This is a genomic window from Phaeobacter sp. CAU 1743, from assembly GCF_039839315.1.
Lineage (GTDB): Bacteria > Pseudomonadota > Alphaproteobacteria > Rhodobacterales > Rhodobacteraceae > Phycobacter > Phycobacter gallaeciensis_A.
On record NZ_JBDOQR010000008.1, the window covers coordinates 1 to 57086 of the forward strand.

Below are 57086 nucleotides of genomic sequence, written 5' to 3' on the forward strand. Positions count from 1 at the left end.
CCCTCACGGGCATGCTGGCTGCGGGTGAGTTCGGTCCAGGCCATCGTGGTCTCCGTTCAGTGTCGTACCCGAACAGAAACACAACCTCCTGAACTCACTCAATTAGTTTCAAATCGGGCTCTTAGAGGCTGCCGTGCCGGTGGTTGAGGAGCGGTTCCCCATGCGCCTGGCCAATCACGCGGCCTTCCATACCTCCCTTCAAGCCCCCGTCGCTGCCGAGGGGCGCAAACGTCTGGCCGCAGGCATGTTCAGCCAGCCCAAGGTGCCGCTCATTGACGGGCGCGGTCATGTCTGGTGGCCCGGCGCCACCGATACGCAGGCGCTGTGGGATTACACGCTCGGCCATCAGGTGGTGGAGCCTTATGATTTCACCCGCGCGGTGCAGAACGCAGCGCTAGAGTTTGCGCCGGATCTCTTCATCGTCACCGGCCCCGGCACCACGCTGGGCGGCGCGGTGGCGCAATCGCTGGTGCACGCGGGCTGGCAGGGTATGAGTGGCAAGGCTGATTTCAAGGCACAGCAGGCCAAGGCGCCCTCCCTGATCTCCATGGGCGATGATGCGCAGCGCGCGATTGTCACGGGTTAGGGTCTAATCAGCCCCGCGAACAGGCCCGTGATCGGCGGCGCATTGGCTGTGATCGCCAAGCGCCGTCAGCACCTTGCACTGCCCGCCATTGCCCCCGTCACACAGATGGGAAATGCGCTCCAGCTCTGTCGCCAGTTGCTGTAGCCGGGCAATGCGCGCGCGCACCTGATCAAGCTGCGCGCGGGCGATGCGGTTGGCCTCGGCGCAATCCTCGCCCAGCTCCCCGTCCAGCGCCATCAGCACCTTGATATCCTCTAGCGCAAAGCCAAGGTCGCGGGCGTGTTTGATAAAGCCCAGCGCCTCCAGCCCCTCCTGACCATAGCGGCGCTGATTGCCCGCATTGCGCCCGGCGGGTGGCAGCAGGCCAATTTCCTCGTAGTAGCGGATGGTGGGCACCTTGACCCCGGTGGCCTTGGACAGCGCGCCGATGGAAAACATCACGGACCCCTCTTGAACCTCTAGTGACTAGAGCCATTAGGTTGACCTCGAATCGAAGAAAAGGACAAGGGCAATGGCTGGATGTTGCGGGCATGAGGCGCGGTTTGACGGGGTTTCGGCCGCCTATAAACGGCGCCTCTGGGTCGTGATCGCGATCAACGCGGGCATGTTTGCGGTCGAGATGGGCGCAGGCCAGATGGCAGGCAGTCAGGCGCTGAAGGCGGACGCGCTGGATTTCCTCGGCGATGCACTGACCTACGGGATCTCACTCGCCGTGATCGGCGCCAGCTTGCGCACCCGCGCGCTGGCGGCGCTGGCCAAGGGGATCAGCCTTTTGATGATGGGTATGTGGGTGTTTGGGTCGACCGTCTACCATGTCTTTGTGCTGGGCGTGCCACAGGCTGAGGTGATGGGCGTCATCGGGTTCATGGCCTTGGCGGCCAATGTGACCTCGGTCCTCCTGCTGGCGGCCTATAAGGACGGGGATGCCAATGTGCGCTCGGTCTGGCTGTGCTCGCGCAACGACGCCGTCGGCAATGTGGCGGTGATGATCGCGGCGCTGGGGGTCTGGGGGACAGCCACCGGCTGGCCGGACCTGATCGTGGCCGGGATCATGGCAGGGCTGTTCCTGAATTCCGCCTGGCAGATCCTTGTGCAGGCCATTCAGGAACGCCGAGAAGATCTGGCGCATCAGCACTAAGGACTAGGGCGGTGCCTGCCTGGGGAGGCGCATATGCGCCTGCCGGGGGGCAGGCAGGCGCAGCCCGACCTATCGGCCGGGCGAAACTCAGGCAAACAGCCCAGCATAGTCTTCGCGCAGGGCCTTTTTCTGCACCTTACCCATTGTGTTGCGTGGCAGGGCGTCGAGCAGGATCACCTCTTTGGGCTGCTTGAACTTCGCCAATTGCCCCGACAGCGCGGCCTTCACCGCCTCCGCACTGGTGCCTTCGCCGGTGGGGACAACCACGGCCACCACCGCCTCACCAAAGTCGGGATGCGGCACGCCGATCACCGCGCTTTCCAAGACGCCCGGCAGATCATCGATCAGGCTTTCCACCTCTTTGGGGTAGACGTTGAAGCCGCCGGTGATCACCAGATCCTTTTCCCGGCCGACGATGGTGACATAGCCGTCTTCGTCCATGCGGGCCATGTCGCCGGTGATGAACCAGCCATCGGGCAGCAGTTCCTCGGCGGTTTTCTCCGGCATCTGCCAATAGCCCTGGAACACGTTGGCCCCGCGCACATGAAGGACGCCGGTCTCGCCCGTCGGGACTTCCTTGTCCCCCGCCATGATCCGCGCCTCAACCCCCGGCAGGGGAAAGCCCACGGTGCCTGCACGACGTTCGCCGTCATAGGGGTTCGAGGTGCTCATATTGGTTTCGGTCATGCCATAGCGTTCCAGGATGCGGTGGCCGGTCCGGGCCTCCCATTCCTCATGCGTGTCCACCAACAAAGGCGCCGAGCCGGAGATGAACAGGCGCATGTTCTCGGCGCGTTCGCGCGTCAGGCGCGGATCCGCCAAGAGGCGCGTGTAGAAGGTCGGGACCCCCATCAGCGCCGTGGCGCGCGGCATGGCGTCGAGGATCTCATCGGCGTTGAAGCCCTTCAGGAACACCAGCCGCGCCCCGGCCAGCAGCGCCACATTGGTGGCCACGAACAGCCCGTGGGTGTGAAAGATCGGCAGCGCGTGGATCAATACGTCCTGATCGGTGAACTGCCAGTAATCGCGCAGCATCAGCGAGTTCGAGGCGAGGTTCTCATGGCTCAGCATCGCCCCCTTGGAGCGCCCGGTGGTGCCCGATGTATAAAGGATCGCCGCCAGATCATCGGGTCCGCGCGGCACCGGATCAAAGCCGCCACGCCCCACCACGGCATCGGTAAGGCTGCCCAGCCCCTTGCCATCCAGCGTCACCACGCGGGCGTCACCTGCGATTTCGGCAATGTCATCTTCGCGAGCGGGATCGCAGACCATCACGCGGGGGCTGGCATCGCCCAGAAAATAAGCCACCTCGGGCGTGGTATAAGCGGTGTTGAGCGGCAGGAAGACGCCCCCGGCCATCACGGTACCAAGGTAAAGCTGGATCGCCTCGATGGTCTTTTCCACCTGCACCGCAACCCGGTCACCGGGCTGAACCCCCATCGCCACCAGCGCCGCCGCGTTGCGCTCCGCGCCCGCGAACAACTCGCCGAATGTCATGCTGGCCCGTGCCGGGAAAGTGGCGAAATTGCGCGTCTCGTGGCCAATTGAGGCGGCCCGCAGCCGGGAAATCAGGTGGTTGGCATCATACATCGGCTGGCTCCTTCATCAACGCAGGTATCTGCGCCAGAGCGGGGCGGAAAATCAAGCCATTGATCTTTGCCGCGCAGGGGCGCAGGTTCCCCGCCATGACAAAACCCTTAACATCGCATCGACCGATTCTGGCAATCCTGCTGAAAGTCGCCGCCATCGGTCTGTTCACCATGCTGTCGGCCTTGATCAAGGCGGTATCAGAAGAGGTTCCGACAGGTGAGGCGGTGTTCTTCCGTTCCTTCTTTGCCATCCCGGTGATCGTGGTCTGGCTTGCCCTGCGCGGCGATCTGCGTGATGGGCTGAAGACGAAAAACCCGATGGTACACGTCTGGCGCGGGTTGGTGGGAACCTCTGCGATGGGTATGACGTTCCTGGGTCTCGGCCTATTGCCGCTGCCCGAGGTGACGGCAATAGGCTATGCGACACCGATCTTCACGCTGATCCTGGCGGCCGTGTTTCTGGGCGAGACCATTCGCATGGTGCGGATCTCGGCCGTTGCCATCGGCCTTGTCGGTGTGATGATCATGATTTGGCCGCGGCTTGGTTCTGGCGCGGATCTGTCGGACGGGGCGACGCTGGGCGCGCTTCTGGTGCTGGGCGCAACCATCGCGCGGGGGTTCGTGCAGATCCACGTGCGCCGCATGGTGATGACCGAGCCGACCGCCGCCATCGTGTTCTATTTCTCGCTGACCGCATCCGCGCTGTCGCTGCTGACGCTGCCCTTTGGCTGGGTCATGCCCAGCGGCGAGGTTCTGGCGATGCTGATCGGGGCGGGGCTTGTGGGCGGCATCGCGCAGATCCTCGTGACTTCTTCCTACCGGTTTGCGCCTGCCTCGATGCTGGCGCCCTATGATTATGTCTCGATGATCTTTGCGATCCTGCTTGGCTATTTCTGGTTCGAAGAGCTACCGACCTTTGTCATGCTGGCCGGTGCGACGCTGGTAATCGCGGGCAATGGGCTGGTGATCTGGCGCGAAAGCCGCTTGGGACTGGAACGCGGCAAGGCGCGCGCGGTCACCGATCCCAAGGGGGGATAAGGGCAAGGCAGCCACGGCAATGTGATTGGCCCGGACGCCCTGCATGGCGCCACTATGCCGGGATTGACGATACCCTCTACGGACCGCCGCCTTGACCGAGACTTCCCCCAGTTTCCCCCCGCCCGCAATCAAGCTGGCGCGTCTGACCGACGTACCGCCCGAGCAGATCCTGGCGCATATGTCCGATCCCCGCGTGGCGACGCATCTGCCCTTGATGACCGAAGGCTGGGATGCCGCGATGGTGCGCCAATTCGTTGAGATGAAAGAGGCGCGCTGGCAGCAAGACGGGTTGGGCCATTGGGCGTTTCTGGCCGATGGCGCCTATGTCGGATGGGGCGGATTTGAAAAGGAAGGAACCGAATGGGATCTTGGGCTGGTTCTGCGGCCGGATAACTTTGGCCTTGGGCCGCGCATATCGCGGCAATTGCTGGAGTTTGCGCGGCATGATGCGCGCATTCCCTATGTCACCTTCCTGTTGCCACCCTCGCGCAAATCGCTTGGTGCCCTGTCCCGGATGGGCGCACGGTTCCTGGAAGAGATCGACTACGATGGCACCCGCTTCCTGAAATTCCGCCTGGACACGCCGCAGAGCTGAAACGCGCTACAGTCCCGTGCCAGGCGGCATAACAACGACGTTGGCCCGGGACAATGCCCCGGGCCATTGGCTCTGTGACTGCGTTCAGTGCTGACAGGCAGTCAGATCAGATGCTGGCGCCCTTGGGATCCAGGGTGATCTTCCACAACTCCTGATCGGCGCGGTCCATCAGGCGCACGGTCATCTGCTGGGTGGCGCCGTCGATGTCCACCAGACCGAAGAACTGCAGACCCATCGAGGGCGGCAGGTTGGCGCCCTGCTCCTCGGTTGGGGCCTTCACGAACTTCACTTCGGGGCCAAAGGTGCCGTCCAGCGCGTTCGGACCAAAGGTGCCGGCGTGCAGCGGGCCTGAGACGAACTCCCAGAATGGTTCGAAATCCTGGAAGGCCGCCTTGTCCGGGTTGTAGTAATGCGCCGCAGTGTAGTGCACATCGGCAGTGAACCAGACGGTGTTGTCGATCTTGGCGGTCTTGATGAAGCGCAGTAGGTCGGCGATTTCGAATTCGCGGCCCTTGGCGCTGCCATCGTCACCGTTCGAGATCGCCTCGACCCGCTCCCCGTCGCGCACGACCAGACCGATGGGCATATCGCAGGCGATGACCTTCCAGGTCGCGGAGGAGTTCACCAACTCACGCTTGAGCCATGCGATCTGCTCGGCGCCCAGAAGCGTGGTTGCCTCATCCGCAGGGTTTTCCTGCAGACCCAGGCTGTTGCCCGCGCGATAGCTGCGCAGATCGAGGAAGAAGACGTCCAGCATCGGGCCGTAACCGATCTTGCGGTAGACCCGGCCCGGCTCGGCGGGCGTGTAGCTGATCGGGGTCATCTCGTGGAAGGCCTTGGCCGAGCGGGCCGCCAGCACATGCACGTTCTTCTCGGTGTAACGGTCGTCGCCGCTCAGATCCTTGGCGTCTGACCAGTTGTTGACAACTTCGTGGTCGTCCCACTGGAAGAAGGTCGGGCACAGGGCGTTCATTTCGCGCACGTGCTCGTCCATCATGTTGTATTTCCACTGGCCGCGGAATTCGTCGAGGGTCTCGGCCACTTTGCGCTTTTCGTCGATCAGGGTGGCGTTCTTCCAGATCAGCTGACCGTCCTTTTCGACCTCATCCTGCATCGGGCCATCGGCATAGATGGTGTCGCCCGAATGGATGAAGAAATCGGGGCGGTGCTGGGCCATGGTGGCATAGGTGCGCATGCCTTCGTCATCGATGCCCCAGCCCTGACCGGCGGTGTCGCCCGACCAGGCAAAACGCACGTCGCGGCGCGCGGTCGGCGCGGTGCGGAACTGACCGACGATGGGGTCAGATGTCGCCTGCAGATCGTTCAGATCCGCAGCCACAAAACGGTAGAAGATATCCTGATCCGACGGCAGGCCATCGACCATGCGCTTGACGGCGAAATCGTTGCTGGGGCCTGCGGTCAGCGGCGCCAGCTGGCGCGCATTGGCAAAGCTTTCGGTGGTGGAGACTTCCATCATCACCCGCGCGGGGCGGTCGGTGCGGGTCCAGATCATGCCGGACATGGTGTCCACGTCGCCGGACTGCACGCCATGGGTAAAGACGGGACGCGCCGAAGCACGCGAAATCGAGGGCGCCGCCAGCGAGGCAGCAAAAGCGGTACCGCCCGCCAGGAAAGCCCGGCGGCTGGGGCGCATAAAGCGATGAGAAGACATGAGATTCCCCTGTCTGTTGAATTGGATAGGTGGCGCCAGACAGACCGCGCCAATGTAAAATCCTTCCGTGCTCAAAATGAAACTTTGACGAACGTTTTGTGACCCCCTGCCCGCGCGGTGAAAGGACGGGCTGGCCAGGTCAGGCGGAGTCCAGCCGCGCACGCAGGGCGTTTACCCGGTCGCGCAGCTCGATCAGCTCGTTCAGATCGCCGCCCATCGCCTCGATCACGCAGGTGGAAATTTCCTGCGCTTCGGCCTGCAGCCCCTGCCCCTTGTCGGTCAGGGACACGATCAGGCTGCGCTCATCCTCGGGATTGCGGCGACGGGTCAGGTAGCCTGCGCTTTCCATCCGCTTCAGCAGCGGCGTCAGCGTATTGGTCTCCAGATCCAGCCGCTTGCCCAGATCGCTGACCTTCTGGTCGTCCTGCTCCCACAGGGCCACCAGCACCAGATACTGCGGATAGGTCAGGCCCAAGGGCGCCAGCAGGGGACGGTACAGCCGCGTCAGCGCATGGTTCGCCGAATAGAGCGAAAAGCACAGAAGATCGTCAATTTTCAGGGTCCTGTCCATGTCTTCAGATTTATGTCGCGCACGCTTTAATCGCAAGCGGTTGATTTTCAGCCCGTGCCCTCTATTTGTATCGCACACGATATAATCGTACACGATTCGAAAAGGAGGCAACATGTCCATCACCCCGATCTACACCGCAGGCGCCACTGCAACCGGCGGCCGCGACGGCAAGGCCAGCATCCACGGTAGCGAGGTTCATTTCGATCTGGATCCGCCCCGCGAAATGGGCGGCGGCGGCAAAGGCAGCAACCCGGAACAGCTTTTCGCCGCCGGATATGCGGCCTGCTATATCGGTGCGATGAAATTCGCCACGACCCAGGACACATCCCTGGCCAAGGTACCCGACGATGTCTCGGTCGATGCTGCAGTTGGCATCGGTCCGCGCGCCGAAGGCGGCTTTGGCCTGTCGGTGACCCTCAAGGTCTCCATGCCCGGTGTGGACAAAGCCGAGGCTCAGCGCATCGCTGATGCGGGCCACGCCATCTGCCCCTATTCCAACGCCACCCGCGGCAATATCGAAGTCACCACCGAGGTGGTTTGACCCGCCCGCCACCGGGCGCCCACCGCACCGCAGGTGCTGAAACAGAAAAAGCGCGGGCCAATCGGTCCGCGCTTTTGCATCTTACCAACAGATCTGACGGATCAGCTGCGCACCAGCGCCTCATAGGCCTCGGCGATCTCGCGGGTCAGCGCGCCCACTTCGAATTTATAGGGTCCGATCTCGCCCACCGGGGTGACCTCGGCAGCGGTGCCGGTCAGCCAACACTGTTCAAAGCCTTCCATTTCCTCGGGCATGATGTGGCGCTCGTGCACAGTGATGCCACGGTCCTTCAGCATGCCGATCACGGTCTGACGGGTGAGACCGTTGAGGAAGCAATCGGGCAGCGGCGTATGCACTTCGCCATCCTTCACGAAGAAGATATTGGCGCCAGTCGCCTCGGCCACGTAACCGCGGTAATCCATGAACAGCGCATCCGAGCAACCCTTGGCCTCGGCCTTGTGCTTGGAGATGGTGCAGATCATGTAAAGGCCGGCCGCCTTGGCGTGTACCGGGATGGTTTCCGGGCTCGGGCGTTTCCATTCCGCGATGTCCAGCTTGGCGCCCTGCATCTTGGCGTCGCCGTAGTAGGCGCCCCAGCCCCAGACAGCGACCGCCATCCGCACCGGGTTCTTGGCCGAAGCCACGCCCATGTCTTCGCCCGCGCCGCGCCAGACCAGCGCCCGCACATAGGCGTCGGTCAGGCCCGAGGCCTTCAGCGTCTCTTCCTTGGCCGCCTCGATCTGATCCACGGTATAGGGCATCGGCATGTCCAGCGCCTCGGCAGAGGCGATCAGACGCTCGGAATGTTCGCGGCTCTTGAAGATCTTGCCGTTATAGGCGCGCTCGCCCTCGAAAACGGAAGAGGCATAATGCATCGCATGGGTCAGGATATGCACCTTGGCATCCCGCCATTCGACCATTTCCCCGTCCATCCAGATCAATCCGTCACGGTCATCATATCCGGCCATGCGGCACCTCCACTAAATCCATCGATGTTTTCATAAGTTGCGCTCGAAATGACCGGACCGGACATATTGTTGCGCCAAAGCTGCGATTCGATACATCTTCACTCTTGGAATGTCAATAACGCTGACTTAAACTGCCTGTGAGAGCAGTGGAGGGGACAGGCATGCCGGAAGGGCGTTCAGGACAGGGTTTTGGCGGCGAAAGCCTGTTGTTTCTGACGGACGAACAGCTCCGCCAGGGGATCGAGGCGGTTTTCTTCGCCTACCGGGGCTTCACCGCGGATCCCGACCGGATCCTCGCTGAAATGGCTTATGGCCGGGCGCATCACCGGGCGATCCACTTTATCAACCGGGCGCCGGGCACCACGGTCAACAATCTGCTGACCATTCTCGGCGTCACCAAGCAATCGCTGAACCGGGTGCTGCGCACCCTGATCGAGGACGGGCTGGTCGAAAGCCGGGTCGGCACCGCAGACAAACGGGAACGGCACCTTTACCTCACCGAAAAAGGCGTGGCACTGGAAACGGCACTGTCCGATGCCCAGCGCGCCCGCATGCGCAGCGCCTATAAAGAAGCCGGCCCCGAGGCGGTACAGGGTTTCAAGAAGGTGCTGGAGGCGATGATGGATGCGGATATGCGCCGGGTCTATGCCAAGCTGCGGGAAACCGGATCATGAGCACCAATGACGCACATCTGATGATCGTCGACGACGATGAGCGCATCCGCAGCCTGTTGAAGAAATTCCTGATGCGGGCCGGGTTCCTTGTGACCGCCGCGCGCGACGGCGCCCATGCCCGGCGTCTGCTGACCGGGCTGGATTTCGATCTGATCATCATGGACGTGATGATGCCGGGCGAGGATGGTGTCAGCCTGACCCGCGCCTTGCGCGAAACCATGACCACGCCGATCCTGCTGCTGACCGCCAAGGGCGAGACCGATGACCGTATCGCCGGGCTTGAGGCCGGGGCCGACGATTACCTCTCCAAACCGTTTGAGCCCAAGGAGCTGCTGCTGCGCGTCAATGCCATCCTGCGACGGATGCCCGATACCGTGGCCGAGGACAGCATTCCCAAAGTCCTGCACCTTGGCGCCATCCGCTATGACATCGAACGGGGTGAGATGTGGCAGGGGGACGATCTGATCCGCCTCACCGGCACCGAAAGCCAGCTGATGAAGATCTTTTCCGCCCAGCCCGGAGAGCCGATCAGCCGTGCCAAACTGGTCGAGGATCTGGGCCGCGACCGGGGCCAGGCGCAAGAACGCGCCGTGGACGTGCAGATCACCCGCCTGCGCCGCAAAATCGAACCCAACCCGAAACAACCGCAATACCTGCAAACCGTGCGCGGTGCGGGCTATATGCTGGCACCGGACTGAGCCCCCCGGCCCCGCCCCAGACCGGTATCGCTGCCGCCTTTCCACGGCGCGTTTATGCCGCTCTCACACCTCGACTTTGACGTGCAGATATGATCTGAACGCCCTGCCCGTCTCCGCCCGGGCGCATGTGGAAGAACTGACAGAGGCAGCCAGATGACCGAGACCCAGACCCCCGTCGAAGAGATGAGCTTTGAACAGGCCATGCACGAGCTGGAACGCGTGGTGGATCAGCTGGAACGCGGCGATGTGGCGCTGGATGCCTCGATCGCGCTGTACGAACGCGGCGCGGCGCTGAAGAAACGCTGCGAGGACGAGCTGAAGCGCGCCGAGGAAAAGGTCGCCGCCATCACCCTGGATGCAAATGGCACCCCGACCGGCACCCAGCCGCTGGATGCGGGCTGAGGGCATGACCACGGAGATGCAGGCGGACACGCGCGCCTTTCAGGCGGCGCTGCTGGATGCCCAGACCCGGATCACCGCCCATATGGACATGCGGCTAAGCGGCACCGACAGGCTGTACGACGCCATGCGCTATGCCATGGTCGGCGGCAAGATGCTGCGCGGGTTCCTGGTGCTCGAAAGCGCCCGCCTGCATGGTGTCGATGCCACCGTCGCGCTGGATGCGGCACTGGCCATCGAATGCGTGCACGCCTATTCGCTGGTGCATGACGATCTGCCCTGCATGGACGATGACGACCTGCGCCGGGGTCAGCCGACCCTGCACCGCAAATGGGACGAGGCCACGGCGACGCTCGCCGGGGATGCCTTGCAGACATTTGCCTTTGAACTGTTAGCTGCCGATCACATCGGCCCGCAGGCGCTGGTGCTGATCCGGGCGCTGGCGCAATCGGCAGGCAAGGATGGCATGGTTTCGGGGCAGATGATGGACATCGCCGCGGAAACCGCAGGCACGCCGCTGACACTTGACGAAATCACCCGGCTGCAAGCCCGCAAGACCGGTTGCCTGATCGAATGGTCCGCCACCGCCGGTGCGGTTCTGGCCGGCGCGGATACCGGGCCTTTGCAGGCCTACGCCTCGGCGCTAGGGCTTGCTTTTCAGATCGCTGACGACATCTTGGATGTTGAAGGCGATGCAAGCAAGGTCGGCAAGGCCCTGCGCAAGGACGAGACTGCTGGCAAGGCCACCTTTGTCTCCCTGCTGGGACTGGAACCGGCAAAAGCCCGCGCAGAAGAGCTGTGCGGCACCGCCTGTTCCGCGCTTTCTCCCTATGGGGAAGAGGCTGCAATCTTGAAGGACGCCGCCCGCTTCGTTATTGCGCGCGATAGCTAACCTGCGCACCATTTGCTGCGCCACTCCCGAGGAGGAGCCATGTCTGAGAGGCCCCATACCCCGCTACTGGATCAGATCGCCCGCCCGGCGGATCTGAAAGGCCTCAGCGACCGCCAGCTGACGCAGGTCGCGGACGAGCTGCGCCAGGAGACCGTTTCCGCCGTTTCTGAAACCGGCGGCCACCTGGGCGCAGGCCTTGGCGTGGTGGAACTGACAGTGGCGCTGCACGCGGTGTTCGACACGCCGCGCGACAAGGTGATCTGGGATGTCTCCCACCAGTGCTATCCGCACAAGATCCTGACCGGGCGCCGCGACCGCATCCGCACCCTGCGCAAGAAAGACGGGCTGTCCGGTTTCACCAAACGCGTCGAATCTCCCTACGACCCCTTTGGTGCCGCCCATAGCTCCACCTCGATCAGCGCGGCGCTGGGGTTCGCCGTCGCCCGCGATCTGGGGGGCAACGTGCCCGAAGGGCTGGGTGATGCCATCGCGGTGATCGGCGACGGCGCCATGTCCGCCGGCATGGCCTTCGAGGCGATGAACAACGCGGGCCATCTGGGCAAGCGGCTGATCGTGATCCTCAACGACAACGAAATGTCGATCGCGCCGCCAGTGGGCGCGCTGTCGTCCTACCTGTCGCGCCTTTACGCCGAAGAACCCTTTCAGGAGCTGAAGGCCGTGGCCAAGGGCGCTGCCTCCTTGCTGCCCGAACCCTTCCGCGAAGGTGCCAAACGCGCCAAGGACATGCTGAAGGGCATGGCCGTCGGCGGCACCCTGTTTGAATCCTTAGGCTTTTCCTACCTCGGACCCATCGATGGGCACGACATGGACCAGCTTTTGCCGGTGCTGCGCACGGTCAAGGCGCGCGCCTCGGGACCGATCCTGATCCATGTGCTGACGAAAAAGGGCAAGGGATACGCCCCCGCCGAGCGCGCCGATGACAAAGGCCACGCCACGGCGACCTTTGACGTGATCACCGGCAAGCAGAACAAGCCGCCGTCGAACGCGCCGTCCTATACCTCGGTCTTTGGCGACGAGTTGGTGAAACTGGCTGCGAAGGACGACAAGATCTGCGCCGTCACCGCTGCCATGCCCGATGGTACTGGTCTTGGCCTGATGGCCGAACGCTACCCCTCGCGCACCTTTGACGTCGGCATTGCCGAACAGCATGGCGTGACCTTTGCCGCCGCGCTGGCCGCCGGGGGCATGAAGCCCTTCTGCGCGATGTATTCCACCTTCCTGCAACGTGGCTATGATCAGGTGGTGCACGATGTGGCAATCCAGCGCTTGCCGGTGCGTTTCGCCATCGACCGCGCTGGTCTGGTGGGCGCAGATGGCGCCACCCACGCGGGCAGCTTCGACATCGCCTATATGGCCAACCTGCCCGGCATGGTGGTGATGGCCGCCGCCGACGAGGCCGAACTGAAACACATGGTCGCCACCGCCGCGGCCCACGATGACGGCCCCATCGCCTTCCGGTATCCGCGCGGAGAGGGTGAAGGCGTCGATATGCCCGAAGAGGCCGAAGTTCTGGAGATCGGTAAGGGCCGGATGATCCAGACCGGCGCCCGCGTTGCGATCCTGTCTTTCGGCACCCGGTTGGGTGAGGTGAAAAAGGCCGCCGAGTCCCTGTCTGCCAAGGGGATCACGCCCACTATCGCGGATGCGCGGTTCGCCAAACCCTTGGACCGCGAGATGATCCTGCAGCTGGCCGAAGGTCACGAGGCGCTGATCACCATCGAGGAAGGCGCAGTGGGCGGTTTCGGCAGCCACGTTGCGCAGCTCCTCGCCGAGGAAGGCGTTTTCGATACCGGCCTGAAGTTCCGCTCGATGGTGTTGCCCGATACTTTCATAGATCAGGCCAGCCCCGCAGATATGTATAATACCGCCGCCATGAACGCCCCGCAGATAGAAGCCAAGGTGCTGGAGGTTCTGGGTATCGCGACGATTGGGGAAAAGCGGGCCTGATAGCAGGCCGGGCCGCAAGCGCCCAGGCCGATTGGTCGTACTACAAGGCTGGCGGATCCGCCGGGGGCGTGTAACTTTCCAGATCCTCAGCCATTTTCACCGCGCGTAGACCCACGCGGTAATCGGGATAGGCCAGCCTCACGCCCAGCTCTTCCTTGATCCGGATATTCCGCACGCGCTTGTTCTCTCCGTAGAAACTGCGCGCCATCGGGGTCATTCCGGCCTCGTCAAAGGGCACCTCGACAGGCACCGGCAGGCCCAGCAGCTCGGCGCCGTAGCCCAGCACATCCTGCGGCGGGGCGGGTTCATCATCGCAGACATTGTAGATCGCACCCGGATTGGGTCGGTCGATCGAGGCCTCCAGTATCGTAGCGATATCCTCCACATGGATGCGGGAAAACACCTGTCCAGGCTTCACGATGCGCCGCGCCTTGCCCGCCATCAGCTTGGCAAAGGGACCGCGGCCGGGACCGTAGATGCCCGCGAGACGAAAGATGTGCAGCGGTAGATCCGGGATCGCCTGCCATGCCGCCTCGGCCTGCGCGCGCCAGTTGCCGCGGCGGCTGGAAGGGGCAACGGGCGTGTCCTCATCCACCCAGGCGCCGCCCTGATCGCCATAGACGGCGGTGGTGGAGAGATAACCGACCCAGTCGAACTGTCCGGACGCCGCGCGTGCCGCCAGTTCCTCCCGCAGCGCCTCCATCACCGGATCGCCACCCGCATTCGGACCAACCGAGGAGAGCACATGGGTGACGCCCTCCAGCGGGACGTTCGCGCCGGGCCATTGCAGCAGCTCTACGTCCTCATCCGGCTGGGCCTCACCCAGATCCCGCGTGGTGCCAATCACCCGCCAGCCCCGCGCCAGCATCCGCCGCGCCAGTGCCCGGGCCGAGTAGCCATATCCGATACAGAGAAGTGTTTTTGTCATGCCCCAATAGATGCGTCGCAGAGAGCCGCCCGGCAAGGGCGGAAATATCCGCCATGACGCAAACGGGATGGACCGGGGCGAAAACGGCGCTAAACCGGAGGCAGCGAACGGAAAAGGATCAGGCGATGGCGCTGCTACTCGGTGTGGATACGGGCGGGACCTATACGGATGCGGTGCTGATCCGCGACGAGGAAGAGGTGATCGCATCGGCCAAATCTCTGACCACCCGCCACGATCTAGCCATTGGCGTCGGTGGTGCGGTACGGGCGGTGCTGGCGCAATCCGGCGTTGCGGCGCAGGATGTCTCGATGGCAGCACTGTCGACGACGCTCGCCACCAATGCGCTGGTCGAAGAGCAAGGTGGGCGGGTGGCGCTGGTCTATATCGGCTTTGCCCCCGAAGATCTTGAACGTCACGGGTTGCGCGATGCGCTGAAAGGCGATCCGGCGCTGGTGCTGGCGGGCGGTCATACTCATGCGGGCAGCGAGGCTGCGCCGTTTGATAAAGACGCGTTAATGGCCTTTTTAGAGACTGAATCGGCGGGGGTGAGCGGCTATGCCGTTGCTGGTGTCTTTGCCACCCGCAACCCCGCGCATGAGCTGGAGGCTGCTCGGATCATCACCGAGTTGACCGGAGCGCCAGTCACCTGTTCGCACCAGCTGTCGGCGAAACTCAACGGGCCGAAACGGGCGCTGACGGCGGTGCTGAACGCGCGGCTGATCGGGATGATCGACCGGCTGATCGGGCGGGCGCAACACACATTGGCGGACCTCGGGATCACGGCGCCGATGATGGTCGTGCGCGGCGATGGCGCCCTGATGTCGGCAGAACAGGCGCGGGAACGCCCCATCGAGACGATCCTCAGCGGCCCGGCAGCCTCGATCGTTGGCGCCCGCTGGATGACCGGGGCCGATACAGCGCTGGTCAGCGATATCGGCGGCACCACCACCGATGTGGCGTTGATCCGGGACGGAAAACCAGCCATCGACCCTGCCGGGGCGCGGGTCGGAGATTACCGAACCATGGTAGAGGCCGTCGCCATGCGCACCACCGGTCTGGGCGGCGACAGCCAGGTCCATATCCAAAGCGAAGGGTTGAACGGCGGGGTGACCCTGGGTCCGCGCCGGGTGGTCCCAGTCTCTCTGATCGCCCATCAGGCGCCGGAGGTGGTGCATGCGGCGCTGGACCGGCAGGTCAACGCAACGGTTGTCGGGGAACACGACGGCAGATTTGTCCGGGCGATCCCGGGTCAGCCGACCAGCGGCCTTGGCGAGCGGGAGGCGGCCCTGCTGAACAAGATTGGCACCGACGTGCATCCCCTTGGCGCCGTGCTGCGCACCCGGATGGAGCAAGGCGCCCTGAACCGGTTGGTGGATCGCGGGTTGGTGCAGTTGGCCGGCGCCACCCCGTCGGATGCCTCCCATGTGCTGGGCCGTCTGAACGATTGGGACAGCGCGGCCGCCGAAAAGGCGCTGTCCATCTTTGCCCGCCGCCGCATCGGCAGCGGCGATCCGCTGGCCCCGGATGCCGAAACCCTGGCCCGAATGATCATCGACCAGCTGACAGAACAGACATCATTGGCCCTGTTAGAGACTGCTTTTGCCGAAGAAGGCGACACATTCGGACTGCCAGCGGATCAGCTGGCCCGCCATGTCCTGCTGCGCAGGGGGCTGGAAAATCACCGGGGCATGCTGTCGCTCAGCGCGGCGCTGAACGTGGATGTGGTGGGGCTTGGGGCCTCGGCCCCCAGTTACTACCCGGCGGTGGGGGAGCGCCTGCATTGCAGGATGATCCTGCCCGAACATGCGGGGGTCGCCAATGCCATCGGCGCCGTCGTCGGCCGCGTCACCCTGCGTCGCAGCGGCACCGTGACCTCCCCTGCCGAGGGGAAATTCCGGGTACATCTGGAGGATGGGCCGCAGGATTTTAGCGCATCGGAGGACGCCTTGGCCTTGCTTGAAACCCATCTGAGCCAAGAGGCAGAGAAAGAGGCCCGCGCCGCAGGGGCCGAGGATATCCATGTGCATGTGGAGCGGGATATCCGCACCGCCCAGGTCGAGGCGCGCGAGGTCTTCGTCGAAGCCTTCATCACCGCCGAGGCCAGCGGCCGCCCGCGCGTGGCATTGGGCTGATACCCAGAAATAAAGAACCCGCCCCTGCGGCAGCAAAGACGGGTTCAAAGACTGTTATTCAGGCTGTATCAGGCTCTATTCCGCGGCATCGGCCCGTTTCGGCAGCACCCAGTCGGGGCGCGGGAAATGGCAGGTATAGCCATTCGGCAGACGCTCCAGATAGTCCTGATGCTCGGGTTCTGCCTCCCAGAAATCACCGACGGGCTCCAGTTCGGTCACCACCTTGCCGGGCCAGATGCCCGAGGCATTCACATCGGCAATGGTATCTTCGGCCACGGCCTTTTGCGCCTCGTCCACATAGTAGATGGCTGAGCGGTAGCTCATCCCGATGTCATTGCCTTGCCGGTTGACCGTGGTCGGGTCGTGGATCTGAAAGAAGAATTCCAGCAGCTCCCGGTAAGAGGTCTTTTCCGGATCAAACAAGATCTCGATCCCTTCGGCGTGGGTTCCGTGATCGCGGTAGGTGGCGTTGGGGACATCGCCGCCGGTATAGCCGACGCGGGTCTTGATCACCCCGGGGCGTTTGCGGATCAGGTCCTGCATGCCCCAGAAACAACCGCCGGCCAGGACGGCACGTTCAGGATTGCTCATCTGTTATCCTCCACTTGGTCGATATAGTCGCCAAAGCCTTCGGCCTCCATCTCGTCGAGAGGAACGAAGCGCAGTGACGCCGAGTTGATACAATAGCGCAGGCCACCCCGGTCCAGCGGGCCATCCGGGAACACGTGGCCCAGATGGCTGTCGCCATGTGCCGAGCGGACCTCGGTGCGGATCATGCCCAGCGAGCGGTCTTCCAGTTCGGCCACATGCGCCGGTTCGATGGGCTTGGTGAAACTGGGCCAGCCGCAGCCGGATTCATATTTGTCGGACGATGCGAACAGCGGCTCCCCCGAGACGATATCCACATAGATACCGGGCGCCTTGTTATGCAGCAGCTTGCCCGTGCCGGGGCGCTCGGTGCCGGATTTCTGCGTGACGTAGTATTCTTCGTCTGACAGGGCGGCAATGGCATCTGGATCTTTGGTGTATCGCGTCATGTCGGGTCTCCGGCAAATCGTGGTGAGTCAGTACATGGGCTGATGCAGCGGAAATGCAAAGCGATTATTGCCCATCTCGCGCTCTTGTGCGGCAGTTACGTCTCCGGAATGATCCAAACCGGCGACCAATCCGTAGCCCTGATAACAACGGTGGAGAGTAAAATGGTTCGAATGTGGGTATTGGCGGCGCTGTTAATGGTGGGACAAATGGTGCAGGCGGCACCTGTCGGGGGCGTCTTTGCCTCCATCGATGGCGGTAAAATCGACATATCATCCTTCCGGGGGCAGCCGGTTCTGGTGGTGAACACCGCCTCGCGCTGCGGCTTCACCAAGCAATACGACGGGCTGCAAACGCTCTATGACCGATACAAGGACCGCGGCCTTGTGGTGCTGGCCGTGCCTTCGAATGATTTCAAACAGGAATTGTCCAGCGCCGAAGAGGTCAAGGAATTCTGCGCCCTGAACTATGATCTGACCCTGCCGATGACCGATATCACCCCGGTGCGGGGCGATGGGGCGCATCCGTTCTTCCGGGCGGTGCGGGCGGAAACCGGATTTGAGCCGGGCTGGAACTTCAACAAGATCCTGATCGCCGCCGATGGCACGGTTGCGGGCACCTGGGGTTCCATCACGCGGCCTCTGTCGGGGCAGATCACCGGCGCCGTCGAAGCCAACCTGCCGCGATAACAGAAATCTATTCCGCGGGTTTCGCTGCGACTTTGGCCGCTCTGCCCGGCTGACGGGACAATTGCACCGCCAGAATACCGCCGGTGACAATCAGCACCCCGACAATATCCAGCGGCCCCAGTTTTTCACCCAAAAGAAGGCTGGCGATCGCCACCCCGAAGACCGGGTTCAGAAAGTGGAAGGTGGCCGCCCGCACCGCGCCAATGCGGTTCAGCAGCAGCACCCAGATAAAGGTCGCGGCAAGCCCCGGCACCAGCGTGGTATAGGCAAAGGCCAGTGCCAGCGGCAGGGTCGGATTGACAAAGATATCCTCGAACAGCGGCGCCGCGATAAACAGGCAGGCCGATCCGATCAGCATCTGCAACCCGACCACCATCATGAAATTGCCGCCCGATGTGGCCCCGCGCAGGGCCAGAGTTGCCAGGGTCAGGGCCAGAACGCCGACACCGCAAAGCGCCATGCCGAACAGATCGACCCCGGCGCTAATACGGGTGCCCATGATCAGGGCAACGCCGACAACACCGGCCAGAAGGCCGACAATGCCCAGGGGTTTCAGACGTTCCCGGAACACCAACCAGGAGGCCAGTGCTACCAGCAGCGGCATGGTCGAGGCGATGATCGCCGCCAGCGACGCTTCGATCGTCTGCATGGCGACAAAGTTCAGCCCCAGATACAGCGCATTCTGACAAATCCCGAAAATGATGGTCGCGCGCCACTGTCCGCGTGTCAGCCGCCAGGTCTGTCCCATTGCCAGCGCAATGGAAATTCCGATCAGGCCCGAGATCAGGAACCGCACCGCCAGGGAAAACAGGGGCGAAGCATCCACGACGATGATCCGCGCAGAGGTGAAAGCCGAGGACCACATCAGGGCAAAGGTCAGCCCCATGGCGATTGCACGAATGTCCAAAGCTGATCCTCCCCTGAATTGCCCGGACAGTCCCGCAAATGGCGCCGGGGCGCAAGGCCCGCTCACATCACAGTGAGACATCCCGGCTGGTCTTGGGCCCAAAAAGAAAGGGCCGCCCGAGGGCGACCCAAATTCCTGTCAGATCCAAAGGATCCGGTCCGAGACTTATGCGTCTTCGTTGACGCTGTCTTTCAGAGCCTTGGCGATGGTCATTTTGACAACCTTGTCGGCTTCTTTCATGAACTTTTCGCCAGTGGCAGGGTTGCGCACTTCGCGCTCGGGGCGCTCGCGGCAATAGATCTTTCCGACACCGGGCAGGGTCACGGCGCCGCCGTTGGAAACTTCACGCGTGATCAGCGCGCAGACGGCGTCCAGAGCGGCACCAGCTGCTTTCTTATCGCTGCCCATTTCCTCAGCCAGCGCTGCGACAAGCTGGGTTTTGGTCATCGGTTTGGACATTCTTAGCTCTCCTTAAAACTGCCCGAACTGTGGGGCCTCATTGCGTGACATTATCGTTATGTTGTGCGGTAACACAACGCGTAGCGATAGCAAAGATCGTGAAAACAAGCGAATTTCCGCAGAAATTTGGGGAAAACTAGCCTCAGAGGAAGGCCGTTTCATCAAAAGAGCGCAGTTTTCGGCTGTGAAGCCGCTCCAATGGCATGCCGCGCAGCTGCTCCATTGCCCGAATTCCGATCTGCAAATGGCGCGCAACCTGGGTCTGATAGAAGTCCGACGCCATGCCGGGCAGCTTCAGCTCGCCATGCAGCGGCTTATCCGAGACACAGAGCAATGTGCCATAGGGAACCCGGAAGCGATAGCCATTTGCGGCGATCGTCGCGCTTTCCATATCCAGCGCGATGGCGCGCGACTGGCTGAGCCGCTGCACCGGGCCGGACTGGTCGCGCAGTTCCCAGTTGCGATTGTCGATGGTGGCGACGGTGCCGGTGCGCATGATCCGCTTCAGATCGTAGCCTTCGAACTCGGTCACCTCGGCCACGGCCTGTTCCAGTGCGATCTGGATTTCCGCCAGCGCCGGGATCGGGGTCCAGACAGGCAGGTCATCATCCAGCACGTGATCCTCACGCAGGTACGCATGGGCCAGAACGAAATCGCCCAGCGCCTGCGTGTTCCTGAGCCCCGCACAATGGCCCACCATCAGCCAGGCATGCGGCCGCAGCACCGCGATATGATCGGTGGCGGTTTTGGCATTGGACGGGCCAACGCCGATATTGACCAGCGTGATGCCGCTGCCATCCGCCCGTTTCAGATGGTAGGTCGGCATCTGCGGCAGTTTGGCGATGGCTGGAATGTCGGCATCTGCATCGGTGATCTCATGATCGCCGGTGCTGACAAAACTGCTGTAGCCCGAGGCCGGATCGGCCAGCTGCGCGCGCGCGTAGGCTTCGAACTCGGCCACGTAGAACTGGTAGTTGGTGAACAACACGTGGTTCTGGAAATGGGACGGATCAGTTGCCGTGTAGTGGGCCAGCCGCGCCAGCGAATAATCGACACGCTGCGCAGTGAACAGCGACAGGGGGCCGCTGCCATTGGCGGGCTGATGAGTGCCGTTGACGATGTCATCATTCGTCGTGGACAGATCCGGCACGTCAAACACATCGCGCAGGGTAAACCCGGCGGCGCCGTCCTGTGGCACCGTCAGATCCTGCCGCGAGGCCACGGCGAAATGCACCGGGATCGGCGTTTCCGAAGCACCGATAACCACCGGCTGTCCGTGGTTCTTGATCAACAGGCCGATCTGCTGGATCAGGTAGTTGCGGAACAGGTCCGGGCGCGTCACCGTGGTGGCATAGGTTCCCGGCATCGACACATGGCCAAAGCTGAGCCGCGAATCCACCTGCGCAAACGAAGAGGTGGTAAAGCGGATTTCAGGATAGAAGGCGCGGATACGCTGATCCTGCGGCGCATTTCCAGACATCACCGCCATGAAAGCGTTGCAGAGAAACTCCGTGGACTGCCGGTAAAGCAGCTCCAGCCGCTCCACAGCCTCGGCGGCGTCGGTGAATGTCTCGGGGGCTGGGTGTTCAGGCAAGCGGATGGTGGTCATGAAATCGGCTCTAACACGGGGATTTTCTTGAATGTGCGCACATCCACCAGCCCCAGATCTGAAATCCGCAGCTCTGGAATTACCACCAGCGCCAATAGCGAATGCTGCATGTAGGCGTTGTTCAGTTTGCAGCCACAGGCCTCCATCGCCTCGACCATCTTCTGCGCCTTGTCGGCAACCTCGGTCGCGGGGCTGCTGGACATCAGGCCAGCGATGGGCAATTCGACCAGCGCCAGCTCCTCTCCGTCGCGGAACAGGGTGATACCGCCGCCAACCTCGGCCAGGCGATTGGCGGCCAGCGCCATCTGCTCCCGGTCGGTGCCAACCACTATCATGTGGTGGCTGTCATGCGCCACGGTCGAAGCCATCGCCATGGACCCCTGATAGCCAAAGCCCGAGACGAAGGCATTGGTGACGCCGCCCGTGGCCTGATGGCGTTCGACCAAAGCGATCTGGCAAACCTCGCCGCTGCCTTCGACCAATCCATCGACCACCGGCAGTTCGGCCTTCAGCGCCTTGGTCGGGGCCTGGTTTTCCACCACGCCGATCACATTGGCGGTGACCGAATTTGCGCCCTCCGGTGCCTTCAGTTCAAAATCACCCGCCGTCAGCGCGTGGCCCAGATGCACCGTGCCGGTGGCGCTGTCCGGCCAGTCATAATGCGGGCATTCTACCGTAATAGAGCCGTTTTCGGCCACGATCTGCCCGCGCGCGATCACCAGTTCGATGGGCAATTCGCGCAAGTCCGAGGTCAGGATCACATCGGCGCGCCGCCCAGGGGTAATCGAGCCAAGCTCGCGCTCCAGCCCAAAGTGCGTCGCCGTGTTGATGGTGGCCATCTGCAGCGCGATTACCGGATCGCAGCCGCAGGCGATGGCGTGGCGCACCACCCGGTTCATATGGCCATCGTGCACCAGCGTGCCGGAATGGCAGTCATCGGTGCAGAGAATGAAGTTGCGCGGATCCAGACCCTTCTCTGTCACAGCGGTGATCTGGCTTTCGACGTCATACCAGGCAGACCCCAGCCGCATCATTGACCGCATACCCTGACGGACCCGGGCGATAGCGTCCGCTTCGCAGGTGCCTTCATGATCGTCTGCAGGGCCACCTGCCACATAGGCCGCGAAATCCGGTCCCAGATCGGGAGAGGCATAATGCCCGCCTACTGTTTTACCTGCCCGCTGGGTGGCGGCGATCTCGGCCAGCATCTTGGGGTCGGCATTGGCAACGCCGGGGAAATTCATCATCTCGCCCAAACCGATGATACCCGGCCATGTCATCGCCTCGGCCACGTCCTCGGGGGAGATTTCATAGCCCGTCGTCTCAAGCCCCGGCGCCGAGGGGGCGCAGCTGGGCATCTGGGTGAAGATATTGACCGGCTGCATCAGCGCCTCGTCATGCATCATACGCACGCCATCAAGGCCCAGAACATTGGCGATCTCATGCGGGTCGGTGAACATCGAGGTGGTGCCATGCGGGATCACCGCGCGGGCAAATTCCGCCGGAGTCAGCATGCCGGATTCGATATGCATATGGGCATCGCACAGGCCGGGAACCACAAAGCGACCGTTGGCCTCGATCACCTCTGTCTCCGGTCCGGTGCAATAAGAGGCGTCCGGCCCGACATAGGCAATGCGCCCCGCGACGATGGCGATGTCGTGCCCGTCCAGCACTTCACGTGTGTGGACATTCACCCATCTGCCCTGACGGATCACCGTATCTGCGGGCGCGCGGCCTGCGGCGACTTCGATCAGTTTCGGGGCGGAATCGGGCCAGCTGGGAAATGCGGTCTGTGTCATGCGCCAATTGTTCTGATTGCGCTCACAAGTGCAAGGGCCGAAGGCATCCTGTCATCAAAGGATCACCTTCTGCACAAAGCGAAAAATCCCCCTTGCCACTTCCCTGTCGGCGGAGGAGGCTGGGGCAGGATGATCAATGAGCCCTGAAACAGGCTCTAATTTGGATATATGAAGAGGTTCCCATGACCGTCACGGATCTGCGCCCCGATGTCGACCGGCAGAATATAGAACACTGGCAGGAGCGGGTGGACCTTGCAGCGACCTTCCGCTGGACCGAGCGGCTCAATATGCACGAAGGGGTGGCGAACCATTTCAGCCTCGCGGTGAACCCCGAAGGCACGCGGTTCCTGATGAACGCCAACCAGATGCATTTCACCCGCATCACCGCCTCGAACCTGTTGCTGCTGGATGCGGATGATCCGGCCACGATGAACCGGCCCGATGCACCCGATCCCACCGCCTGGGGGCTGCATGGCTCGATCCACCGCCTGTGCCCGCACGCGCGCTGCGTGATGCATGTGCATTCGATCTTTGCCACGGTTCTGGCCTCTCTCGCCGACAGCAACCTGCCCGCGATCGACCAGAACACCGCGACCTTCTACGACCGTTACGTGATCGACGATGGCTATGGCGGTCTTGCCTTCGAGGATGAAGGCGCCCGCTGCGCCGCCATGCTCACCGATCCCAAGAAGAAGGTGATGATCATGGGCAACCATGGGGTTCTGGTGATCGGCGACACGCCCGGCGATACCTTCAACCGGCTCTACTATTTCGAACGCGCGGCCGAGACCTATATCCGCGCCCTGCAGACCGGCCAGCCGCTGCGCTATCTGTCGGACGAAGTCGCCGAAAAGACCGCCGCCGAGCTGGACGCCTATCCCGGGCAGGCCGAAGCACACCTGCGCGAGATCAAGGCAGTACTGGACAGCGAGGGGTCAACTTACGCAAGCTGAGGCGGGGCCTGTCCCCGCATGAGTTGTTGATGAGGGCTGCCCGATGCATGCGATTGCCGATACCACCCGTCTGACGGCAGAAGGCGTGATCACCGCCGATCAGGCCCGCATCATCGAATCCCGCGCCCGCGAAGCGATGATAACCCTCGGGGTCAACGTGATCCTGTGCCTCGGGATCCTCGCGGCGACGGGCGGCTTCATCTTCTGGCTGGCCGATCCGCTGCCCGTGGCGATTGCGGGTCTGCTGATGACCCTCACCGGGCTGGCGATCCTGGCCCGGGGGGGCGAGATGTTCCACATGTTCGGCAATGCTGCCACGCTGATCGGCGCAGGCATGCTGATCGGTGGCGCCACGCTGGAACTGATGGACAATTACGAAGAGATCGCGGGCTGGGTCCTGTGGCCGGTGGGTGGTTTGCTGCTGGCAGCTCTTTCCCTGCGGTACTGGCGCGGCGGGCTGTCGTCGCATTTCGTACTGGGGGCGCTGATCCTGATGGCGCTGGCCGTCCATATCATCGGGATCGAAGCGCTGAGCAGACAACACGATATCGGTTCTCCGCTGCGCAACTTTGAAATGCTGTATTATGCGGCGCTGCTGGCGGGGATCGGCGCGCTGATCGACGTGCGGCTGGTCACCGCTTTTGCGCTGGCGCCTTTTGCCCAGGCACTGGAAACGGGCAGCGCCTATTTCCACGCCGCCTACGTGTTCTATTCCCCGGAACCCACCCTATCGATTCTGCAGATGTCTGCGCTGATCGCCCTGTGCCTGTGGCTCGCCCGCAGCCAGCCGGAACGCATTGCGCGGCATCTGCGCATTCTTGTCATGCTGGCCTTTGTGGTGGCCAACCTCTGTGCGCTGGTCGGTTCGCTCTGGGGGGATTTCGTGGGCGAAACCATCTGGGGGCCGGGACGCTATTACGGCAGCGTCCATCAGGACTGGGACAGCTTCAATGCCGCGCGCACAGCGTTCCGGGACACCGCGCTGGAGCTGTCGGCCAATCTCTATTCCATCCTCTGGGCACTGGCGCTGGCAGGCATGGTGGTCTGGGCGGCGATGCGCAATGAACGCGGTCTGTTCAATGCGTCGCTGACCTTTGGCGGTATCCACGCCTATACCCAACTGTTCGAGAGCTTTGCCGATGAACCACTGGCCTATGTGATCGGCGGGCTGGCAGCGGTTCCGCTGGCCTGGGGGATCTGGCGGCTGAACCTGTGGATCACTGCCCGGCAGGCTGCCCCCTAACCCCTACCCCCGACGCATCTGGCGCGGGGTGCTACCGAATTCCTGCCGGAAGGCGCGGGTCATGGCGCTGGGATCCTCATAGCCGCAGCGCAGGGCGATCTCCGCCACGCTGAGCGTGGTTTCCAGCACCAGCTTGCGCGCCTGTATCAACCGAAGCCTGCGATAGACCGCTTGCGGCGGCGCGCCCAGTTCCGCCTTCATCCGCGCCTCCAGATCCTTTTGACTGCGGCCCACCCGGCGGGCGACCTCTCCGATGGGCAACGGCATCTCCAGATTGGCCTGCATCAAGTCGATGGCCCGCACCAACGACCGGCTGCGGGCCAGCGGGATGACCTGACCACCGGTGGCCTCCGGGCTCATGAACAGCGCCGCAAGCTCCAGCCGCAGCGCTTGGCCGTGGCGTTCCGCGATCAGATCCAGCATCAGCTCGAAGGCAGCCAGCGCGCCGGAACAGGTGACCCGATCCCCATCCCGCACATAACGCAGCCGCTGCGCATCGACCGAGGGGAAGGCCTCGGTGAAACCCTGCAACTCTTCCCAGTGGATGGTGGCCCGGTGCTCGTCCAATAGCCCCGCAGAGGCCAGCAGCCAGGCCCCGGCATCAAACCCCGCCATCACCGCGTAGCGCCGCGCCGCTGCCCGCAGCCCGCGCAGCGCCTTATCCGTGGCCAATGGCCGGTAATGATAGCTGGGCATGGCGATCAGCATGTCGCCGCCGTATTCAGCGAGCCGCCCGTGCGCGTTGACCTCCATCCCCGCCGAAGACACCGCCGTGCCGCCCTCCAGCGTCAGAAAGCGCCAGTCGTAGATCTGCCGCCCGGCCAGCGTATTGGCCGCGCGCATGGGCTCGACTGTATTGGCCAAACAGTGACCCGAGAAATCATCAAACAGCAGCACATCCACCTGCTGCGGTGCGGCGCGATCTTTCACCCAACTTTGCATGATTTTCTCCATTTACGCATGAAATCTACCTATATCCAGCTTAGGGTCGCGGACAAGCGAACAAGAAGGATTCCGCAGATGCAGTTTGGGATGACCGAAGAACAGTCGATGATCGTCGACACCACCCGCGCCTTTGTCGAAAAAGAGCTGTACCCGCATGAGCTTGAGGTGGAGCGCAGCAGTCATCTGCCGATGGAACTGATCAAGGAGCTGCAGGCCAAGGCGATGGAAGCGGGTCTTTATGCCGCCAACATGCCCGAAGAGGTGGGTGGCGCCGGGCTCGATACGCTCAGCTGGCTGATGTATGAAAAGGAACTGGGCCGCGCCAATTACGCGCTGCACTGGACCTGCGTTGCACGCCCGTCGAACATCCTGCTGGCCGGCACCGACGAGCAGAAGGAAAAATACCTCTATCCCTGCATGAAGGGTGAAAAATGGGATTGCCTGGCGATGACAGAGCCGGGCGCCGGATCGGACCTGCGCGGCATGACCGCCACGGCGCGGGCAGATGGGGATGATTACATCCTCAACGGCACCAAGCATTTCATCAGCCACGCCGATATTGCCGATTTCGCCATCGTCTTCATGGCCACCGGCGAAGAGGATACCCCGCGCGGTCCGAAGAAGAAGATCACAGCGTTTTTCGTCGACAAGGGCACGCCAGGCTTCAGCGTGCGCGACGGCTACCGCAATGTCAGCCACCGCGGCTATACCAACGCGGTGCTGGAATTCGACGATTGCCGCCTGCCGAAATCCGCCATTCTGGGCGAGGTCGACAAGGGGTTTGAGGTCGCCAACACCTGGCTGGGTGCAACCCGTCTGCAAGTCGCGGCCACCTGCCTGGGCCGCGCCGAGCGCGCCCTGCAGCACGCGGTAGAATACTCCGCCGAGCGTAAGCAATTCGGCCAGCAGATCGGCAAATTCCAGGGCGTGTCCTTCAAACTGGCGGATATGGCAACCGAGCTGAAGGCAGCAAACCTTCTGACCTGGGAAGCAGGCTGGAAATTCGATCAGGGCAGCGTCACCGAAAGCGACATGTCCATGGCGAAACTGAAGGCGACTGAAATGCTGGCCATGGTCGCGGATGAGGCGATCCAGATTCACGGCGGCATGGGCCTGATGGACGAGCTGCCGCTTGAGCGTATCTGGCGCGATGCCCGGGTTGAACGGATCTGGGAAGGCACCAGCGAAATCCAGCGCCACATCATCAGCCGGGAGTTGCTGCGTCCTCTGGGCGGGTAACCCCCGGTGGTGAAGACCATATTTCCCTGCCACCGGCCGTTTTTCACTCATTGGATGAGCACCGGATTTGGGTCAGATTTCGCGACCTGTTTACGGTACGCCTCTGTCGCAGACCTGATACCGTCGGGTTCCTGTGCAACCAAAGTGCAGAGATCTCCCGGGAAAAAAGGCAGTTCAAAAACGACAACCCCCCGGACCCAAAAGGAACCGGGGGGCGTTCTGAAATCGCGGTCTAAAGCATCCCTACTCAATCCGCACAACCATAAAGGGATCATTTCGTTAATGAAACGTTATCAGCGCGGCTATAATTCCGCCCTTGGCCCAAAATTTTTCAGTTTGCATGGAGTTTCAGCATGACTCCGCGCCTGTCACGACTGTTGCGGCCCGAAACAATCGCCGTCATTGGCGGCGGCGACTGGTGTCGGCTGGTGGTTGAGCAATGCCGGTCGATGGGATTCGCTGGCCAGATCTGGCCGGTTCACCCCAAGGCCGAAGAGATCGCAGGTCTGCCCGCCTATGCATCGGTGGCGGATCTGCCCGCTGCACCGGATGCCAGTTTCATCGGGGTGAACCGCTTTGCCACTGTGGATATCGTCGCCGACCTTTCCGCCCGGAATGCCGGCGGCGCGGTCTGTTTCGCCTCCGGTTTCCTCGAGGCCCAAGCCGAGGATGCCGAAGGCGCTGACCTGCAGGCCCGGCTGCTGGAGGCCGCGGCCGAGATGCCGATTCTCGGACCGAACTGCTATGGGTTCATCAACTATCTGGACGGCGCGCTTTTGTGGCCGGACCAGCATGGCGGGCAACCCACCGACAGCGGTGTGGCCATCGTCACCCAAAGTTCGAACATCGCCATCAACCTCACCATGCAGCAACGTGGTCTGCCCCTTGCCTATGTGGTGACAGCGGGCAATCAGGCCCAGTCCGGCATCGCCGACATTGGCGCCGCCCTGCTGGAAGACGACCGGGTGACGGCCCTTGGTCTGCATATCGAAGGCTTTGGCGATCTGCGGGCCTTCGAGGCCCTCGCCCAGCGTGCCCGGGAACTGGGCAAACCCATTGTTGCCCTCAAGGTTGGAAAATCAGCCGAGGCCCAGGCAGCGACCGTCTCCCATACCGCATCGGTCGCCGGGGGGGATGCAGGGGCTACGGCGCTGCTCGCCCGCCTTGGCATTGCACGGCTCGATGATCTCTCTTCTTTCCTTGAGACGCTGAAACTGCTGCACGTCACCGGGCCTCTCGCCTCAAACCGGATCGCCTCGATCAGCTGTTCTGGCGGCGAGGCCAGTCTGGCGGCGGATACAGCCCATGACCTTGATGTGATCTTTCCGCCGCTAAACGAGCGCCAGACGACCAACCTGCGCGCGGCGCTGGGGCCGATGGTGGCCCTGGCCAACCCCCTGGATTACCACACCTATATCTGGCGCGACGTCGATGCGATGACCCGCGCCTTTTCCGCGATGATGGACCCATCGCTGGCGATGACCCTGCTGATCGTCGATTTCCCGCGCCCCGATCGCTGCTCGGCCGCGGACTGGGACTGCGCGATTGAGGCCGCGATTGGCGCCCGCCAGCAGACCGGCGCCAATGTGGGAATGGTAGCCTCCCTGCCCGAACTGCTGCCCGAAGAAGTCGCGGCGCAGCTGATGGCGGCAGGCGTGGTGCCCTTCTGCGGATTGCGTGAAGCGATCATCGCCTGCGAAGCTGCCGCAGGATCCCCCCTGCCCGCCGCCGAGCCGCTGTTGCTGCCCACGCCAACGGTAGATCCCGATCTGATCCCCGAGGCCGAAGCCAAGCGGCGCCTTGCGGATTACGGCCTGCGCATCCCGAAATCCCATCGCGCAAAAACACCGGGCGCGGCGCGCGCCAGCGCAGCTGACATCGGCTATCCGGTCGCGCTCAAAGGTGAAGGCGTCGCCCACAAGACCGAGGCGGGCGCCGTGGTTCTGAACCTGATGTCCGGCGGCGCCGTAAGCGCGGCCGCCGAGCAGATGCCTGCCTCCTCCTTCCTGGTCGAGGAGATGATCACGGATGCGGTGGCCGAACTGCTGATCGGCGTGGTGAAGGATCCAGCACATGGCTTTGTCCTGACCCTGGCCGCTGGTGGCACCCTGACCGAATTGATGCAGGACAGCGTCTCGCTGCTGATGCCCGCCAGCGACGCGGCCATCGAGGCTGCACTCGGCTCCCTGCGGATCGCCCAGGTGCTCGACGGCTACCGGGGCAGACCAGCCGCAGACCACGCGGCCATCCTGCGCGCCGTTCGCGCGGTCAGCTCTTATGTACTGGACCACGCCGAAGGACTGGAAGAGATTGAGATCAACCCGCTGATTTGTACCGCCGACGATGCCATCGCGGCGGATGCGCTGATGCGCAGAAAGGACTGGATGAGATGACCGACACAGAGACCGCACAGAGCCCCGTCAAAACCCGCCGCGAAGGCGCCATCCTTGAGGTGACGCTGGACCGGCCCAAGGCCAATGCCATCGACCTGAAGACCAGCGTCATCATGGGCGAGGTGTTCCGCGAATTCCGCGATGATCCCGAATTGCGCGTGGCCATCGTGACAGGTGGCGGTGACAAGTTCTTCTGCCCCGGCTGGGATCTGAAGGCTGCCGCTGATGGCGATGCCGTCGATGGCAACTACGGCGTTGGCGGTTTCGGCGGCCTGCAGGAAATGCGCGAGATGAACAAACCGGTGATCGCAGCGGTGAACGGCATCGCCTGTGGCGGTGGGTTGGAACTGGCGCTGTCAGCCGACATGATCATCGCCGCCGATCACGCCACCTTTGCCCTGCCGGAAATCCGTTCGGGCACGGTTGCCGATGCGGCCTCGATCAAACTGCCCAAACGCATCCCCTATCACATCGCCATGGAGCTTTTGCTCACCGGGCGCTGGTTCGACGCGGAAGAGGCGAACCGTTGGGGTCTGGTGAATGAAATCGTCGCCGCCGATCAGCTGATGGACCGCGCCTGGGAGCTGGCCCGGCTGCTCGCCTCGGGACCGCCGCTGGTCTATGCGGCGATCAAGGAAATCGTGCGCGATGCCGAAGATTCCAAGTTCCAGGACGCGATGAACCGGATCACCCAGCGGCAATTGCGCTCGGTCGATGTGCTCTATGACAGCGAAGACCAGATGGAAGGCGCCCGCGCCTTTGCCGAAAAACGCGATCCGGTCTGGAAGGGCCGCTAGAACTTTTCGGGCTGAGCCTGAAACAATGGATCAACTGAGGCATGTCACCTAATCGCCCGCCATGCGGCGGGCGGACGCGTGCCTGCCGCTGGCGCGACAGGCGTGAAAAGCTTCAACTCCCTTTGATGCGCTGCACCGCCCAGCGCGCGGCATCGGCGACCACGGGATCCGCATCCTCGGTCAGCCGCGCCGCCACCGGGCCAAGGGCGGGATCGCCCGAATTGCCGATGGCATATAGAACATTGCGCACAAACCGATCCCGCCCGATCCGCTTGATCGGCGAGCCCGAGAACATCGCCCGGAACGCCGTATCGTCCAGCGCCGCCAAATCGGCCAGACGCGGCGCGCTGAGCCCCTCGCGGGCGGCATAACGCATGTCGCTGGCTGCAACCGCGAATTTGTTCCACGGGCAAGCGGCCAGACAATCGTCACAGCCATAGATCCGGTTGCCCATCTTGCCGCGCAGCTCTTCGTCGATCGGGCCTTTGTACTCGATCGTCAGATAGGAAATGCAGCGCCGTGCATCCAGTTGATAGGGTGCGGGAAAGGCATCTGTCGGACAGGCCACAAGGCAGGACTGGCAGGAGCCGCAATGATCCCGCTCTGGCGCATCGACCGGCAGCTCCAGCGTGGTGAAAACAGAGCCTATGAAGGCCCAGTTGCCCCAGTCCCGGCTGACCAGATTGGTATGTTTACCTTGCCAGCCCAGCCCGGCCGCCTGCCCCAGCGGCTTCTCCGGCACCGGCGCAGTATCGACAAAAACCTTCACCTCGGCAGGATCGCCCGCCTTCTCCGCCTCGGCAATCAGCCAGCGAGCCAGACGTTTCAGGCGTTTCTTGACCAGATCATGGTAATCCTTGCCGCGTGCATAGACCGAGACCGCGCCCCGGTCCTTCTGACCGACAACCGCCATCGGGTCTTCGTCGGGGGTATAGCTTTCGGCGAGCATGATCACCGATTTCGCCTCGGGCCACAGCTGCGCCGGATCACCGCGCCAATGGCTACGCTCCGCCATCCAGCCCATCTGCCCGTGATACCCCGCCTCCAGAAAGGCCTGCAGCCGCGCAGGCACCTCGGGTACATCCCCCGGGCGGCAGATCCGGCAAGCGACGAACCCCTCGTCCAGCGCCTGGCGGGTCAGCTTTTCCTTCAGGGCAGCACTCATGCCAACACCGGCGGGCGCAGATCAGAAATCGAGGTCAGCATAATGCGGTGGCGGCCGGAAGCCGGGGATCTGATCAGCCAGGATCGACCGGAACGCCGGGCGCGACTTGATCTTGGCATACCAATCCTTCACGGCGGCAGAGCGGTTCCAATCCACATCGGAGATATAATCGAGCGATGACAGATGCGCAGCGGCAGCAAAATCCGCAAGCGTCATGCTGTCCCCCGCCAGCCAGCGCCGGTGATCCAGCAGCCAGGCCATGTAATCCAGGTGATACTTGATCGCCCGCGCACCGGCCTTGACGTTGCGGCTGTCAGGATAGCCTTCGCCGGTGACCTTCTTGTTGACCCGCTCATACAGCAGTTTCGAGGTCACCTCGTGGTGGAACTTGTCATCGAACCAGCTGACCAGACGGCGCACCTCATAGCGGCCATCGGGATCGGATGGCATCAGCGACGGCTCGGGGCGACTTTCCTCCAAGTATTCGCAGATCGCCGCGCTTTCCGACATCATCTTGCCATCAAGGCGCACCACCGGAACCTTGGCCGCCGGGTTGCGCCGCAGGAAATCGGGATCTTTCTCCCAATAGCGTTCTTCGACCAGTTCGACCTCGATCTTCTTTTCCGCCAGCGACAAGCGGACCTTGCGACAAAACGGTGAGAGCGGGACATGATACAGGCGTGCCATTGGCGGGTGGTGTCTCCTGAAGCGTGCGGGATAGAACCAGCAATGCCCGCTTGCGGCAAAAGTTTCAATCCTCGAAACAGGCTGATCGCCCATCTGCGCGGATGGTGGCCGCCCCATCCCGGATCTGCGCCGCCCGCTGACGGACGAATTTCGACGGCCGCGACGCCGATCTACCCTTGGGATCCGGCAGCACCGCCGCGATCAGCGCCGCCTGACGCGCGGACAAAGCATCCGGGCCGACGCCGAAATACTGCCGCGCCGCCGCCTCGACACCAAAGACGCCTTCGTCCATCTCCGCGACGTTCAGATAGACCTCCAGAATGCGCCGTTTGCTCCAGATCGCCTCGACCAGCGGAGTCATCAGTGTTTCCAGCGCCTTGCGGATCCAGCTGCGTCCCTGCCAGAGGAATACGTTCTTCACCACCTGCTGGGAAATCGTCGACCCGCCACGCTGACCGCCCTCAGCCAGTGCCGCGCGGATCGCGGTGACATCAATGCCCCAATGCTGGCAATACCGCGCATCTTCCGCCGCCACCACGGAGCGCGCCATGACCGGCGCGATATGGTCAAACGGGACCCATTCCCGATCCACCTCACCCAGCCTGCGCTGTTCGCTCCAGATCGTATGGGTGATCGGCGGGTTCACCACCGAATAGAGCGCCACCAACGCCACAGCCAGCAGGGCAGCCGCAAAAAAGGCTCTAAGAACCCATTTGCGCACCCACCTCAAGGGCCAGGTCATCCGGCGCAGCAAAGACGCACTGCGCGGGCCCGGCTTTTTCTTCGCTGCCTTCGCCATACCCCCTCTATACGGCAGAGCCACCCGTGGCTGCCACCGTGAAATCCGCCTGCTGCTCCGGAGCCCTCATCGCATGCCCAAAACGGGCACGGGACAAAGGGACGGCTCAGGCAGAATTGCGGAGGCTCCGCGCCGCAGGCGGGGAAACCGCCATTGTGCTTGAACCGGTCCTGTCCCGGGACAGGCAGGGCATCAGGCGATGCGGGCACCGGGGCTTGCTGCTTGGGTGACTCGGAGAAACACGCCCCAAAAAGAAAAAGCCCCGCAGGCGGGTCGCCTGCGGGACAATTCGATAGCGTTGTTTTCGTTCGGCTTATTCGGCGGGAACGGCAGCCTGCTCTTCCGAGATCGGATGCGCCAGCTTGTTCAGCATCTCCTTGGGGCAGACCTGCAGGAAATTACCCTTTTCGATGTCCCAGTGCTGCAGGATCTCGGCGGCCTTGCGGCTTCCGGTTTCCTCAAGATGACGCTCGATCAGGCCTTTCAGCTGCGCTTCCCAATGCGCCACGGTGACCGTGCAGGTAACCAGCGATTCCATGTTCATCATGGTCTCGGCCTTACCCTCGGGGTCATAGAGATAGGCCATACCCCCGGTCATGCCCGCACCAAAGTTGGCGCCGATGGAACCCAGGATGACCGCAACACCGCCGGTCATATACTCACAACCGTTGGAACCGCAGCCCTCGATCACCACCTTGGCACCCGAGTTGCGGACCCCGAAACGTTCGCCCGCGCGGCCCGCTGCGAACAGGTAACCGTCCGTAGCGCCATAAAGCACGGTGTTGCCAACGATGGTGTTGTCGCTTGCCACCAGCGGCGAGGCCATCGGCGGACGCACGACGATCATGCCACCCGACAGGCCCTTGCCGACATAGTCGTTGGCATCACCGGACACTTCCAGTTTCAGACCCGGCGCCGCAAAGGCCCCCAGGGACTGACCGGCCGAGCCTTGCAGCTTCACCGTCAGGTGGTTGGGCTGGAAGGAATTGCGCATTCCGAAGTTGCGCACGATATGGCTCGACGTGCGGGTGCCCACGGTGCGGTGAGTGTTCTGCACCGCATAGGACAGCTGCATCTTTTCGCCATCCTGCAGGAACCGCGCCGCATCGCGCACGATTTCCGCATCCAGCGTATCCGGCACCGCGTTGCGGTCCTTGTCGCGGTTGTAGACGATGCTTGCAGAGCCATCGACGGTGATCAGCAGCGGGTTGAGGTCGAGATCATCGAGATGCGCCGACCCGCGGGAGACCTGCGCCAGCAGATCCGCACGGCCAACCACTTCATCCAGGCTGCGCGCACCGATGGAAGCGAGGATTTCCCGCACTTCCTGCGCGTAGAAGGTGATCAGGTTCACCACCTTGTCGGCGTTGCCGGTGAACTTGTCACGCAGGCTTTCGTCCTGGGTGCAGACGCCCACCGGGCAGGTGTTCGACTGGCACTGACGCACCATGATGCAGCCCATGGCGATCAGCGCGGCGGTACCGATGCCGTATTCCTCGGCGCCCATCATCGCGGCCATGACGATGTCGCGTCCGGTGCGCAGACCACCATCGGTGCGCAGAGTCACGCGGCCCCGCAGGTTGTTCATCGCCAGAACCTGATGCGCTTCGGTCAGACCCATTTCCCAGGGCAGACCCGCGAATTTGATCGAGGTCGCGGGCGAAGCACCGGTGCCGCCATTGGCGCCCGAGATCAGGATGATGTCGGCCTTCGCCTTGGCAACGCCAGCAGCAATGGTGCCAACACCAGAGGAAGCCACCAGTTTCACCGTCACCTTGCAGCGCGGGTTGATCTGTTTCAGGTCATAGATCAGCTGCGCCAGATCCTCGATCGAGTAGATATCGTGGTGCGGCGGCGGCGAAATCAGCGTCACGCCCTTGGTCGAATGGCGCAGGCGGGCAATCAGGTCGGTAACCTTCATCCCCGGCAGCTGACCACCTTCACCCGGCTTGGCGCCCTGAGCGACCTTGATCTCCAGCTCTTCACACTGGTTCAGGTATTCGGCGGTGACACCGAAACGGCCCGAAGCCACCTGTTTGATCTTGGCCGACGGGTTGTCGCCATTGGGTTCGGGCACAAAGTGTGCCGGATCCTCGCCACCCTCACCGGAGTCCGATTTGGCGCCGATGCGGTTCATCGCGACGTTCAGCGTCTTGTGTGCCTCGGGCGACAGCGCCCCCAGCGACATGCCCGGCGTCACAAAGCGTTTACGGATCGCGGTAATGCTTTCCACTTCCTCCAGCGGCACCGGTTTGCCCAGCGGCTTGATGTCCAGAAGGTCACGCAGATGGATCGGCGGATTGCTCTTCATCTTGGCCGAATACTGCTTCCACATCTCGTAGGACGCCTTGTTGCAGGCCATCTGCAGCATATGCATCGAGCTGGCTTCCCAGGCATGGGTCTCACCCGATTTACGCGCCTTGTAAAAGCCGCCAATCGGCAGAACGTTCTGCTGCTCTGCCCATGCGGTGCCGTGGATTTCCTCAGCCTTGACCTGAATACCCGACACACCGATGCCGGAAATCCGGCTGGTCATGCCCGGGAAGTATTCGGCGCACATGGCGCGGGACAGGCCTACGGCCTCGAAGTTGAGACCGCCACGGTAAGAGGAGATCACCGAGATGCCCATCTTGGCCATGATCTTCAAGAGGCCCTGATCGATGGCTTCGCGGTAGCGGCTGACGTTCTCGGTCAGGCTGCCGTCCAAGAGGCCGCGTTCGATACGGTCTGCCAGCGAATCCTCGGCCAGATAGGCGTTCACCACGGTGGCGCCACAACCGATCAGCACCGCAAAGTAATGCGGGTCGATACACTCGGCCGAACGCACGTTCAGCGAACAGAAAGTCCGCAGACCCTTGCGGGTCAGATGCGAATGCACGGCGGAGGTCGCCAGGATCATCGGCATTGCAACCTTGTCCGCATTCGAATGCTGGTCGGTCAGAACGATATGGCCAGAGCCGGATCGCACTGCCTCTTCAGCCTCGGCGCGAATGCGCTGGAGCGCCGCATTCAGCGAGCCTTTGCCTGCCACGAAGGTACAGTCGATCTCGACCAGCGGCGCGTTGAGGCTCTCCATCAGCTTGTCCCACTGGGCGTTGCCGACAAAGGGGCTTTCCAGAACGAAGATCTCGGTCTGGCTGCTATCCTCATCCAGAACGTTCTTGAGGTTCCCGAACCGCGTTTTCAGCGACATAACCCGGTATTCACGCAGGGAGTCAATCGGCGGGTTGGTCACCTGGCTGAAGTTCTGACGGAAGAAATGCGACAGCGGGCGGTATTTCTTGGAGAGAACCGCCGACGGGGTGTCGTCGCCCATCGAAGCGAGGGTTTCCTTGCCATCCTCAGCCATCGGCGCAAGGATCTGTTCCAGTTCTTCGATGGTGTAACCGGCAGCAATCTGGCGGCGGCGCAGTTCTTCACCCTGGAACAGCGGCTTTTCCGTCACCGTGGCAAGCGACTCGTCCAGATCGTTGATCTTTTCAACCCACTCGCCGAACGGCAGCGCGGCGGCCAGCTTGTCCTTGATCTCGGTGTCGTGGAACAGCTTGCCCTTTTTCATGTCCACGGCCAGCATCTGACCAGGGCCAAGCGCACCCTTTTCCACCACGTTGGCTTCGTCGATAGGAACCATGCCCGCTTCGGACCCCGCGATCACCAGACCATCGCCAGTCACGACATAGCGCATCGGGCGCAGGCCGTTACGATCCAGACCGGCGCAGACCCAGCGACCATCGGTCATTGCCAGCGCGGCCGGGCCATCCCAGGGCTCCATCACGGAGTTGCAGTAGGAATACATGTCGCGCCAGGCTTCGGGCAGTTCGACCGCCTGTTTCGACCAGCTTTCGGGTACCAGCATGGTTTTCGCCATCGGAGCCGAGCGGCCCGCGCGCACCAGAACCTCAAACACCGAATCCAGCGCCGCCGAGTCGGAAGACCCGCCCGCGATGATCGGCTTGATGTCCTCGGCGTAGTCGCCAAAGGTGGAGGAGGCCATGCGGATCTCATGGCTCTTCATCCAGTTGACGTTGCCCTTCAGCGTGTTGATCTCACCATTGTGGGCCAGCATGCGGAACGGCTGTGCCAGCCACCACTGCGGGAAGGTATTGGTGGAATAGCGCTGGTGATAGATCGCAAAGGCAGATTCAAAGCGTTCGTCCATCAGGTCGGGATAGAAAACCGCAACCTGTTCGGCGAGCATCATGCCCTTGTAGATGATCGACCGGCAGGACAACGACGCGATATAAAGGCCACCAATCCCGGCAGCGGCTGCTGCTTTCTCGATCCGGCGGCGGATCACGTAGAGTTCCCGCTCAAAGGTGTCTTCGTCCACGCCCTTGGAGTTGGAGATCAGGATCTGCTCGATCTCGGGGCGGGTGGCGTTAGCCTTTTCACCCAGGCAGGTCACATCGACGGGCACGTGGCGCCAGCCATAGATGTAATAGCCCATGCGCAGAACTTCGGTTTCCACGATGGTCCGGCAGGTTTCCTGAGCCCCGAAATCGGTACGCGGCAGGAAGACCTGACCAACCGCGATCAGCTGATCGGTGTGCGGCTCGTGGCCGGTGCGCTTGATCTGGTCATAGAAGAAGGGAACCGGGATCTGCACGTGGATGCCCGCACCATCGCCGGTCTTGCCATCGGCATCGACCGCACCGCGGTGCCAGATCGCCTTCAGCGCGTTGATACCGGCTTCGACCACCTTGCGGCTGGCGCTGCCATCCTGCGAGACGACCAGACCCACACCGCAGGAAGAATGCTCTTCTTCCTCGGAATAGAGACCGTTTTCAGCCATCCACTTGCGCTTGGCTTCTTCGGCGCGGACCCATTCTGCATCATATTTCGTCATGTCATTTTCCTTTGCCTGGCGGGGGCGCCTCGCCTGTTTCAGGGGCGCGCATCCGCGTGGGACCGAAGTCTTTGTTTATTCAGCTGCGACGGCTGCCTTTGCGTTGAACCGCTCCAGAATCGCCTCGGCGCAGTCACGGCCGTCCTTGATGGCCCAGACCACCAGGCTCGCACCGCGCACGATGTCGCCCACGGCATAGACGCCGGGCAGATCGGTTGCGCCGGATTTGAACTCGGCCTTGACGGTGCCCCAGCGGGTGACCGGCAATTCGGGCTGGCCCCAAAGGGTCGGCAGATCTTCCGGTTCAAAGCCCAGCGCCTTGATCACAAGATCGGCCTCTTCGACATAGTCGGCACCTTCGATCACCTCGGGGGCCTGACGGCCGGTGGCATCGGGGGCACCCAGGCGCATCTTCTGCACCATCACGCCAGTCACCTTGCCATCCGCATCGGCAAATCCCTTGGGCGCCGACAGCCATTCAAAGACGACGCCTTCTTCCTCGGCGTTCTGCACTTCGCGCTGCGAACCGGGCATGTTGGCACGGTCGCGGCGGTAGAGACATTTCACCGATGTCGCGCCTTCGCGGATCGAGGTCCGCACGCAGTCCATCGCGGTGTCACCGCCGCCGATCACGACGACCTTCTTGCCTTCGGCATTCAGCTCACCGCTGTCGAATTCGGCAACCGTGTCGCCAAAGCTGCGCTTGTTGGAGACGGTCAGGAAGTCGATCGCCTTGACGATGCCTGCCGCGCCGCTGCCCGGCATGGCCAGATCGCGGGATTTGTAGACGCCGGTGGCGATGATCACCGCGTCATGCTTGGCCCGGAGATCAGCAAAGGAGATGTCCTCGCCCACGTTGCAGTTCATCACGAAGGTAACGCCGCTGTCTTCGAGCAGTTTGTTGCGGCGCATCACCACGTCTTTTTCCAGCTTGAAGCCGGGAATGCCGTAGGTCAGCAGCCCGCCGGCCCGGTCATAGCGGTCGTAGATGGTGACCTGCACGCCCGCGCGGCGCAGCATGTCCGCAGCTGCCAGACCACCGGGGCCGGCACCGATGATGCCAACGCTTTCGCTACGCTCATGAAGCGGCGCAAAGGGTTTGACCCAGCCGTTTTCCCAGGCGGTGTCAGTGATGTATTTCTCCACCGCGCCGATGGTGACCGTGCCATGGCCGGATTGCTCAATGACACAGTTGCCTTCGCACAGGCGGTCCTGCGGGCAGATGCGGCCGCAGATTTCCGGGAATGTATTGGTCGCCTGGCTAGTGGCATAGGCTTCTTCCAAGCGGCCGGTCGCGGTCAGGCGCAGCCAGTCGGGGATGTTGTTGTGCAGCGGACAATGGGACTGGCAATAGGGCACGCCACACTGGCTGCAGCGGCTGGCCTGCTCTTCTGCCTTCGCCTGGGCGAACTCCGCATAGATTTCGTCGAAATCTTCCTTGCGCGCTTCCGCGGTCCGCTTCTCGGGCATGTCGCGTTCGATCTGCACGAATTTGAGCATTGGTTGCTTGGCCACGGGGGGACTCCATTTTTAGCTTGCTCCGGTCGTCATAGATCGAAGCGCGGCGGATTAAAAGTCAACTGTACTGACCTACTTTATCAGTTCTCGCTTTCTGATACCCGCTGGAGCAAAAAAGTACAGTGATTTTAGATCCGAATCGGACCTAAGTGGCGTACTTCCCATCGAGGCGCAAATTTAATAAATAAAATTGACCGCTTAGGACCCCTCCGGTCCGATACAGGAGCGCCCGACCATGCCTCTCTTTCAACTCGTCCTGGTCGCCCTCATTCAGGGCATCACCGAATTCCTGCCGATTTCCTCCTCCGGGCACCTGATTCTGCTGCCTGCATTGACCGGGCTGGACGATCAGGGGCAGGTGATCGACGTCGCCGTTCACGTCGGCACGCTGGCGGCCGTGGTGATCTATTTCTGGCAGGATGTGCGCACCGGCCTGATAGGGTTGCCACGTCTGGCCTGCGGACATGTAGACACCGAAGGTGCCCGGCTGGCGCTGGGGCTGATCGTCGCAACCATCCCCACCGTCCTGTTCGGCGCCGCCCTGCATTTCACCGGCTTCAGCGACGCGCTGCGCTCCACCGCTGTCATTGGCTGGACCATGCTGATCTTTGGCATTGTCCTTTATGTGGCTGATCAGAAGGGCGCGAGTTTGAAATCTGCACAAGACTGGGGCCTGCGTGATGCGCTGATCATGGGGCTGTGGCAGATGATCGCGCTGATCCCCGGCACCTCGCGGTCCGGCATCACCATCACCGGTGCCCGGCAGTTGGGCTATACCCGCACCGAGGGCGCACGGATCGCCATGCTGATGTCGATCCCGACCATTATCGCTTCGGGGGTGCTGCTCGGCGCCGAAGTCGCGGTTGAGGCCAACACCGCCCTGATGCGCGACGCCGCGATCGCCGCCGTGCTGGCGCTGATATCGGCCCTTGCAGCCCTTAGCCTGATGATGAGGTTGCTGAAATCGGTCAGCTTCACGCCTTATGTGATCTACCGGGTGATTCTGGGCGTTGTGCTGCTGATCGTCGCCTATAGCTGAGATCCTTCTGCGCCGATCAGACAAAGAAAAAGCGCGGCACCAGATGGACCGCGCTTCATGATCTTATGTGGGCCTGCCGCCAATGCGATCAGGCGTCGCCCTTCAGATTGCGGGCCGAAGCGGTCATCACGTCGTATTGCCCGGAGGGACGGAATTTCCACAGGTAATCCGGCAGGATCGGCCCCATCAGTTCCGGCTCGATCCCCAGATCGGCGAACCCTTTGGCGCCCTCAGATACCACATTGTCGCGGCGCAGGTTCTTCAGCTGGTCGCGGGTCAGCACCTTGTTCTCGATCAGCTGGAAGCTGGCGGCCTGTAGCACGTCAAACCCGAAAGCCACGATACCGGCAACAAATCGCGGCAGCGACAGCACCAGACGACGGCGATGGATAACCGACAGCATCTCCTGCATCAGCGCGGCAAAGCTCTTCACTTCCGGCCCGCCCAGCTCGTAAATACCCGGGTCGGCCTGGCCCAGCACACCGGCAACGGCGGCGCGCGCCACATCATCCACATAGACCGGCTGGAACAGGGTCTTACCGCAGGCAATTGGCAGCACGGGCGACAGCCGTGTCATCGAGGCGAAGCGGTTGAAGAACTGATCTTCGGTGCCAAAGATGATCGAGGGGCGCAGGATCACTGCAGCCGGGAAAGCCTCCTGAACGGCGGCTTCGCCCGCGGCCTTGCTGCGGGCATAGTCGCTGTCGCTTTCGGCATCGGCGCCAATCGCAGAGATATGTACCAGCTGCTGGACACCCTGTCCGGCAGCGATCCGGGCGATGCGGCCCGCGCCTTCGGCCTGGACGGCATCAAAGGTATTCTTGCCCAGCTCGTTCAGAACGCCGACGCAGTTCACAACCGCATCCGCGCCCTGCATCACCGCCGCGACAGAGGCATCGTCGCGGATATTGCAGAAGACAGGCTCAACCTGACCAGGGACACCGTAGGGTTTTACATGCATCGCCTCGTTCGGGCGGCGCACGGCGACCCGGACCCGCCAGCCTTCCTTGGCCATCCGGCGCGCAATGTATCGACCGACAAAACCAGATCCGCCATAGATCGTGACCAGTTTGGACATCTTTTGGCTCCTGCAGTTAGCTCTTGACCCGATCTACCGGGCCAGCGGGTTTCAAACAAGGCGCAAAATCGTGTCCGGACCCACAGTTTCATGATAAATCGCTGGCTTTACCGCCGCCACAGGCCCCGGCCTTCACAGGCTCCGGGCCGTGTGGCCCGGAATCCGGCTGCAAATTGCCACCCGATGCAAAAATCCGTTTGACGCTCCTGCCGCCGGTGCGTATACGCCGCTGCACGACACCTGCCCAGGTGGCGGAATTGGTAGACGCGCTAGCTTCAGGTGCTAGTGTCCGTATGGACGTGGAGGTTCGAGTCCTCTCCTGGGCACCATAATCCTTTGTCGGAACCCCCTTCAGTTTCAGATGTTCAAAGACGCCCCGCAGGGCGCCCTTGAGTGATGTCTTGTTCTTAGCACAGACTGATATTCAGCCCTGCTTCCGGCTTTAGAAATCCTGCCACTTGTCGAGGGCCGCGTTGCCATCCGTGGCAGCGGCAGGTGTCGCGTCGCTGAAGTCCCAGTCCGCATCCCCATGGGCCGTTGGCATGCTTGGCGCTGCTTCAGGGGTGTTGGGCATTGCCGTGATAATACCACCGGCTGCGATTTTGAAATGAGCAACCAGCTCGGCCAGCTTGGTGGCGTCACTGTTCAGCATGTGCCCTGCTGCGGTGGCCTCTTCCACCATGGCGGCGTTCTGCTGAGTCACCTGATCCAGCTGCACCACGCCGGTGTTGATCTCACCAAGGCCCGTCGATTGCTCCACAGCGCCTTCAGCGATGTCGGTGACCAGACCAGAGATATGGTTCACCCGCTCGACAATGTTCTGCAGGGCCTCGCCGGCCTTGCCAACCAGATCCACACCGCGTTCCACCTGTCTCGAGCTATCGCCGATCAGAGTCTTGATTTCCATCGCCGCATCCGAGGACCGCTGTGCCAAAGCCCGCACTTCGGAGGCAACCACGGCAAAACCTCGGCCTGCTTCGCCTGCACGGGCGGCCTCGACCCCCGCGTTCAGCGCCAGAAGGTTGGTCTGGAAAGCGATGTCGTCGATGACACTGATGATCTGGGCGATATGCGTCGAGGATTGCTCGATCTCGGTCATCGCCGAGACCGCACTTTGCACCACGACACCACTGTTCTCGGCCTCTTTCTTGGCCTCGTTCATGATGTTTTCAACGCTGCGAGCGCCGTCGGCAGCGGATTTGACCGACGCCGTCAGCTCGTCCAGCGCAGCAGCGGTTTCTTCGAGCGTTGCGGCCTGGCTCTCGGTGCGGTGTGACAGATCATCCGAAGACTGGCTGATCTCAGCCGCGCCGTTGCGGATGCTGGAGGCGGATTCCACCACTTTCGTCACCGTGCCGTTCAGATTTTCAACGGTTCGGTTGAAATCCAGACGCAACTGTTCGTAATCCTCGGGGAACCGGTCGGAGATGCGGGTTGTCAGATCACCGCTTGAGAGTTCCGACAGCCGCGCGCCGAGGCTGGCAACGACCTTGGCCTGATTTTCACTATGTGCCTTTTGAGTCTGCTCCATCTCACGCTGGCGAACCAAGGCCGCATGGAAGACGCCCAGACTGCGGGCCATGTCGCCGATTTCGCCTTTGTCCGGCAGGCCTGTCATCTCGATGTTCAGATTGCCCTCGGACAGGGAAATCATCCGGTTGCTGATCCGGTTCAGCAGACCACACAGCCATTTCCCCAGACCCAGCGCCATGGCGCCGGCCAGAACCATCGCCACGATGGCCGCGCCGATACCGGTGTTGCGGATCGTATTGGTGATCGCCGTGATCGCATCCAAGGGGACAAGCGCATTGCCCACGGCAACCAGATTTCCGGAGAAATCACGGATTTCAAACGGGCTGCCCGCATAGGCATGGCCGCCAAGGTCATAGTCCGACGTCTCTGCCGCCTCGCCTTTCACAAAACCTGCAATGGCAGCCGCATCCAGAAGCGCGGGACCGTCGTAACTTCCGGTCAGTCGGCGGATCCCTTCGCCAGTGCTGGAGAACGAACTGATATCGCTGTCTGGCAACAGATAGATTTCAAGCGCGGAATCGCCCCCTTCGGTCAGGCTTTGAACCAGGGCGCTGTCGAATTTGAGGCCGATTTCGACGCTGCCCACGTGGCTGCCATCATGGCTGATCGGGGCGATGCCGCGGATACCGATGCCCGCGCGTCCCCGTTCAAGGCCTGAAACTGGCGCCTGCGTCTTGTTCGCGGCAACAACGGAATGGCGGAACCCGGATAGGTCATCGCCAAACTTCTCGGGCTTGTGCACCCGGAACAGAGACAGCGCCTCTGGAGTGTGAAACTGGAACTGAGCGATCCCGGCACTCGTTGCCAGTCCTTTGAAGTTTTGGGCGAAAATCCGGTCAAGCGTGTCTCGGTCCTGCTCTGCCACGGCGCGCTGCACGTCCGACATGGCAGCCACGGTCTGGGCCGTGGTCAGGGCGAGCCGCTGGCGCCCTTCGATCTCGGAACTGACACGGGCCTCGAACTGACGCAGCTCGCGGAGTGTTCCCTCATCCGAGACTGTCCCCAGGCCCATGAACAAAGGCACAGTGACAATCGCGATCGCAACCAAAGAACTGACCAACAGCGCAACAACAATCCGCATTCTGAGGGACATCATTAAAAACTCCTATCAACAGAGTCTTTTCCTAGCGCGAAGAGGCTTAAGAATTTGCATACTTAAATCACGATATGTTGATCTTTTCGCACCTACGGGTATTGGGAAGCCGCCTGAACCTTGGCTCCATATTTAGCATTTATTCGAATAAGTTACGATTTCAGAACCATGGGCGGACGGATCCCGGGCGCATGAGCAGACCAGAATATCGCCCGATTAAATCACCGAGAATAACAAGAGAAACCGGATCGACCGGCGTTACAATTCTACCCGTTCGGTAGGCTCAGTACGGGTCCGGGGAGGCATCAAAGCCGACTGTCCTGAACCTCTTTCAGATCGGGAATGACATCGGCGGTGCCATGGCGAGTCACCATCAGGGCCGCCGCGCGGGAGGCTTGCGCCATGGCCTGCGCCATCGGCATTCCGAGATCCAGACCGGCAAGGACATAACCGGTAAAGGTGTCTCCTGCCCCGGTGGTATCGACCGGGGTGACCGGCATGGCTGGAATATCCTGCACCGCGCCTGTGGTGCCATGGAAATGGCGCGCCCCCTCTGCCCCAAGGGTAACGATCACATCTTCAACGCCCAGCGCCTCGGGCGGATTGCCGGTTGCATCCTGCAATTGACGCGCCTCTACCGCATTCAGGAACAAAAGATCCAGATGCGGCAAGACCGCTGCAACCGCTGCCGCGTCAAAAGGCGCCGCCGCATAGGCCACCCGCAGCCCCAGATCACGGCCCATCCGCGCTGCATCGACCTGCAGGTTGGTTTCGTTCTGCATCACCAGAATATCCCCGGCAGAGGCAGCCGACAGGGCCTGACCGATCTGATCCGGGCTGATCGCGCGGTTGGCTCCGGGAAACAGGATGATCTGGTTTTCGCCGTCCTGATCCACGGCAATGATGGCATGGCCCGTGGGCGTGTCGATCTGCGCGATATGGCGGGTGTCGACGCCGTACTCCAGCAGGCGGTCCACCGCCCATCTGCCATCAGCGCCGACAGCACCGATGTGGCAGACGTGGCTACCGGCCCGGGCGGCGGCGACCGACATATTGGCCCCCTTGCCGCCCAGAAACTGGTCCAGACCCGAGGCTGCCAATGTCTCACCCGCCACCGGTAGATGCGGCAGCGCGTAGACCATGTCAGCGTTGATCGAGCCCAGGTTCCAGATTGCCATCGTTACCGCCTAGCCGATGTTGCAGGCAGCCAGAACCGCCATGTTCAGCACGTCATTAGCGGTCGAGGTGGTCGAGCAGATCTGGATCGGCTTATCCACGCCCGCCAGGATCGGGCCAACCACGGTGGCACCGCCCATTTCCTGCATCAGCTTGACCGAGATGGAGGCCGAGTGCCGGGCAGGCACGATCAGGATGTTGGCGGGGCCCGACAGACGCTGGAACGGGTAATTCTCCTGCGCCTTGGCATTCAGCGCCACATCCACGGTCATTTCGCCTTCGTATTCGAAATCGACGCCGCGCTTGTCCAGAACGCCCGGGGCGATATGCATCTTTTCCGCCCGCTCGGACACCGGATAACCAAAGGTCGAGAAGCTGACAAAGGCCACGCGAGGATCCAGCCCCATGTGCCGGGCCACACCAGCCGCGCGTTCGGCAATCGTTGCCAGATCGTTCTCATCCGGCCATTCATGCACCAGCGTATCGCCAATCAGCACGATCCGGCCCTTATGCAGCAACGCGGTCACGCCGGCCGCGCCGTGTTTCGCATCGGCATCAAAGACGTGGTTGATCTGATCCAGAACATGCGCGGATTTCCGGGTGGCACCGGTGACCAGACCATCGCCATGCCCATGCGCCAGCATCAGCGCCGAGAAGACGTGCCGGTCACGGCCCACCAGACGGTGGATATCCTTACGGTCGAAGCCCTTGCGTTGCAGGCGGTTGAACAGGAAATCCTTGTAGGTGTCGAAATGCTGGGTGTTGGCAGCATTGACCACCTCCAGCTCGCGCACCGCATCGCCAAGGCCGGCGGCCTCCAGCTTGGCCTTCACATCATCGGCACGGCCAACAACCAGCGCCTTGCCAAAGCCGGACCGCTGATAGGTAACGGCAGCGCGCAGCACCCGGGGATCGTCGCCCTCGGCAAAGATCATCCGCGACTGAGCCGAACGCGCGCGGGCGTTGAGGCCGCGCAGGATCGAGGCCGTCGGGTCCATCCGGCTTTTCAGGCTGATCTCATAGGCTTCCATGTCGATGATGGGACGACGCGCGGCACCCGTGTCCATGCCCGCCTTGGCCACGGCTGGGGGAATCCGGTGGATCAGACGCGGATCAAACGGTGTCGGGATGATGTAATCGCGACCAAAAGTCAGCGATTTGCCATAAGCAAGCGCCACCTCATCCGGCACATCCTCGCGCGCCAATGCGGCCAGCGCATGAGCACAAGCGATCTTCATCTCGTCGTTGATGGCGCGCGCATTGATGTCCAGCGCGCCGCGGAACAGGTAGGGAAAACCCAGAACGTTGTTCACCTGGTTGGGATAGTCCGAGCGGCCCGTGGCGACGATGGCGTCGACGCGGACCTCGTGGGCCTCTTCCGGGGTGATTTCGGGATCCGGGTTTGCCATGGCAAAGATCACAGGGTTGTCGGCCATGGAGGCAACCATCTCCTGCGTCACCGCGCCTTTGACCGACACGCCAAGGAAAACATCGGCGCCTTCCATTGCTTCCTCAAGCGTCCGCAGCTCAGTCTTGACCGCATGGGCCGACTTCCACTGGTTCATACCTTCGGTACGGCCCTGATAGATTACACCCTTGGTGTCGCAGACGATGCAATTGTCGTGCCGCGCGCCCATGGATTTCAGCAGCTCGATACAGGCGATGCCCGCCGCGCCCGCGCCGTTCAGCACGATTTTCACGTCTTCGATCTTTTTGCCCGAGATATGCAGCGCATTGATCAGGCCCGCCGCACAGATCACGGCAGTACCGTGCTGGTCGTCATGGAAGACGGGGATATCCATCTCTTCCTTCAGGCGCTGCTCGATGATGAAACACTCGGGCGCCTTGATGTCTTCAAGGTTGATGCCGCCAAAGGTCGGGCCCATCAGCTTGACCGCGTCGATGAACTTGTCCGGATCTTCGGTGTCGAGCTCAATGTCGATCGAGTTCACATCGGCAAAGCGTTTGAACAGGACAGACTTCCCCTCCATCACCGGTTTCGATCCCAGCGCGCCCAGGTTTCCAAGCCCCAAAACCGCCGTCCCGTTGGAGATGACAGCCACCAGGTTGCCCTTGTTGGTATAATCATAGGCGGTTTCCGGGTTCGCCGCGATCGCTTCGCATGGCACCGCAACACCGGGGGAATAGGCCAGGGAGAGATCCCGCTGCGTGGTCATCGGGACGGTCGCATTGATTTCCCATTTGCCTGGTGTCGGCTCCAGATGGAAGGCAAGCGCCTCTTCGTTTGTGATCTTCGCTTTGGGCATGGGCTGTAGGTGTCCTCTCCTAATCGGGCACAGTCTTATCCCAGCCCTGCGTCCCTCTCAATCCGATCCGGAAAGAAAACGACCCCTAAAAAGCAATAATATTTCAAATAAAACTTGATAGATTCCGTCAGCTTTTCGCCACAATCTCGACTGATCTGCGCTATATTCCATTAATAAAGCTTAACGCGTTTCTGCGTGGGGCATGGCCCTCGGGCCGCAAGCCAACGCGTGAACAGCGCATGTCAGAACGGCATACGACCATTTCTGAGAAAGTCACACCCGCCGCCGCAATACCGGCGGGCAGGGTAAATTTGGGATGCACGATATGACAAGTATCAACTCCAATACCGGCGCCGCCACAGCGCTGCATTTGCTGGGGGGGACGACACAGCAATTGGAAGCCGTCCAGGATGACGTCGCAACCGGCAAAGAGGTGAACACCGCCAAGGACAACGCCGCGCTCTGGGCGATTTCGCAAATCATGGACTCCGATGTCTCCGGGCTGCAGGCCACATCAAAGGCTTTGTCGCTGGGCGAAGCAACCGTTGCCGTCGCATCGGCGGGCGCGGAACAGATCTCGGATGTGGTACAGGAGATGAGGGAACTGGCGCTCACCGCGAGCAGCGGTCTGGTTGACTATTCCAAGATCGAAGCGCAGCTGGCCCAAAAGACCGAACAGGTCAATTCGATCATTTCCGCGTCACAGTTCAACGGTGTCAACCTTCTGGCCACGGACGTGGATGGCAACGGCGCCACCGGACTGTCGCTGCCCGCCGGACCTGATCTGTCCTTGCTCGAAGTGGAGAGCGCCGATTTCGAGGGCAGCGCGCAATTCGATATCAATAACCGTACCCAGATCACCGATCAGGCAAGCGCCCAAGCCGCGTTGAGTGAGTTCACCGGCTTCCTGCGCTTCGCTGTCGAGGGGGCTGCCGCGCTTGGTGCCGCAGCCAGTGGAATTTCGGGGCAGAACGAAACCGTGCGAGATATTGCCGATGCCACAAAGAAGGGGATCGGCGCCTTGGTGGATGCCAATATCGAGGAATCCGCGGCGCGGCTGGTTGCGCTTGATGTGCAAAAGCAGCTGGGCACCACCTCTTTGTCGATTGCGAACTACAGCCCGCAATCGATCGGCGTGCTGTTCTGATCAACGCCGCCCCGCCAGGGGCTGAGCAACAGATTGCAAATCCGGGTAATCGGGTTTTCCTTGGACCGTCCGCATTGTAAATGTCGGGCAAATAACCCCGGGGGAGCTCGCATGACCGTTACGCCCATGATGGCGCAATATCTTGAGATCAAAGCAGCGCATCCCGATGCGTTGCTTTTTTATCGGATGGGCGATTTCTACGAGATGTTCTTTGACGACGCGGTCAATGCCGCCGAGGCGCTGGACATCGCCCTGACCAAACGGGGCAAACACGACGGCGAGGATATTCCCATGTGCGGCGTTCCCGTGCATGCCGCCGAAGGGTATCTGCTGACCCTGATCCGCAAGGGGTTCCGCGTCGCGGTAGGCGAACAGCTGGAAAGCCCGGCCGAAGCCAAGAAACGCGGCTCCAAATCCGTGGTGAAACGGGATGTGGTGCGGCTGGTGACCCCCGGCACGCTGACCGAGGATTCCCTGCTCGAAGCGCGGCGCCACAACTTCCTGGTCTCCTATTCCGAGTTGCGCGACGAAGCGGCCCTGGCCTGGGCGGATATTTCCACCGGAGCGTTTCACGTGATGCCCATCGCCCGCGTGCGCCTGTCGCCGGAACTGGCGCGACTGGCACCCTCGGAACTGATCGTCGCCGATGGCGCGTCCTTTGACGCCACCCGCCCGCTGGCAGACGAATACAAGATCCCGCTGACCCCGCTGGGCAAGGCAAGTTTCGACAGCACCGCCGCAGAAAAACGCATCTGTACCCTGTTCAATGTCGGTGCGCTGGATGGGTTCGGTACCTTCACCCGCGCCGAGGTTTCGGCCATGGGTGCGCTGATCGACTATCTGGAGATTACCCAGAAGGGCAAACTGCCGCTGTTGCAGCCCCCGGTACAGGAGGCGCAGGATCGCGTGGTGCAGATCGACGCCTCGACCCGCGCCAGTCTTGAACTGACCCGCTCCCTGTCGGGCGGGCGCGCCGGATCGCTGTTGTCGGTGGTGGACCGGACCGTCACCCCCGGTGGTGCGCGCCTTTTGGAACAGCGCATGGCCAGCCCTTCGCGCACGCTGGATGTGATCAGCGCGCGATTGGCGGCACTGGATTTCGCGGTCGAGGCGACGCAGCTTTCGCAGGACATCCGCGCAGCGCTGCGCAAGACGCCGGATCTGGACCGCGCTCTGTCCCGTCTGGCGCTGGAGCGCGGTGGTCCGCGCGATCTGGCCGCCATCCGCAACGGGCTGGTGCAGGCCGAAACCATCGCCGAGATGTGCGAAGGTCAGGATCTTCCCGAACTTATCGCGGGTGCCGTACGTGATCTTCTTGGCTTTGACGATCTTCTGTCGCTGCTTGATGCCGCGCTGATGGCCGATCCGCCGCTGCTGGCCCGTGACGGCGGGTTCATCGCGACCGGCTATGATCCGGAACTGGATGAGGCCCGCACCCTGCGCGATGAGGGACGCTCGATCATCGCCGGGATGCAGCAGAAATATGCGGAGCACACCGGCATCACCTCGCTGAAGATCAAGCACAACAACGTGCTGGGCTATTTCATCGAAACCACCGCGACCCATGCGGAGAAGATGTTGTCAGCGCCGCTGTCCGAAACTTACATCCACCGTCAAACTACCGCAAATCAAGTGCGTTTCACCACGGTAGAGCTGAGCGAGATCGAAACCCGGATCCTGAACGCAGGAAACCGGGCGCTGGAGATCGAAAAACGGCTCTATGACAGGCTTTCTACCGCTATTCTGGACACCGCTGCGCGGCTCAACACCTCTGCCAAGGGGCTGGCAGAGCTGGATCTGGTCACCGCATTGGCCGATCTGGCGCGCGGCGAAAACTGGACCCGGCCAAAGGTGGACGCCTCCCGCGCGTTTCACGTGGAGGGCGGACGCCATCCGGTGGTGGAACAGGCGCTGCGGCAACAGGGCGGCGATACCTTCGTCGCCAACGATTGTGATCTCTCGGCCGGGGATGGCGCCGCGATCTGGCTGCTGACCGGTCCCAACATGGCCGGTAAATCGACCTTCCTGCGGCAGAACGCGCTGATCGCGCTGTTGGCGCAGATGGGCAGCTATGTTCCCGCCGAAGCCGCGCATATAGGGTTGATCAGCCAGCTGTTCAGCCGTGTCGGGGCCTCGGACGATCTGGCGCGCGGACGCTCGACGTTCATGGTCGAAATGGTGGAAACCGCCGCAATCCTGAACCAGGCCGATGACCGTGCTCTGGTGATCCTCGATGAAATCGGGCGCGGCACCGCGACCTATGATGGGCTGTCCATCGCCTGGGCCACGCTAGAACACCTGCACGAGGTGAACCAGGCCCGCGCCCTGTTTGCGACCCACTATCACGAGATGACCCAACTGGCCGGTAAGCTGGAAGGCGTCGAAAACGCCACCGTCACCGTCAAGGAGTGGGAGGGAGAGGTGATCTTCCTGCACGAGGTCAAAAAAGGCGCCGCCGACCGCTCCTACGGGGTGCAGGTGGCGCAGCTTGCCGGCCTGCCAGCTTCGGTTGTGGCACGGGCGCGCGATGTGCTGGATATGCTGGAACAAGGCAGCCGCGAAGGCGCTGGCGCAAAGATCCAGATCGACGATCTGCCGCTCTTTGCTGCTGCCCCGCCGCCACAACCCAAACCCGCCGCAGGTCCGTCACCTGTCGAGGAATTGCTGGAGAGTATCCACCCCGACGATCTGACCCCGCGCGAGGCACTGGAGGCGCTCTACCGTCTGAAAGACGCTACTGCGTAAATGCAAAGCCGTATTAATGCAAAAAGGCGACCCTGGCGGGTCGCCTTTTTCAACTCTGAATGCAGGGTCCGAAGCGATTTACACCAATAACCCCGGCAGCCTTATGCCGGTGTCGAGGAGACCCCGACCTGCGCCGGCCGCAGCAGGCGGTCGTGCAGCATGAAACCTTCGGCGGAAACCTGAATAATCTCTCCAGCCTTGGTGCCGGGCACCGGGGCTTCGAACATGGCTTCGTGCACCTGCGGGTCAAACTTGTCACCCACTGCGGGCGAGACAACGCGGATGCCGTGCTTTTCAAACACGCCCAGCAGCGCCCGCATGGTCAGCTCAACACCTTCGATCAGGGCCGAGGCCGCCTCTTTCTGTTCGTCGGTTACCGATTCAACCGCGCGCTTCATGTTGTCGAACACCGGCAGCATGTCACGGGCCAGCTTCGAGCCGCCATATTGCTCGGCTTCGCGGCGGGCCTTGTCGCCCCGCTTGCGCGAATTCTCGGCATCCGCCAGAGCGCGCATGAACCGGTCCTTCAGCTCATCACGTTCCGCCCGCAGGGCATCCAGCTCCAGCGCCGCGTCATCAAATTCTTCGGTCTGTGCCGCCAGCTCTTCTGCTTCGGCATTTGCGATATCGTCGAGAAAATCGTCGTTCTTGGGCTCTGCCATTTTTCACCTCTAACTCCGGTCTGACAGCAATTTGCCGACCAGTTGCGCCGTATAGTCCACGATGGGCACAATCCGTCCGTAGTTCAGGCGGGTCGGGCCAATCACCCCCACCGCGCCAATCACCTTTCGATCCGCGTTCATATAAGGAGACACCACCAAAGAGGAACCCGAAAGTGAGAAAAGTTTGTTCTCCGAGCCAATAAAAATGCGCACGCCCTCGCCCTCTTCGGTGAGTTCCAGGAATTCGGCAATATCCTGCTTGCGCTCCAGGTCGTCGAACAGGCTGCGGATCAGATCCAGTTCTTCTGTGACGCCATTATCCGCCAGCAGATTCGCGCGTCCCCGCACGATCAGACGCGCCTGGTCGCTGCCGTCTTCTTCCCAGGCGGCCAGACCGCTTTCGATCAGCTGATGCGCCAGGTTGTCGATCTGCTGCCGCCGGGTGGCGATCTCTTCCTGCATGTCGAGGCGCACGTCACTCAGCGTGCGCCCTTCGACGAGGGCATTCAGGAAATTGGCCGCCTCGCGCATCGAACTGGGCGTCTGCCCCGGCGGCGGGGTGAACAGCCGGTTTTCCACGTGACCATCGGAAAACACCAGCACCACCATCGCCCGGTCATGACCCAGCGAGACGAATTCGATATGGCGGATCTCTGCTTCATGCTTTGGCGTCAGGACCAGAGAAGCGCCCTGTGTCACCCCGGAAAGCGCCGCCCCGACACGGTCGAGCATACCGCTCACATCGCCGGAATTGCGACCCAGGGTGGCGTCGATCTTTTCGCGGTCCTGCGCCTTCAGATCCTCGACCTCCAGTAGGCCATCGACGAACATCCGCAGACCCAGCTGCGTTGGCACCCGTCCGGCGCTGACATGCGGGCTGTCGAGCAGGCCCAGAAACTCCAGATCCTGCATCACGTTGCGCACCGTCGCCGCGCTGACCTTTTCGCTCAGCGACCGGGTCAGGGTACGGCTGCCGACGGGATCGCCGCTTTCCAGATAGGATTCCACGACCGCCCGGAACACATCCCGCGACCGGTCGTTCATGTCTTTCAGGATATTGTTTGCGTCTGTCATGAGCATTTTCAGCGGTTACACGCTACATAGATAGGAAGGCTTTTCCGGATTGCCATTAAAGAGGCCCACACGCAAAGGTCAATCATGCTTGCATACCGCGCGCAGGCAGGGCTATCCGAAGGCCAGCAAAAAAAGGATTACTCATGCGACCCTCTGGACGACAATTGAACGAGATGCGCCCGATTTCCATCGAACCCGGATTCACCAAACATGCCGAGGGATCATGCCTGATCAAGGCTGGCGACACCCATGTTCTGTGCACCGCCACCATCGAAGACCGCCTGCCACCCTTTATCAAGGGATCCGGCCTTGGCTGGGTGACTGCGGAATACGGCATGCTGCCCCGCGCGACCAACACCCGGATGCGCCGCGAAGCCTCGGCTGGCAAGCAAGGCGGTCGTACCGTCGAAATCCAGCGCCTGATCGGCCGTGCCCTGCGCGCCGGCGTGGACCGCGTGGCCCTGGGTGAACGCCAGATCAGCATCGACTGTGACGTGCTGCAAGCCGACGGCGGCACCCGCTGCGCCTCGATCACCGGTGGCTGGGTGGCCCTGCGCCTCGCGGTCAACAAACTGATGAAGGCCGGCGATGTCAGCATCGATCCGCTGGTCGATCCGGTGGCAGCCGTGTCCTGCGGGATCTACGCCGGCCAGCCGGTTCTTGATCTGGACTACCCCGAAGATTCCGAAGCCGGCGTCGATGGCAACTTCATCATGACCGGATCCGGAAAACTGATCGAAGTTCAGATGTCCGCCGAAGGATCGATGTTCTCGCGCGAGCAGATGAATTCCCTGATGGATCTGGCCGCAAAAGGCACCGCCGAGCTGGCAGAAATGCAAAAGGCAGCCTGCGCATGACCCGGAAGTTTGAAGGCGACCGTCTGTTGATCGCCACGCATAACAAAGGCAAGCTTGAGGAGATGGCACATCTCCTCAAGCCCTTTGGCGTCGCCGTTGTCGGCGCCGCCGAAATGGATCTGCCGGAACCCGAAGAGACCGAGGACACCTTTGTCGGCAACGCCCGGATCAAGGCGCATGCCGCCGCCAAGGCAACTGGCCTCCCTGCCCTGTCGGACGATTCAGGGATCACCATCGACGGCCTTGATGGGGCGCCTGGCGTCTACACCGCAGACTGGGCAGAAACCGGCAATGGCCGCGACTTCATGATGGCCATGACCCGCGCCCATGAAGAGCTGGAAGCCAAGAACGCCCCCCACCCGCGTACCGCGCAGTTCCGCTGCACGCTGGTTCTAGCTTGGCCCGATGGTCACGACGAGGTGTTCGAGGGCGTCGCCCCCGGTCATCTGATCTGGCCGATCCGTGGCGAGGCTGGTTTCGGCTATGATCCTATGTTCATTCCCGATGGGCACGACGTGACCTTTGCCGAGATGGACCGCTGGGAAAAGAACAAGATCAGCCACCGCGCCAATGCCGTAGCGAAGTTCATCAAAGGGTGTTTCGGGGAATGACCCATCCCGTGGATGACTGGCGCAATGGGGGCTTTGGCCTCTATGTGCACTGGCCCTTTTGTCAGGCCAAATGCCCCTACTGCGATTTCAACAGCCACGTCACCGCGAATATTGACCAAAGCGTCTGGGTCAAAGCCTATCAATCCGAGCTGGCACGTGTGTCCGAACAGCTTCAGGGCCGGGTGCTGAATTCGATCTTCTTTGGCGGCGGCACACCTTCGCTGATGCATCCAGACACCGTTGCCGCCGTGATCGAGGCCGCGCGAGATATCTGGCCCTTCGCCAATGACATCGAAATCTCGCTCGAAGCAAACCCCGGATCGGTCGAGGCTGGCCGATTTGCAGGCTATCGCGACGCCGGAGTGAACCGGATCTCGATGGGTATTCAGGCGCTCAACGACACGGATTTGCGCCGCCTGGGCCGTATCCATTCCGCGGCCGAGGCCAAAGCCGCCTTTGACATTGCGCGCAATTGTTTTGACCGTGTCAGTTTCGACCTGATCTATGCCCGGCAAGGTCAGACGCCGCAGGACTGGCAGGCAGAGCTGACCGAAGCGCTGTCTATGTCCATCGACCACCTGTCGCTCTATCAGCTGACGATCGAAGAAGGCACCGCCTTTGGCGACCGCTATGCCCGGGGTAAGCTGCGGGACCTGCCCAGCGATGACAGCGCCGCAGACATGTACCAGCTGACACAGGACATATGCGCCGCCCATGGCATGCCCGCCTATGAGGTTTCTAACCATGCGGTTCCCGGCGCGGAGAGCCGCCACAACCTGATTTACTGGCGCTACGGCGACTATGTGGGCATCGGCCCCGGCGCCCATGGTCGTATCACTCTGGATGGCGCCCGCTATGCCACCGAAACCCACCGCGCCCCCGGCGCCTGGCTGGAGGCGGTATCCAAAGGTTCTGGCGAAAACCTGCGGGAAGCCCTGGAGCGCGAGGATGCCGCTGTCGAATGCCTGATGATGGGGATGCGCCTGCGGGAAGGGCTGGATATGGAGCGCTATGCAGAACTCTCTGGCACGCCGCTGAACGCTGACAAGCTGCAGGACCTTGCCAAGATGGGAATGATCTCTATCTCAGGACAAAGACTGCATGCCACGGACAAGGGACGTGCAGTGCTCAACGCGATCCTTCGCGATCTCTTGGTGGACTGACCCAATGCGCTATATCTACGCCGGACTAGGGATTTGTTGCGTAGCATTGGCAATCGTTGGCGTCATTCTGCCCCTGCTCCCGACCGTGCCCTTCTTGCTTCTGGCAACATTCTTTTTCGCAAACTCTTCGGAGCGGCTGCACGACTGGATCATCTCTCACAACATCTTCGGGCCAATGATCCTGGATTGGCGCGAAAACGGTGCCATCCGACCAACCGCAAAAAAGGCGGCAACCGGATCGATTGCCGCCGTCTTTCTGTTGTCTCTGATGCTGGGCGCCCCCTCCCACATCCTGATTATTCAGGCGGTGGTTCTGTCAGGCGTGCTGACCTTTATCTGGTCGCGCCCTAACGGCTGAGCAGATTGCAAAGCTCATCCAACTGATCAAGCGTCTCATAGCTGATCGTCACCGAGCCGCTCTCCCCGCCCGCGATATGATCAATCGACACCTTCATCCGCAGCATCGCTGACAGATCGCCTTCAAGCGCGCGGGTATCCGCGTCTTTCTCCACCTCTTTGCGCGGTTTTTTCGGAGAAGAGTTGGTGGTGGTACCCGCAGCATCCTTTTTCACCAGATTCTCGGTCGCGCGGACGGACAGCCCGCCTTTGACGATTTTCTTGGCCAGTTCCGATGCATGGTCCGACGTAATCAGCGCCCGCGCGTGGCCGGCGGACAATTTCCGTTCCTGAACAAGCTGTTGCACGTCGGAAGGCAGGTGAAGAAGCCGCACGAGGTTGGCAATATGGCTGCGGCTTTTGCCCAAAGCCTCGGCCATTTTTTCCTGGGTATGGCCGAATTTTTCCATCAGCTGTTTATAGCTCTGCGCCTCTTCCATCGCATTCAGGTCTGACCGCTGAATGTTTTCAATGATGGCGACTTCGAGCATTTCAACGTCGTCATAGTCCCGGATCAGAACCGGAACCTCATGCAACTGCGCCGCCTGCGCGGCCCGCCAGCGCCGTTCACCAGCCACGATCTCGTACATACCGCCATCGCGCGGACGCACGATCAGCGGCTGCAAGACGCCCTTTTCCTTGATAGAGGCCGTCAGGTCATCCAGATCTTCTTGAAGAAACTGCCGACGGGGCTGATCAGGGTTGGCGGTAACCTTCTCGATTGGCACCAATACTTCGGCATTGCGGGGTGCTTCGGCTTGGGTGCTGACGGG

General features: G+C 62.0%; 48 protein-coding genes, 1 tRNA gene and 1 pseudogene (1 of these 50 running past the window's edge). 25 read left to right on the forward strand and 25 right to left on the reverse strand.

The window, feature by feature from the left end:
* Nucleotides 1-124 precede the first annotated feature (124 nt).
* A pseudogene (locus AAFO90_RS04860) lies at nt 125-586 on the forward strand (ACP S-malonyltransferase); the annotation flags it as partial.
* 3 nt (nt 587-589) lie between these two features.
* Here the strand turns inward: AAFO90_RS04860 and AAFO90_RS04865 are convergent.
* The gene (locus AAFO90_RS04865) at nt 590-1024 is read right to left on the reverse strand and encodes a helix-turn-helix domain-containing protein (protein ID WP_347508763.1); all 435 of its coding nucleotides are present in this window, start codon (nt 1022-1024) and stop codon (nt 590-592) included.
* 73 nt (nt 1025-1097) lie between these two features.
* Here AAFO90_RS04865 and AAFO90_RS04870 point away from each other — a divergent pair, with 73 nt between their 5' ends.
* On the forward strand, nt 1098-1724 hold the full coding sequence (locus tag AAFO90_RS04870; protein ID WP_347508698.1) for a cation transporter: 627 nt from the start codon (nt 1098-1100) through the stop codon (nt 1722-1724).
* Between the two features lie 87 nt (nt 1725-1811).
* Here the strand turns inward: AAFO90_RS04870 and AAFO90_RS04875 are convergent, their stop codons facing one another.
* Nucleotides 1812-3314: a malonyl-CoA synthase gene (locus tag AAFO90_RS04875; RefSeq protein ID WP_347508699.1), complete on the reverse strand. Its 1503-nt coding sequence runs from the start codon at nt 3312-3314 to the stop codon at nt 1812-1814.
* Between the two features lie 95 nt (nt 3315-3409).
* On the opposite strand from AAFO90_RS04875, the gene AAFO90_RS04880 reads away from it, so the two are divergent.
* Together AAFO90_RS04880 and AAFO90_RS04885 are read left to right on the forward strand one after the other, a co-directional pair.
* Entirely contained in the window at nt 3410-4351 is a 942-nt protein-coding gene (locus AAFO90_RS04880; RefSeq protein WP_347508700.1) for a DMT family transporter, read from the forward strand.
* A gap of 178 nt (nt 4352-4529) precedes the next feature.
* Nucleotides 4530-4946, forward strand: a complete 417-nt coding sequence (locus AAFO90_RS04885) for a hypothetical protein (protein WP_347508764.1) — start codon at nt 4530-4532, stop codon at nt 4944-4946.
* Between the two features lie 106 nt (nt 4947-5052).
* Here AAFO90_RS04885 and AAFO90_RS04890 read toward each other — a convergent pair whose 3' ends face one another.
* Nucleotides 5053-6618, reverse strand: coding sequence for an alkaline phosphatase D family protein (locus tag AAFO90_RS04890; protein ID WP_274829962.1), 1566 nt, complete (start codon nt 6616-6618; stop codon nt 5053-5055).
* Between the two features lie 139 nt (nt 6619-6757).
* Entirely contained in the window at nt 6758-7189 is a 432-nt protein-coding gene (locus AAFO90_RS04895; RefSeq protein ID WP_347508701.1) for a MarR family transcriptional regulator, read from the reverse strand.
* Between the two features lie 112 nt (nt 7190-7301).
* On the opposite strand from AAFO90_RS04895, the gene AAFO90_RS04900 reads away from it, so the two are divergent.
* Nucleotides 7302-7730: an organic hydroperoxide resistance protein gene (locus AAFO90_RS04900; protein WP_274833161.1), complete on the forward strand. Its 429-nt coding sequence runs from the start codon at nt 7302-7304 to the stop codon at nt 7728-7730.
* Nucleotides 7731-7831: 101 nt separating this feature from the next.
* On the opposite strand, the gene AAFO90_RS04905 is transcribed toward AAFO90_RS04900, so the two are convergent.
* On the reverse strand, nt 7832-8698 hold the full coding sequence (locus AAFO90_RS04905) for a branched-chain amino acid aminotransferase (protein ID WP_065271964.1): 867 nt from the start codon (nt 8696-8698) through the stop codon (nt 7832-7834).
* A gap of 161 nt (nt 8699-8859) precedes the next feature.
* On the opposite strand from AAFO90_RS04905, the gene AAFO90_RS04910 reads away from it, so the two are divergent.
* The 5 genes from AAFO90_RS04910 to dxs all read left to right on the forward strand — a co-directional run bounded on the left by AAFO90_RS04910 (nt 8860) and on the right by dxs (nt 13329).
* A complete protein-coding gene (locus AAFO90_RS04910; protein WP_065271965.1) occupies nt 8860-9372 on the forward strand; it encodes a MarR family transcriptional regulator in 513 nt (170 codons plus the stop codon).
* The gene (locus AAFO90_RS04915) at nt 9369-10070 is read left to right on the forward strand and encodes a response regulator (protein WP_347508702.1); all 702 of its coding nucleotides are present in this window, start codon (nt 9369-9371) and stop codon (nt 10068-10070) included. The genes AAFO90_RS04910 and AAFO90_RS04915 overlap by 4 nt, the downstream gene beginning before the upstream one ends.
* A 153-nt stretch (nt 10071-10223) precedes the next feature.
* The gene (locus tag AAFO90_RS04920) at nt 10224-10472 is read left to right on the forward strand and encodes an exodeoxyribonuclease VII small subunit (RefSeq protein WP_065271967.1); all 249 of its coding nucleotides are present in this window, start codon (nt 10224-10226) and stop codon (nt 10470-10472) included.
* Between the two features lie 82 nt (nt 10473-10554).
* Nucleotides 10555-11361, forward strand: a complete 807-nt coding sequence (locus tag AAFO90_RS04925) for a polyprenyl synthetase family protein (RefSeq protein WP_347508766.1) — start codon at nt 10555-10557, stop codon at nt 11359-11361.
* A 39-nt stretch (nt 11362-11400) separates the two neighbouring features.
* Nucleotides 11401-13329, forward strand: coding sequence for a 1-deoxy-D-xylulose-5-phosphate synthase (dxs, locus tag AAFO90_RS04930; protein WP_347508704.1), 1929 nt, complete (start codon nt 11401-11403; stop codon nt 13327-13329).
* Between the two features lie 40 nt (nt 13330-13369).
* Here the strand turns inward: dxs and AAFO90_RS04935 are convergent, their stop codons facing one another.
* Nucleotides 13370-14257, reverse strand: coding sequence for an SDR family oxidoreductase (locus tag AAFO90_RS04935; RefSeq protein WP_347508705.1), 888 nt, complete (start codon nt 14255-14257; stop codon nt 13370-13372).
* Nucleotides 14258-14382: 125 nt separating this feature from the next.
* On the opposite strand from AAFO90_RS04935, the gene AAFO90_RS04940 reads away from it, so the two are divergent.
* Entirely contained in the window at nt 14383-16389 is a 2007-nt protein-coding gene (locus AAFO90_RS04940; protein ID WP_347508706.1) for a hydantoinase/oxoprolinase family protein, read from the forward strand.
* 75 nt (nt 16390-16464) lie between these two features.
* On the opposite strand, the gene msrA is transcribed toward AAFO90_RS04940, so the two are convergent.
* Nucleotides 16465-16980 carry a peptide-methionine (S)-S-oxide reductase MsrA gene (gene msrA / locus AAFO90_RS04945; RefSeq protein WP_274835181.1) on the reverse strand — a complete coding sequence of 172 codons (516 nt, stop codon included), beginning with the start codon at nt 16978-16980 and terminating at the stop codon, nt 16465-16467.
* Entirely contained in the window at nt 16977-17426 is a 450-nt protein-coding gene (msrB, locus tag AAFO90_RS04950) for a peptide-methionine (R)-S-oxide reductase MsrB (RefSeq protein ID WP_347508707.1), read from the reverse strand. The genes msrA and msrB overlap by 4 nt, the downstream gene beginning before the upstream one ends.
* 195 nt (nt 17427-17621) lie before the next feature.
* Here msrB and AAFO90_RS04955 point away from each other — a divergent pair, with 195 nt between their 5' ends.
* The gene (locus tag AAFO90_RS04955; protein ID WP_274830026.1) at nt 17622-18113 is read left to right on the forward strand and encodes a glutathione peroxidase; all 492 of its coding nucleotides are present in this window, start codon (nt 17622-17624) and stop codon (nt 18111-18113) included.
* Nucleotides 18114-18120: 7 nt separating this feature from the next.
* Here the strand turns inward: AAFO90_RS04955 and AAFO90_RS04960 are convergent, their stop codons facing one another.
* The 4 genes from AAFO90_RS04960 to ade form a co-directional block, all read right to left on the reverse strand.
* On the reverse strand, nt 18121-19020 hold the full coding sequence (locus tag AAFO90_RS04960) for a DMT family transporter (protein WP_274835180.1): 900 nt from the start codon (nt 19018-19020) through the stop codon (nt 18121-18123).
* 165 nt (nt 19021-19185) lie between these two features.
* Entirely contained in the window at nt 19186-19479 is a 294-nt protein-coding gene (locus tag AAFO90_RS04965; protein WP_065271973.1) for an HU family DNA-binding protein, read from the reverse strand.
* A gap of 142 nt (nt 19480-19621) precedes the next feature.
* A complete protein-coding gene (locus tag AAFO90_RS04970; RefSeq protein ID WP_347508709.1) occupies nt 19622-21088 on the reverse strand; it encodes an AMP nucleosidase in 1467 nt (488 codons plus the stop codon).
* Nucleotides 21085-22887 (reverse strand): adenine deaminase, encoded by a 1803-nt coding sequence (gene ade, locus AAFO90_RS04975; protein WP_347508710.1) that lies wholly within the window; start codon nt 22885-22887, stop codon nt 21085-21087. The genes AAFO90_RS04970 and ade overlap by 4 nt, the downstream gene beginning before the upstream one ends.
* A 182-nt stretch (nt 22888-23069) precedes the next feature.
* Here ade and AAFO90_RS04980 point away from each other — a divergent pair, with 182 nt between their 5' ends.
* Nucleotides 23070-23840 carry a class II aldolase and adducin N-terminal domain-containing protein gene (locus AAFO90_RS04980; protein ID WP_065271976.1) on the forward strand — a complete coding sequence of 257 codons (771 nt, stop codon included), beginning with the start codon at nt 23070-23072 and terminating at the stop codon, nt 23838-23840.
* A 43-nt stretch (nt 23841-23883) separates the two neighbouring features.
* Nucleotides 23884-25083 carry a hypothetical protein gene (locus AAFO90_RS04985; RefSeq protein ID WP_347508711.1) on the forward strand — a complete coding sequence of 400 codons (1200 nt, stop codon included), beginning with the start codon at nt 23884-23886 and terminating at the stop codon, nt 25081-25083.
* A 3-nt stretch (nt 25084-25086) separates the two neighbouring features.
* Here AAFO90_RS04985 and AAFO90_RS04990 read toward each other — a convergent pair whose 3' ends face one another.
* Nucleotides 25087-26025 carry a GlxA family transcriptional regulator gene (locus tag AAFO90_RS04990; protein ID WP_347508712.1) on the reverse strand — a complete coding sequence of 313 codons (939 nt, stop codon included), beginning with the start codon at nt 26023-26025 and terminating at the stop codon, nt 25087-25089.
* Nucleotides 26026-26103: 78 nt separating this feature from the next.
* Here AAFO90_RS04990 and AAFO90_RS04995 point away from each other — a divergent pair, with 78 nt between their 5' ends.
* The 3 genes from AAFO90_RS04995 to AAFO90_RS05005 all read left to right on the forward strand — a co-directional run bounded on the left by AAFO90_RS04995 (nt 26104) and on the right by AAFO90_RS05005 (nt 30457).
* The gene (locus AAFO90_RS04995) at nt 26104-27267 is read left to right on the forward strand and encodes an acyl-CoA dehydrogenase family protein (RefSeq protein ID WP_347508713.1); all 1164 of its coding nucleotides are present in this window, start codon (nt 26104-26106) and stop codon (nt 27265-27267) included.
* Nucleotides 27268-27620: 353 nt separating this feature from the next.
* Nucleotides 27621-29660 (forward strand): acetate--CoA ligase family protein, encoded by a 2040-nt coding sequence (locus tag AAFO90_RS05000; protein ID WP_347508714.1) that lies wholly within the window; start codon nt 27621-27623, stop codon nt 29658-29660.
* Entirely contained in the window at nt 29657-30457 is an 801-nt protein-coding gene (locus AAFO90_RS05005) for a carnitinyl-CoA dehydratase (RefSeq protein WP_347508715.1), read from the forward strand. Before AAFO90_RS05000 ends, AAFO90_RS05005 begins: the two co-directional genes overlap by 4 nt.
* A gap of 112 nt (nt 30458-30569) precedes the next feature.
* Here the strand turns inward: AAFO90_RS05005 and queG are convergent, their stop codons facing one another.
* From queG to AAFO90_RS05030, 5 genes are all read right to left on the reverse strand, one after another.
* Nucleotides 30570-31622 carry a tRNA epoxyqueuosine(34) reductase QueG gene (gene queG, locus AAFO90_RS05010; RefSeq protein WP_347508716.1) on the reverse strand — a complete coding sequence of 351 codons (1053 nt, stop codon included), beginning with the start codon at nt 31620-31622 and terminating at the stop codon, nt 30570-30572.
* A 21-nt stretch (nt 31623-31643) separates the two neighbouring features.
* The gene (locus AAFO90_RS05015) at nt 31644-32309 is read right to left on the reverse strand and encodes a glutathione S-transferase family protein (RefSeq protein WP_065271982.1); all 666 of its coding nucleotides are present in this window, start codon (nt 32307-32309) and stop codon (nt 31644-31646) included.
* Between the two features lie 64 nt (nt 32310-32373).
* Nucleotides 32374-33108, reverse strand: coding sequence for a monofunctional biosynthetic peptidoglycan transglycosylase (gene mtgA / locus AAFO90_RS05020; RefSeq protein WP_065271983.1), 735 nt, complete (start codon nt 33106-33108; stop codon nt 32374-32376).
* Between the two features lie 313 nt (nt 33109-33421).
* Complete coding sequence (gltB, locus tag AAFO90_RS05025) at nt 33422-37954, reverse strand: glutamate synthase large subunit (protein ID WP_347508717.1); 4533 nt, start codon at nt 37952-37954, stop codon at nt 33422-33424.
* Between the two features lie 75 nt (nt 37955-38029).
* Nucleotides 38030-39469 carry an NAD(P)-dependent oxidoreductase gene (locus AAFO90_RS05030; RefSeq protein WP_065271985.1) on the reverse strand — a complete coding sequence of 480 codons (1440 nt, stop codon included), beginning with the start codon at nt 39467-39469 and terminating at the stop codon, nt 38030-38032.
* Between the two features lie 238 nt (nt 39470-39707).
* Here AAFO90_RS05030 and AAFO90_RS05035 point away from each other — a divergent pair, with 238 nt between their 5' ends.
* Nucleotides 39708-40511 carry an undecaprenyl-diphosphate phosphatase gene (locus AAFO90_RS05035; RefSeq protein WP_347508718.1) on the forward strand — a complete coding sequence of 268 codons (804 nt, stop codon included), beginning with the start codon at nt 39708-39710 and terminating at the stop codon, nt 40509-40511.
* A gap of 88 nt (nt 40512-40599) precedes the next feature.
* Here AAFO90_RS05035 and AAFO90_RS05040 read toward each other — a convergent pair whose 3' ends face one another.
* Complete coding sequence (locus AAFO90_RS05040) at nt 40600-41589, reverse strand: complex I NDUFA9 subunit family protein (RefSeq protein ID WP_347508719.1); 990 nt, start codon at nt 41587-41589, stop codon at nt 40600-40602.
* 242 nt (nt 41590-41831) lie between these two features.
* On the opposite strand from AAFO90_RS05040, the gene AAFO90_RS05045 reads away from it, so the two are divergent.
* Nucleotides 41832-41918: transfer RNA gene (locus AAFO90_RS05045), tRNA-Leu, on the forward strand.
* 113 nt (nt 41919-42031) lie between these two features.
* Here AAFO90_RS05045 and AAFO90_RS05050 read toward each other — a convergent pair.
* From AAFO90_RS05050 to AAFO90_RS05060, 3 genes are all read right to left on the reverse strand, one after another.
* The gene (locus AAFO90_RS05050; RefSeq protein WP_347508720.1) at nt 42032-44218 is read right to left on the reverse strand and encodes a methyl-accepting chemotaxis protein; all 2187 of its coding nucleotides are present in this window, start codon (nt 44216-44218) and stop codon (nt 42032-42034) included.
* Nucleotides 44219-44520: 302 nt separating this feature from the next.
* Entirely contained in the window at nt 44521-45393 is an 873-nt protein-coding gene (locus AAFO90_RS05055) for a ribokinase (protein WP_347508721.1), read from the reverse strand.
* 9 nt (nt 45394-45402) lie between these two features.
* Nucleotides 45403-47658: an NADP-dependent malic enzyme gene (locus tag AAFO90_RS05060; RefSeq protein ID WP_065271990.1), complete on the reverse strand. Its 2256-nt coding sequence runs from the start codon at nt 47656-47658 to the stop codon at nt 45403-45405.
* Between the two features lie 325 nt (nt 47659-47983).
* On the opposite strand from AAFO90_RS05060, the gene AAFO90_RS05065 reads away from it, so the two are divergent.
* Nucleotides 47984-48805: a flagellin gene (locus AAFO90_RS05065; protein WP_347508722.1), complete on the forward strand. Its 822-nt coding sequence runs from the start codon at nt 47984-47986 to the stop codon at nt 48803-48805.
* Nucleotides 48806-48916: 111 nt separating this feature from the next.
* On the forward strand, nt 48917-51550 hold the full coding sequence (mutS, locus tag AAFO90_RS05070; protein WP_347508723.1) for a DNA mismatch repair protein MutS: 2634 nt from the start codon (nt 48917-48919) through the stop codon (nt 51548-51550).
* A gap of 101 nt (nt 51551-51651) precedes the next feature.
* Here mutS and AAFO90_RS05075 read toward each other — a convergent pair whose 3' ends face one another.
* A complete protein-coding gene (locus AAFO90_RS05075; RefSeq protein WP_065271992.1) occupies nt 51652-52212 on the reverse strand; it encodes a nucleotide exchange factor GrpE in 561 nt (186 codons plus the stop codon).
* Between the two features lie 9 nt (nt 52213-52221).
* Nucleotides 52222-53286 (reverse strand): heat-inducible transcriptional repressor HrcA, encoded by a 1065-nt coding sequence (hrcA, locus tag AAFO90_RS05080; protein WP_347508724.1) that lies wholly within the window; start codon nt 53284-53286, stop codon nt 52222-52224.
* A gap of 143 nt (nt 53287-53429) precedes the next feature.
* On the opposite strand from hrcA, the gene rph reads away from it, so the two are divergent.
* Genes rph through AAFO90_RS05100 form a run of 4 tightly spaced genes read left to right on the forward strand, consistent with a single transcriptional unit; the run spans nt 53430 to nt 56275 of the window.
* Nucleotides 53430-54143, forward strand: coding sequence for a ribonuclease PH (gene rph / locus AAFO90_RS05085; RefSeq protein ID WP_347508725.1), 714 nt, complete (start codon nt 53430-53432; stop codon nt 54141-54143).
* Entirely contained in the window at nt 54140-54754 is a 615-nt protein-coding gene (gene rdgB / locus AAFO90_RS05090; RefSeq protein ID WP_347508726.1) for an RdgB/HAM1 family non-canonical purine NTP pyrophosphatase, read from the forward strand. The genes rph and rdgB overlap by 4 nt, the downstream gene beginning before the upstream one ends.
* Before the next feature lie 8 nt (nt 54755-54762).
* Nucleotides 54763-55917, forward strand: a complete 1155-nt coding sequence (hemW, locus tag AAFO90_RS05095) for a radical SAM family heme chaperone HemW (protein WP_347508768.1) — start codon at nt 54763-54765, stop codon at nt 55915-55917.
* A 4-nt stretch (nt 55918-55921) separates the two neighbouring features.
* Nucleotides 55922-56275 carry a YbaN family protein gene (locus AAFO90_RS05100; RefSeq protein ID WP_274829988.1) on the forward strand — a complete coding sequence of 118 codons (354 nt, stop codon included), beginning with the start codon at nt 55922-55924 and terminating at the stop codon, nt 56273-56275.
* On the opposite strand, the gene AAFO90_RS05105 is transcribed toward AAFO90_RS05100, so the two are convergent.
* Nucleotides 56265-57086, reverse strand: the 3' portion of a protein-coding gene (locus AAFO90_RS05105) for a ParB/RepB/Spo0J family partition protein (protein WP_065271997.1). Its footprint extends 75 nt past the window's final position; 822 of the gene's 897 nt are visible here — the last part of the coding sequence; the start codon falls outside the window, past its right edge; the stop codon is at nt 56265-56267. The genes AAFO90_RS05100 and AAFO90_RS05105 overlap by 11 nt on opposite strands.

Bases quoted from the DNA above. Each gene is read 5' to 3' on its own strand.
- AAFO90_RS04865 (WP_347508763.1), bottom strand. From the start codon at position 1,024: ATGTTTTCCATCGGCGCGCTGTCCAAGGCCACCGGGGTCAAGGTGCCC.
- AAFO90_RS04870 (WP_347508698.1), top strand. From the start codon at position 1,098: ATGGCTGGATGTTGCGGGCATGAGGCGCGGTTTGACGGGGTTTCGGCC.
- AAFO90_RS04875 (WP_347508699.1), bottom strand. From the start codon at position 3,314: ATGTATGATGCCAACCACCTGATTTCCCGGCTGCGGGCCGCCTCAATT.
- AAFO90_RS04880 (WP_347508700.1), top strand. From the start codon at position 3,410: ATGACAAAACCCTTAACATCGCATCGACCGATTCTGGCAATCCTGCTG.
- AAFO90_RS04885 (WP_347508764.1), top strand. From the start codon at position 4,530: ATGTCCGATCCCCGCGTGGCGACGCATCTGCCCTTGATGACCGAAGGC.
- AAFO90_RS04890 (WP_274829962.1), bottom strand. From the start codon at position 6,618: ATGTCTTCTCATCGCTTTATGCGCCCCAGCCGCCGGGCTTTCCTGGCG.
- AAFO90_RS04895 (WP_347508701.1), bottom strand. From the start codon at position 7,189: ATGGACAGGACCCTGAAAATTGACGATCTTCTGTGCTTTTCGCTCTAT.
- AAFO90_RS04900 (WP_274833161.1), top strand. From the start codon at position 7,302: ATGTCCATCACCCCGATCTACACCGCAGGCGCCACTGCAACCGGCGGC.
- AAFO90_RS04905 (WP_065271964.1), bottom strand. From the start codon at position 8,698: ATGGCCGGATATGATGACCGTGACGGATTGATCTGGATGGACGGGGAA.
- AAFO90_RS04910 (WP_065271965.1), top strand. From the start codon at position 8,860: ATGCCGGAAGGGCGTTCAGGACAGGGTTTTGGCGGCGAAAGCCTGTTG.
- AAFO90_RS04915 (WP_347508702.1), top strand. From the start codon at position 9,369: ATGAGCACCAATGACGCACATCTGATGATCGTCGACGACGATGAGCGC.
- AAFO90_RS04920 (WP_065271967.1), top strand. From the start codon at position 10,224: ATGACCGAGACCCAGACCCCCGTCGAAGAGATGAGCTTTGAACAGGCC.
- AAFO90_RS04925 (WP_347508766.1), top strand. From the start codon at position 10,555: ATGGACATGCGGCTAAGCGGCACCGACAGGCTGTACGACGCCATGCGC.
- dxs (WP_347508704.1), top strand. From the start codon at position 11,401: ATGTCTGAGAGGCCCCATACCCCGCTACTGGATCAGATCGCCCGCCCG.
- AAFO90_RS04935 (WP_347508705.1), bottom strand. From the start codon at position 14,257: ATGACAAAAACACTTCTCTGTATCGGATATGGCTACTCGGCCCGGGCA.
- AAFO90_RS04940 (WP_347508706.1), top strand. From the start codon at position 14,383: ATGGCGCTGCTACTCGGTGTGGATACGGGCGGGACCTATACGGATGCG.
- msrA (WP_274835181.1), bottom strand. From the start codon at position 16,980: ATGAGCAATCCTGAACGTGCCGTCCTGGCCGGCGGTTGTTTCTGGGGC.
- msrB (WP_347508707.1), bottom strand. From the start codon at position 17,426: ATGACGCGATACACCAAAGATCCAGATGCCATTGCCGCCCTGTCAGAC.
- AAFO90_RS04955 (WP_274830026.1), top strand. From the start codon at position 17,622: ATGGTGGGACAAATGGTGCAGGCGGCACCTGTCGGGGGCGTCTTTGCC.
- AAFO90_RS04965 (WP_065271973.1), bottom strand. From the start codon at position 19,479: ATGTCCAAACCGATGACCAAAACCCAGCTTGTCGCAGCGCTGGCTGAG.
- AAFO90_RS04970 (WP_347508709.1), bottom strand. From the start codon at position 21,088: ATGACCACCATCCGCTTGCCTGAACACCCAGCCCCCGAGACATTCACC.
- ade (WP_347508710.1), bottom strand. From the start codon at position 22,887: ATGACACAGACCGCATTTCCCAGCTGGCCCGATTCCGCCCCGAAACTG.
- AAFO90_RS04980 (WP_065271976.1), top strand. From the start codon at position 23,070: ATGACCGTCACGGATCTGCGCCCCGATGTCGACCGGCAGAATATAGAA.
- AAFO90_RS04985 (WP_347508711.1), top strand. From the start codon at position 23,884: ATGCATGCGATTGCCGATACCACCCGTCTGACGGCAGAAGGCGTGATC.
- AAFO90_RS04990 (WP_347508712.1), bottom strand. From the start codon at position 26,025: ATGCAAAGTTGGGTGAAAGATCGCGCCGCACCGCAGCAGGTGGATGTG.
- AAFO90_RS04995 (WP_347508713.1), top strand. From the start codon at position 26,104: ATGCAGTTTGGGATGACCGAAGAACAGTCGATGATCGTCGACACCACC.
- AAFO90_RS05000 (WP_347508714.1), top strand. From the start codon at position 27,621: ATGACTCCGCGCCTGTCACGACTGTTGCGGCCCGAAACAATCGCCGTC.
- AAFO90_RS05005 (WP_347508715.1), top strand. From the start codon at position 29,657: ATGACCGACACAGAGACCGCACAGAGCCCCGTCAAAACCCGCCGCGAA.
- queG (WP_347508716.1), bottom strand. From the start codon at position 31,622: ATGAGTGCTGCCCTGAAGGAAAAGCTGACCCGCCAGGCGCTGGACGAG.
- AAFO90_RS05015 (WP_065271982.1), bottom strand. From the start codon at position 32,309: ATGGCACGCCTGTATCATGTCCCGCTCTCACCGTTTTGTCGCAAGGTC.
- mtgA (WP_065271983.1), bottom strand. From the start codon at position 33,108: ATGGCGAAGGCAGCGAAGAAAAAGCCGGGCCCGCGCAGTGCGTCTTTG.
- gltB (WP_347508717.1), bottom strand. From the start codon at position 37,954: ATGACGAAATATGATGCAGAATGGGTCCGCGCCGAAGAAGCCAAGCGC.
- AAFO90_RS05035 (WP_347508718.1), top strand. From the start codon at position 39,708: ATGCCTCTCTTTCAACTCGTCCTGGTCGCCCTCATTCAGGGCATCACC.
- AAFO90_RS05040 (WP_347508719.1), bottom strand. From the start codon at position 41,589: ATGTCCAAACTGGTCACGATCTATGGCGGATCTGGTTTTGTCGGTCGA.
- AAFO90_RS05050 (WP_347508720.1), bottom strand. From the start codon at position 44,218: ATGATGTCCCTCAGAATGCGGATTGTTGTTGCGCTGTTGGTCAGTTCT.
- AAFO90_RS05055 (WP_347508721.1), bottom strand. From the start codon at position 45,393: ATGGCAATCTGGAACCTGGGCTCGATCAACGCTGACATGGTCTACGCG.
- AAFO90_RS05060 (WP_065271990.1), bottom strand. From the start codon at position 47,658: ATGCCCAAAGCGAAGATCACAAACGAAGAGGCGCTTGCCTTCCATCTG.
- AAFO90_RS05065 (WP_347508722.1), top strand. From the start codon at position 47,984: ATGACAAGTATCAACTCCAATACCGGCGCCGCCACAGCGCTGCATTTG.
- mutS (WP_347508723.1), top strand. From the start codon at position 48,917: ATGACCGTTACGCCCATGATGGCGCAATATCTTGAGATCAAAGCAGCG.
- AAFO90_RS05075 (WP_065271992.1), bottom strand. From the start codon at position 52,212: ATGGCAGAGCCCAAGAACGACGATTTTCTCGACGATATCGCAAATGCC.
- hrcA (WP_347508724.1), bottom strand. From the start codon at position 53,286: ATGACAGACGCAAACAATATCCTGAAAGACATGAACGACCGGTCGCGG.
- rph (WP_347508725.1), top strand. From the start codon at position 53,430: ATGCGACCCTCTGGACGACAATTGAACGAGATGCGCCCGATTTCCATC.
- rdgB (WP_347508726.1), top strand. From the start codon at position 54,140: ATGACCCGGAAGTTTGAAGGCGACCGTCTGTTGATCGCCACGCATAAC.
- AAFO90_RS05100 (WP_274829988.1), top strand. From the start codon at position 55,922: ATGCGCTATATCTACGCCGGACTAGGGATTTGTTGCGTAGCATTGGCA.